Source organism: Burkholderia sp. KBS0801, assembly GCF_005937855.2.
Taxonomy (GTDB): domain Bacteria; phylum Pseudomonadota; class Gammaproteobacteria; order Burkholderiales; family Burkholderiaceae; genus Burkholderia; species Burkholderia ambifaria.
In genome coordinates this window covers 114,343-171,853 of sequence record NZ_CP042178.1, presented here as the reverse complement: position 1 = coordinate 171,853, position 57,511 = coordinate 114,343, and the positions used below count along the sequence as shown (strand labels likewise).

The 57,511-nt window shown below is 67.3% G+C and carries 51 protein-coding genes (2 of these 51 running past the window's edge); 20 read left to right on the top strand and 31 right to left on the bottom strand.

The annotated features are described in order from the left end of the window. Positions 1-13, bottom strand: the 5' end (the start) of a protein-coding gene (locus FFI87_RS17610) for an MgtC/SapB family protein (RefSeq protein ID WP_126226210.1). 686 nt of this gene lie to the left of the window's left edge; 13 of the gene's 699 nt are visible here — the first part of the coding sequence; it begins with the start codon at positions 11-13; the stop codon falls past the left edge of the window. A 111-nt stretch (positions 14-124) separates the two neighbouring features. Here FFI87_RS17610 and FFI87_RS17605 point away from each other — a divergent pair, with 111 nt between their 5' ends. Next, a complete protein-coding gene (locus FFI87_RS17605) occupies positions 125-1,234 on the top strand; it encodes an AGE family epimerase/isomerase (RefSeq protein ID WP_138849674.1) in 1,110 nt (369 codons plus the stop codon). Here FFI87_RS17605 and FFI87_RS17600 read toward each other — a convergent pair. Then, positions 1,207-2,841 carry a methyl-accepting chemotaxis protein gene (locus tag FFI87_RS17600; RefSeq protein WP_138849675.1) on the bottom strand — a complete coding sequence of 545 codons (1,635 nt, stop codon included), beginning with the start codon at positions 2,839-2,841 and terminating at the stop codon, positions 1,207-1,209. The genes FFI87_RS17605 and FFI87_RS17600 overlap by 28 nt on opposite strands. Positions 2,842-3,101: 260 nt before the next feature. Between FFI87_RS17600 and FFI87_RS17595 the strand changes: the two genes are divergently transcribed. After that, a complete protein-coding gene (locus FFI87_RS17595; protein WP_006757720.1) occupies positions 3,102-3,545 on the top strand; it encodes a PaaI family thioesterase in 444 nt (147 codons plus the stop codon). Positions 3,546-3,576: 31 nt separating this feature from the next. Here the strand turns inward: FFI87_RS17595 and FFI87_RS17590 are convergent, their stop codons facing one another. From FFI87_RS17590 to FFI87_RS17565, 6 genes are all read right to left on the bottom strand, one after another. Next, the gene (locus FFI87_RS17590) at positions 3,577-4,281 is read right to left on the bottom strand and encodes a hypothetical protein (RefSeq protein WP_138849676.1); all 705 of its coding nucleotides are present in this window, start codon (positions 4,279-4,281) and stop codon (positions 3,577-3,579) included. Beyond that, positions 4,278-4,892, bottom strand: coding sequence for a hypothetical protein (locus FFI87_RS17585; RefSeq protein ID WP_105788173.1), 615 nt, complete (start codon positions 4,890-4,892; stop codon positions 4,278-4,280). Before FFI87_RS17585 ends, FFI87_RS17590 begins: the two co-directional genes overlap by 4 nt. Further along, complete coding sequence (locus tag FFI87_RS17580; RefSeq protein ID WP_138849677.1) at positions 4,889-5,449, bottom strand: PAAR domain-containing protein; 561 nt, start codon at positions 5,447-5,449, stop codon at positions 4,889-4,891. Before FFI87_RS17580 ends, FFI87_RS17585 begins: the two co-directional genes overlap by 4 nt. Continuing rightward, positions 5,446-6,123, bottom strand: coding sequence for a PAAR domain-containing protein (locus tag FFI87_RS17575; protein WP_138849678.1), 678 nt, complete (start codon positions 6,121-6,123; stop codon positions 5,446-5,448). The genes FFI87_RS17580 and FFI87_RS17575 overlap by 4 nt, the downstream gene beginning before the upstream one ends. Positions 6,124-6,384: 261 nt before the next feature. Further along, positions 6,385-7,434, bottom strand: coding sequence for a CaiB/BaiF CoA transferase family protein (locus tag FFI87_RS17570; protein WP_138849679.1), 1,050 nt, complete (start codon positions 7,432-7,434; stop codon positions 6,385-6,387). A 189-nt stretch (positions 7,435-7,623) separates the two neighbouring features. Beyond that, on the bottom strand, positions 7,624-8,388 hold the full coding sequence (locus FFI87_RS17565; RefSeq protein WP_138849680.1) for an IclR family transcriptional regulator: 765 nt from the start codon (positions 8,386-8,388) through the stop codon (positions 7,624-7,626). A gap of 135 nt (positions 8,389-8,523) precedes the next feature. On the opposite strand from FFI87_RS17565, the gene FFI87_RS17560 reads away from it, so the two are divergent. The 7 genes from FFI87_RS17560 (at position 8,524) to FFI87_RS17530 (ending at position 16,062) form a co-directional block, all read left to right on the top strand. Beyond that, positions 8,524-9,306, top strand: a complete 783-nt coding sequence (locus tag FFI87_RS17560; protein WP_138849681.1) for a crotonase/enoyl-CoA hydratase family protein — start codon at positions 8,524-8,526, stop codon at positions 9,304-9,306. Between the two features lie 70 nt (positions 9,307-9,376). After that, the gene (locus tag FFI87_RS17555) at positions 9,377-10,597 is read left to right on the top strand and encodes a CaiB/BaiF CoA transferase family protein (RefSeq protein WP_138849682.1); all 1,221 of its coding nucleotides are present in this window, start codon (positions 9,377-9,379) and stop codon (positions 10,595-10,597) included. After that, on the top strand, positions 10,594-11,394 hold the full coding sequence (locus FFI87_RS17550; protein ID WP_138849683.1) for an enoyl-CoA hydratase/isomerase family protein: 801 nt from the start codon (positions 10,594-10,596) through the stop codon (positions 11,392-11,394). The genes FFI87_RS17555 and FFI87_RS17550 overlap by 4 nt, the downstream gene beginning before the upstream one ends. Before the next feature lie 104 nt (positions 11,395-11,498). Continuing rightward, positions 11,499-12,551 (top strand): porin, encoded by a 1,053-nt coding sequence (locus tag FFI87_RS17545; RefSeq protein ID WP_138849684.1) that lies wholly within the window; start codon positions 11,499-11,501, stop codon positions 12,549-12,551. 10 nt (positions 12,552-12,561) lie between these two features. Beyond that, positions 12,562-13,884 (top strand): MFS transporter, encoded by a 1,323-nt coding sequence (locus FFI87_RS17540; protein ID WP_138849685.1) that lies wholly within the window; start codon positions 12,562-12,564, stop codon positions 13,882-13,884. 37 nt (positions 13,885-13,921) lie between these two features. Then, positions 13,922-15,076, top strand: a complete 1,155-nt coding sequence (locus FFI87_RS17535; protein WP_138849686.1) for an acyl-CoA dehydrogenase family protein — start codon at positions 13,922-13,924, stop codon at positions 15,074-15,076. A 47-nt stretch (positions 15,077-15,123) separates the two neighbouring features. After that, the gene (locus FFI87_RS17530) at positions 15,124-16,062 is read left to right on the top strand and encodes an alpha/beta hydrolase (RefSeq protein ID WP_138849687.1); all 939 of its coding nucleotides are present in this window, start codon (positions 15,124-15,126) and stop codon (positions 16,060-16,062) included. A gap of 66 nt (positions 16,063-16,128) precedes the next feature. Here FFI87_RS17530 and prpF read toward each other — a convergent pair whose 3' ends face one another. From prpF to prpB, 4 genes are all read right to left on the bottom strand, one after another. Next, complete coding sequence (prpF, locus tag FFI87_RS17525; protein WP_138849688.1) at positions 16,129-17,319, bottom strand: 2-methylaconitate cis-trans isomerase PrpF; 1,191 nt, start codon at positions 17,317-17,319, stop codon at positions 16,129-16,131. A gap of 26 nt (positions 17,320-17,345) precedes the next feature. Beyond that, on the bottom strand, positions 17,346-19,940 hold the full coding sequence (gene acnD / locus FFI87_RS17520) for a Fe/S-dependent 2-methylisocitrate dehydratase AcnD (RefSeq protein WP_138850241.1): 2,595 nt from the start codon (positions 19,938-19,940) through the stop codon (positions 17,346-17,348). A gap of 79 nt (positions 19,941-20,019) precedes the next feature. Further along, complete coding sequence (gene prpC / locus FFI87_RS17515) at positions 20,020-21,192, bottom strand: 2-methylcitrate synthase (RefSeq protein WP_011659785.1); 1,173 nt, start codon at positions 21,190-21,192, stop codon at positions 20,020-20,022. A gap of 171 nt (positions 21,193-21,363) precedes the next feature. Then, positions 21,364-22,257 carry a methylisocitrate lyase gene (gene prpB / locus FFI87_RS17510; protein WP_012367050.1) on the bottom strand — a complete coding sequence of 298 codons (894 nt, stop codon included), beginning with the start codon at positions 22,255-22,257 and terminating at the stop codon, positions 21,364-21,366. A 170-nt stretch (positions 22,258-22,427) separates the two neighbouring features. On the opposite strand from prpB, the gene prpR reads away from it, so the two are divergent. Continuing rightward, the gene (prpR, locus tag FFI87_RS17505; protein WP_138849689.1) at positions 22,428-24,410 is read left to right on the top strand and encodes a propionate catabolism operon regulatory protein PrpR; all 1,983 of its coding nucleotides are present in this window, start codon (positions 22,428-22,430) and stop codon (positions 24,408-24,410) included. 51 nt (positions 24,411-24,461) lie between these two features. Here the strand turns inward: prpR and FFI87_RS17500 are convergent, their stop codons facing one another. Beyond that, the gene (locus FFI87_RS17500) at positions 24,462-25,124 is read right to left on the bottom strand and encodes a CGNR zinc finger domain-containing protein (RefSeq protein WP_012367052.1); all 663 of its coding nucleotides are present in this window, start codon (positions 25,122-25,124) and stop codon (positions 24,462-24,464) included. 99 nt (positions 25,125-25,223) lie between these two features. Between FFI87_RS17500 and FFI87_RS17495 the strand changes: the two genes are divergently transcribed. Then, positions 25,224-25,607, top strand: coding sequence for a VOC family protein (locus FFI87_RS17495; RefSeq protein ID WP_138849690.1), 384 nt, complete (start codon positions 25,224-25,226; stop codon positions 25,605-25,607). Between the two features lie 192 nt (positions 25,608-25,799). Here FFI87_RS17495 and FFI87_RS17490 read toward each other — a convergent pair whose 3' ends face one another. Continuing rightward, positions 25,800-26,648: an ureidoglycolate lyase gene (locus FFI87_RS17490; protein ID WP_138849691.1), complete on the bottom strand. Its 849-nt coding sequence runs from the start codon at positions 26,646-26,648 to the stop codon at positions 25,800-25,802. Between the two features lie 660 nt (positions 26,649-27,308). Between FFI87_RS17490 and FFI87_RS17480 the strand changes: the two genes are divergently transcribed. Beyond that, positions 27,309-28,130 (top strand): IclR family transcriptional regulator, encoded by an 822-nt coding sequence (locus FFI87_RS17480; protein WP_041490218.1) that lies wholly within the window; start codon positions 27,309-27,311, stop codon positions 28,128-28,130. Between the two features lie 88 nt (positions 28,131-28,218). After that, positions 28,219-28,770 carry a hypothetical protein gene (locus tag FFI87_RS17475; RefSeq protein ID WP_138849692.1) on the top strand — a complete coding sequence of 184 codons (552 nt, stop codon included), beginning with the start codon at positions 28,219-28,221 and terminating at the stop codon, positions 28,768-28,770. Positions 28,771-29,455: 685 nt separating this feature from the next. Here FFI87_RS17475 and FFI87_RS17470 read toward each other — a convergent pair. The 5 genes from FFI87_RS17470 to FFI87_RS17450 form a co-directional block, all read right to left on the bottom strand. Continuing rightward, the gene (locus FFI87_RS17470; protein ID WP_138849693.1) at positions 29,456-31,813 is read right to left on the bottom strand and encodes a GNAT family N-acetyltransferase; all 2,358 of its coding nucleotides are present in this window, start codon (positions 31,811-31,813) and stop codon (positions 29,456-29,458) included. A 572-nt stretch (positions 31,814-32,385) separates the two neighbouring features. Further along, on the bottom strand, positions 32,386-32,682 hold the full coding sequence (locus FFI87_RS17465) for an H-NS family nucleoid-associated regulatory protein (RefSeq protein WP_011659794.1): 297 nt from the start codon (positions 32,680-32,682) through the stop codon (positions 32,386-32,388). Between the two features lie 103 nt (positions 32,683-32,785). Then, a complete protein-coding gene (locus tag FFI87_RS34875) occupies positions 32,786-33,070 on the bottom strand; it encodes a hypothetical protein (RefSeq protein ID WP_012367057.1) in 285 nt (94 codons plus the stop codon). A gap of 61 nt (positions 33,071-33,131) precedes the next feature. After that, positions 33,132-33,659, bottom strand: coding sequence for a hypothetical protein (locus FFI87_RS17455; protein WP_012367058.1), 528 nt, complete (start codon positions 33,657-33,659; stop codon positions 33,132-33,134). Between the two features lie 21 nt (positions 33,660-33,680). Continuing rightward, positions 33,681-35,213 carry a sigma-54 interaction domain-containing protein gene (locus FFI87_RS17450; RefSeq protein ID WP_138849694.1) on the bottom strand — a complete coding sequence of 511 codons (1,533 nt, stop codon included), beginning with the start codon at positions 35,211-35,213 and terminating at the stop codon, positions 33,681-33,683. 326 nt (positions 35,214-35,539) lie between these two features. Here FFI87_RS17450 and FFI87_RS17440 point away from each other — a divergent pair, with 326 nt between their 5' ends. Then, a complete protein-coding gene (locus FFI87_RS17440; protein ID WP_011659798.1) occupies positions 35,540-36,943 on the top strand; it encodes a GntP family permease in 1,404 nt (467 codons plus the stop codon). Positions 36,944-37,198: 255 nt separating this feature from the next. Continuing rightward, on the top strand, positions 37,199-37,450 hold the full coding sequence (locus tag FFI87_RS17435) for a DUF4148 domain-containing protein (protein WP_012367060.1): 252 nt from the start codon (positions 37,199-37,201) through the stop codon (positions 37,448-37,450). Between the two features lie 47 nt (positions 37,451-37,497). Here FFI87_RS17435 and FFI87_RS17430 read toward each other — a convergent pair whose 3' ends face one another. Then, positions 37,498-39,102, bottom strand: coding sequence for a thioredoxin family protein (locus tag FFI87_RS17430; protein ID WP_138849695.1), 1,605 nt, complete (start codon positions 39,100-39,102; stop codon positions 37,498-37,500). Between the two features lie 351 nt (positions 39,103-39,453). After that, complete coding sequence (locus FFI87_RS17425) at positions 39,454-39,954, bottom strand: GNAT family N-acetyltransferase (RefSeq protein WP_138849696.1); 501 nt, start codon at positions 39,952-39,954, stop codon at positions 39,454-39,456. Positions 39,955-40,487: 533 nt separating this feature from the next. On the opposite strand from FFI87_RS17425, the gene FFI87_RS17420 reads away from it, so the two are divergent. From FFI87_RS17420 to FFI87_RS17405, 3 genes are all read left to right on the top strand, one after another. Beyond that, entirely contained in the window at positions 40,488-42,803 is a 2,316-nt protein-coding gene (locus tag FFI87_RS17420; RefSeq protein WP_012367063.1) for a phosphocholine-specific phospholipase C, read from the top strand. A 238-nt stretch (positions 42,804-43,041) separates the two neighbouring features. Next, positions 43,042-43,311 (top strand): hypothetical protein, encoded by a 270-nt coding sequence (locus FFI87_RS17415; RefSeq protein WP_006753639.1) that lies wholly within the window; start codon positions 43,042-43,044, stop codon positions 43,309-43,311. Positions 43,312-43,474: 163 nt separating this feature from the next. Further along, entirely contained in the window at positions 43,475-44,467 is a 993-nt protein-coding gene (locus FFI87_RS17405) for a DedA family protein/thiosulfate sulfurtransferase GlpE (RefSeq protein WP_012367064.1), read from the top strand. 67 nt (positions 44,468-44,534) lie between these two features. Here FFI87_RS17405 and FFI87_RS17400 read toward each other — a convergent pair whose 3' ends face one another. The 7 genes from FFI87_RS17400 to FFI87_RS17370 form a co-directional block, all read right to left on the bottom strand. Continuing rightward, positions 44,535-46,007, bottom strand: a complete 1,473-nt coding sequence (locus FFI87_RS17400) for an OprD family outer membrane porin (RefSeq protein WP_012367065.1) — start codon at positions 46,005-46,007, stop codon at positions 44,535-44,537. Between the two features lie 160 nt (positions 46,008-46,167). Then, entirely contained in the window at positions 46,168-47,190 is a 1,023-nt protein-coding gene (locus FFI87_RS17395; protein ID WP_138849698.1) for an ABC transporter ATP-binding protein, read from the bottom strand. After that, positions 47,187-48,179: an ABC transporter ATP-binding protein gene (locus FFI87_RS17390; RefSeq protein ID WP_138849699.1), complete on the bottom strand. Its 993-nt coding sequence runs from the start codon at positions 48,177-48,179 to the stop codon at positions 47,187-47,189. The genes FFI87_RS17395 and FFI87_RS17390 overlap by 4 nt, the downstream gene beginning before the upstream one ends. 1 nt (position 48,180) lies before the next feature. After that, complete coding sequence (locus FFI87_RS17385; RefSeq protein ID WP_138849700.1) at positions 48,181-49,083, bottom strand: ABC transporter permease; 903 nt, start codon at positions 49,081-49,083, stop codon at positions 48,181-48,183. A 13-nt stretch (positions 49,084-49,096) separates the two neighbouring features. Beyond that, on the bottom strand, positions 49,097-50,035 hold the full coding sequence (locus FFI87_RS17380) for an ABC transporter permease subunit (RefSeq protein WP_011659808.1): 939 nt from the start codon (positions 50,033-50,035) through the stop codon (positions 49,097-49,099). An 11-nt stretch (positions 50,036-50,046) separates the two neighbouring features. After that, positions 50,047-51,660, bottom strand: coding sequence for a peptide ABC transporter substrate-binding protein (locus FFI87_RS17375; protein ID WP_012367069.1), 1,614 nt, complete (start codon positions 51,658-51,660; stop codon positions 50,047-50,049). A 177-nt stretch (positions 51,661-51,837) separates the two neighbouring features. Further along, positions 51,838-52,416: a cupin domain-containing protein gene (locus tag FFI87_RS17370; RefSeq protein ID WP_006753630.1), complete on the bottom strand. Its 579-nt coding sequence runs from the start codon at positions 52,414-52,416 to the stop codon at positions 51,838-51,840. A 498-nt stretch (positions 52,417-52,914) separates the two neighbouring features. Between FFI87_RS17370 and FFI87_RS17360 the strand changes: the two genes are divergently transcribed. After that, positions 52,915-54,438, top strand: a complete 1,524-nt coding sequence (locus FFI87_RS17360; protein ID WP_041490113.1) for a peptide MFS transporter — start codon at positions 52,915-52,917, stop codon at positions 54,436-54,438. Between the two features lie 120 nt (positions 54,439-54,558). Then, on the top strand, positions 54,559-54,765 hold the full coding sequence (locus tag FFI87_RS17355) for a hypothetical protein (RefSeq protein ID WP_138849701.1): 207 nt from the start codon (positions 54,559-54,561) through the stop codon (positions 54,763-54,765). A gap of 52 nt (positions 54,766-54,817) precedes the next feature. Here FFI87_RS17355 and FFI87_RS17350 read toward each other — a convergent pair whose 3' ends face one another. The 3 genes from FFI87_RS17350 to FFI87_RS17340 all read right to left on the bottom strand — a co-directional run. Continuing rightward, positions 54,818-55,939 carry an OpgC domain-containing protein gene (locus tag FFI87_RS17350; protein ID WP_138849702.1) on the bottom strand — a complete coding sequence of 374 codons (1,122 nt, stop codon included), beginning with the start codon at positions 55,937-55,939 and terminating at the stop codon, positions 54,818-54,820. Between the two features lie 408 nt (positions 55,940-56,347). Continuing rightward, the gene (rarD, locus tag FFI87_RS17345; RefSeq protein ID WP_012367073.1) at positions 56,348-57,247 is read right to left on the bottom strand and encodes an EamA family transporter RarD; all 900 of its coding nucleotides are present in this window, start codon (positions 57,245-57,247) and stop codon (positions 56,348-56,350) included. 12 nt (positions 57,248-57,259) lie between these two features. After that, positions 57,260-57,511: the 3' portion of an acylphosphatase gene (locus FFI87_RS17340; RefSeq protein ID WP_012367074.1), read on the bottom strand. It continues 45 nt past the right edge of the window; only the last 252 of its 297 coding nucleotides appear in the window; its start codon lies off the right edge, out of view; the stop codon is at positions 57,260-57,262.

Genomic DNA, 57,511 nt, shown 5'->3' with positions numbered 1-57,511 from the left:
GGTTGCCGAGCATCCGATTTATCTCCTTTTTTGGGGGCGGCCGCGCGGAATGGTTTATCCTTGGGCCCGGCCGCGCCGCTCCGGGCCGCGCCGACTCGATTCGATCCAAGCGCTCGATCCCGCCATGTCCGTTCCCGATTCCGCTTCCGCTCAGACCGCCCGATTGCGCGACCATTTTGCGCACGTCATCTTGCCGATCTGGCAGGGTTCAGGGTTCGACCACACGTTGCGGCTGCCGTTCGAGGCCGTCGATCCGGCCACCCATGCGCCGCTGCCCGCCACCCGTTATCGCGCAATGGCATGTGCGCGGCAACTGTTCGTGTTCGCGCAGGCCGGCAACACCGCGCACGCGGCCACGCTGTTCGACTCGCTGTGCAGCCGCTTCCGCGACCCGCGTCACGGCGGCTGGTTCTACAGCGTCGACGCGCAAGGCGCGCCGCTCGACACGACCAAGGACCTCTACACGCACGCATTCGTCGTGTTCGCATGCGCCGCATGGCATGCGGCGTCGGGCGACGCCGCGGCGCGCACGGTCGCAGAGGACACCGCCGCCTTGATCCAGGACCGCTTCGCGCCGCAGCCCGGTGACGCGCTGCTCGACGCCGCGCGCCACGCCGATTTCTCGTCATCGGGCGGCGGCGCGCTGCAGAACCCGCTGATGCACCTGACCGAAGCATGGCTCGCGGCCGCCGATGCGTTTGGCGACGCGGCGTTCAACGATGCGCTCGCACGCACCGCGCAGGCCGTCGACCGCACGTTCGTTGATCCCGCCACCGGCTGCGTCGCCGAGCTGCCGCTCGGGGCGCCCGGCAACCGCTTCGAGCCCGGCCACCAGTTCGAATGGTTCTATCTGGTCGATGCGGCCGGTGCTCGGCTCGCACAGACCGGGCTTCCCGACGCACTCGCGCGCGCGTTCGCGTTCGCCGAGCAGCACGGCATCGATCCGCAGACGGGCGCCGTGTGCGCGGCCGTCGACGCGCAAGGCGCGTGCATCGACGGTACGCAGCGAATCTGGGCGCAGACCGAATACCTGCGCGCGCTCGCGACGCACGGCGGTACGCCGGCCTCCGCGCCGCTCGCGCAGCAGATCGAGCGCTTCGCCGCGCGCTTCCTGCACCCGCGCGGCTGGTTCGAGTGCAAGACGGCCGACGGGCAGGTGTCGCGCGCCGACATGCCGTCGACGACGCCCTACCACCTCGCGACCGCTTACGCGGCGCTGCCCGCCGCTTCGTAACCGTCGTCGGCATACGACGGCGCGCGCTCGTCGCGAACCTCGCGAACCCCGCGAGTCGCGCGTGCGTCGCCCAGCTCGAACACCGACACCGCCTGCATCAGGTGCGCGGTCTGCTCGTTCAGCGACGCGGCCGCCGCCGCGACTTCCTCCACCAGTGCCGCGTTTTGCTGCGTCAACTGGTCCATCTGAGTGACGGCCTGGTTCACCTGCTCGATGCCGACGCTCTGCTCGACCGACGCGGCCGTGATCTCCGACATCGTCTGCGCGACGCGCGTGATCGACGCCGATACCGTCCGCATCGCGTCGCCGGCACGCTCGACGAGTTCCGAGCCGCCGTCGATCTGCGCGACCGACTCCTCGATCAGCGCCTTGATCTCCTTCGCCGATTGCGCGCTGCGCTGCGCGAGCGAGCGCACTTCGCCCGCGACCACCGCGAAGCCGCGGCCCTGCTCGCCGGCACGGGCGGCCTCGACCGCCGCGTTCAGCGCGAGGATGTTGGTCTGGAACGCGATGCCGTCGATCACCGAAATGATCTCCGCGATCCGCCCGGAGCTCTTCGCGATGCCGCGCATCCGGTCGATCACGCTGTCGACCACGCCGCCGCCGTGGCGCGTCGCGTCGAGCGCCGCGTCGGCCAGTGCGCTGGCCGCACGCGCGCTGTCGGTGTTCTGGCGGACGGTCGCGGTTAGTTCCTCCATGCTCGCGGCGGTTTCCTCAAGCGACGCGGCCTGCGTGCCCGTGCGCGCGGACAGGTCCGCGTTGCCGCCGGCGATCTCGCCCGCGCCGAGGTGGATCGCGTCGGACGCTTGACGCACGGTGCGCACGGTGTCCGCGATGCTCGCCTGCATCGCGGCGAGGCCGCGCAGCATCCGGTCGATCTCGAACACGCCCGCCGCCCGCACGGCTTCGTCGAGCCGGCCCTGCGCGATCCGCTCGAAATGGCGGCCGGCTTCGTCCAGCGGCGCAACCACCGCGCGCCGCGCAGCCGCGTAAATGGCCGCGCTGGCCGCGAGCATCGCCACCAGCAACACGATGCCGACCCACTTGAACCACTGCATCCCGCTGTCGATCGTGTCGAGCGCGGCGCGGCTCGACGCGCCGCCGTAGTCGACGAAGCGGTGCAGTTCGGCGAGATACGCGTCCTGGAAGCGTTGCGTCGGCTGGTCGAGGAACGCCTGGATGTTGTCGGCGTCGAGGAACTGCACGAGTTCGCCCAGCGCGCCGCGCAGCGCGCGATAGCGCTCGGCGAGCGCCGCGACGTGCGCACGGTTCGTTGCGTCGACGGCCTGCGCGGCCGTCAGCGCGGCGAACGCCTTGTCCGCTTCCGCGAGCGAAGCGCTCGCATGGCGGATGATGTCGTCGGGTTTCGGGCCGCCGCGCACCATCCGCGTGCCGGCACGCGACAGGTTCACGCGCGCGTCGAGCAGCCGCTCGGTCGCCTGACTGGCCGCGCCGACCTGCGCGATCGCGACGTTCGACAGGTCGTCGACGCCGCTGCGCGTCGACGCGAGCGCCCAGAAGCCGAGCGCCTCGATGGCGACGAGAAAGAGGCAAAACACGGTCAACACGCCGAGCAGACCCGACGCGAGCTTGATTTTTCCGAACATGGGGGGAGATTCCTGGAGAGCCGACGATGGAGCAATGCCCCGGCATTAGCGGCATTTCTTCGTCGGACTTTAGGCTCCCGGCCCGGCGATCCCCGTCATTCCCGTCGAATCGCCGGCAAACGAGCATGACTCGCGCGCTCGACGCAATAATCGCGGCGCATCGCGCCGGTAATTGCAAGAAACGTGGACGAATTTCCTTGCTTATCCGCAGCCCCCTTCCTAGAGTTCAGCGCAAGCGGACATGGATTGCGAGGAAGTCGATGACGGACATCACGGACCACGCGCGCGGCGCATTGCGCGCGCAACCGTTCAGCATGCTGCTGCGCACGGAGCTGATGCATATCGGCGACAACGAGGTGTCGCTGTGCCTGCCCGTGCGGGACGAACTGCGCCAGCAGCACGGCTTCGTGCACGGCGGCGTGATCGGCTATCTGGCCGACAACGCGCTGACGTTCGCCGGCGCGCTCGTGCTCGGCCCGCGCGTGATCACCGCCGAATACAAGATCAACTACCTGCGGCCGGCCGTGAACGGCACGCTCGTCGCGCGCGCGAAGGTTGTCTACGCGGGGCGGCATCAGGCGACCTGCCAGTGTCATGTGTTCGTCATCGACGGCGATCACGAGCGGCTCGTCGCGATCGCGCAAGGCACGATCAACCGCGTCGGCGACGGCAAGATGCCGGATTCGCCGGAGGAAACGGCGTGAATCCGGTTTGCCGCCGGGTTGTCCCGGAAGACTATTCCGCGCCCTGAACCGAAAATTGAAAAGGAACGTCGGGACGCGCGAATCGAAGTCGAATATCGTTCTGCGCGGGGACAAAACGTCTCTTTTCAAACACGTAGTACGATATTAAAAGACCAATACGAGACTCCTGCGCGCCATCCAGCAGATAGCTGTTCTTCGGAAATGCAAGCTTGCCGTCCTGTGTCATCAATACGGCCCGACAGGACGAAAGCAGGCTGGGCAAATGAAGAAACGTCGCGTCTCCTTTCGGCGCAAGCGGATCGATCAGCAGATAAATTTGCCGGTGGCGACTGGCTTCACCTGACCCGCTGCCGTCTCCTTCCACGCACAGCGCGGACGGCTGATGGGCCGTTCGCTCGGCAAAAAACACGCGGGCGCTGCCAGGGTAAATTTCAATCGGATGCTCACCCGGGAAAGTCGTCGCTTTCGAAAAGCGATAGATTCTGCCGCCAATCGTCAGGCGGTTCCCCGCTACTTCGACGTGTACCGTCTTCCCGCCCAACTCGACGCCGAAATCCCCGTAAACGTCGCCGCCGCGGTAGGAATATAGAGCGCTTTCGTCGTGCTTGATTGGGTCGCCAAAGGCCGCGCTCGATTGCCCCGCATAAAACTCGTCATAGCTGCTGTAGGTGGTCGAGCCACGGGCGCTGCTTGCGAAGGCTGTCAGGATTGCCGCCAACATTACTGCAGATTTCATCGGTATGCCTTTCCCCCGCTCGCTTTCAGGTAGTCAGGATTGTGCTGCCAAAACACCGTGCTACCGTGCGCGGCCGTCGACACCCATACCGAGTCGTAGCGCCCTCGTTCACCACCATCAACGATTTTGCCGGTGCTCTTATGACGGATTCTCCAACGAACGATGACCTCACGCCGCTTCTCCGGCACGCCGAAAATGTTGTCCGATTGCGAGCCCCATTTGAACCCGTCACGAACCTTGGGATGATTGCCGTAATTGGTTTTGAAGTCCAGGCCATCCCACCAGAATGCCCCGTTTGACGGATCGGGGCGCTCATCGAGTAATGCTTTTCTGGCCCAGTCAACGGCAAGCGCCATCGCCGGGTTCAATGCAATTTCACTGTCGGGGGTGCGCATCAGTTTGTTGAATCTCGCGTTGGAGCCGTCCCACGCATACGAATAATTTGGATCTGCTGTACGTAGTTCGGAGACCGTCTTTCTCCCCCACGCGCGGCATCGATTTGCAACGGCAAACGCAATCCCGCCGATTTCCTCCGAGTCATTCGCCGTGGACGCCTCCCCATAGGCGATTGCGGCAAGCAATCGCATGTCTCGATCGATCGCGCGACTCATCGCACATCTCCGTCACGCCATGTCACGAAGACGAGATTCGGATGCTCCTTCAACGAAAACGCGCGAGTCTTCCCTCCTCTTAGTGCCGCGCCGTGGACGAGAAATTGCTCGTCGCTTGACAGCGTATATATCATGCCCTCGACCGGAGAACCGGTCACCGCATCACAGATTTCGAAGTAGCGCTCGAGATCCTCATCTACACCTACATTGGCGGGACCACGCGTGTCAGCGTACGGCGCAACGAGCGTTGCCGCTTCCATGGCCGTAAATGACATGCTCATGCCGCGCTCCGCATAAAAAACGGGTGGCGGATTACAACCACAGATATTGATGTCGCCGCTCAGCGCCCATGGTTTGCCGTTCGGACCGGTACCAGGCCACCTCGGACCTTGCGGCGCAATAAACCCTTCCTGCTTACAGGCCTCGCAATAGGTTTTCATGTAGAGCGTTGCGATATGCACCCGCGGTGGAGGATTGGAACACGTAACGTGTTCCAATCCTTCCGTGATCGTCGCGCTACCACCCCGATCACCCTTCGCAAGAAAAAAACGGATCATGCGGCATCGCCTTGGCGTGCCATGGTCGAACGCTTCACCGGCGTGAAGGTACAGGCGGATGCGAGACCCTCGCGTTCCGGGCTATCCGTAATGGTGTCGCCGTTATCGAGTTCGCTTCCAACGAAGGCCAGCGGTTCGAAATCCCGGTTATCCACCAGCGTGAGGCCGCTGACGATTCGCGCGGTCGAACCATCTGCATAGTGGACCTGGTTGCCAACGACACCAGCGTTGCCAAGCCGGATACCGATATCCCATGCTCCGGTAACATTTCGCAGTACGCCACCTCGCGCAGTCGTTGCTCCTCGCACTGCGAGCCGGTAGCGTGACGGCGCAGGCGGAGGCACGTAAGCCGGATCGAACAATCCGTCGACTGTCTCGCCCGCGAGGACATGAATGCCCCACAACAGCTGAAGCGTTTCGACGATACGATCGCCGTTACTCAACCGGCTACCGACAAGTGCAAATGGCTTGTCACGGCAGACTGCATAATTGCCCGCACCATCGGTAATGACGGCCTCACTGCCATCATCGTATGTCACGACATCGCCAACACGGGCAACAGCAAGGCCGGCGACGGCCAGACCGCTGGTCGCTTGGGTCACACGACCGCCGCGCTCGGTGAGCGCGCCGATAGTGGCGAAAAGATGAGTCGGCTCGCTCTGCTCGTTCTTCATCCGAATTTCCTTTCTCGACAATTGAATAAGGATTGCTCAGCACATAATGTGCGTAGCCGAGAAAGGAAAAACAATCAGACGAATTCGAAATCACTATCAATAGTGAGAATTACTTTCTCTGTCTTTATATCGCGATTCGGCCGACATCCGTCATCTTGTCCATCGACGGCATGCTCGGGCTTGGGCGCGCGTCCGCGCGCCGCCGATTCGAGATAAGCCTGGCGCACATGCTCCGGAGACACATCCGACTTCGGAATGCGCCTAAGCTTCGTCGCCCCTCAGCGGCAAAAATCGCGGCGCCACGCGCGCCCGGACATTGCCGTCCCCGTCGATGCGATAAATCCCGCGCGCCGCATTGTGCGGGTGCGCCACCGCTTCGGCCACGCTCAGCACCGGCGCAAAGCATGCGTCGCTGCCTTCGAGCAGCGCGCGCCAGTGCGCGGACGGCTGCTGCGCGAATACCTCGGCGAAACGCACCTTCAGCGCCGGCCAGCGCGCGCGGTCGTACTGCGACGCCGGATCGACGTCAGCCAGCCCGAGCCGCTCGACCAGCAGCGCATAGAACGGCGGCTCGAGCGCGCCGATCGTCACGCATTCGCCGTCCGCGCAGCGATATACGTCGTAGAACGGCGCGTCGTGGAAGAGGCTCGGCTGCACGCCGTCGAGCTGCCCGTTCGCACGCGCCCACAGCGCGAGCGAGCCGAGCATCGACACGATGTCGACGATCGCGCCGTCCACCACGCGCCCCGGGCCGCCGCCGCGCACGTCGAACAGCGCGCAGACGATCCCGAACGCGAGCCCGAGCGCGCCGCCCGCATCGCCGACGACGGTCGGCGGCACGCCCGGCCGGCCGTCACGGGGCGCGGACAGCGACAGCAGCCCCGTCAGCGCGACGTAGTTCAGGTCGTGCCCGGCGGCCGTCGCGAGCGGCCCGTCCTGGCCCCAGCCCGTCATCCGTCCGTATACGAGCTTCGGATTGTGGCGGGCACAAGCGTCCGGCCCGAGGCCGAGACGCTCCATCACGCCCGGTCGCAGCCCCTCGATCAGCGCATCGGCCTGCGCGATCAGCGCGAGCGCCGCATCGCGGCCGTCCGATGCTTTCAGATCGAGCTCGACGACCGTCTTGCCTTCGCGCAGCAGGTCGCCGTCGCGGCCCTGCAACGCGTCCGGCGCACTCGTGCGGCCGGCCGGACGCGCGATCAGCGTGATGCGCGCGCCCATTCCGGCGAGCATCCAGCCCGCGAGCGGGCCGGGGCCGAGACCTTCGAATTCGACGATATGGACGCCGGAAAGCGGCGCGTTCAATGACATGGCAACCTCGCTGGAATACAACCGGACAGGAGCGAAACAACGCTCCGATTCTATGCGAACGTGCGCGCAGTTCGCGCCGCCGACGGCGAGCCGGACGAGATGCGCAGTGTGCGTCGGCACGGAGGAAAACCCGGCATCATCCGCCCGATGCCGGCAGACGCCGTCGCATGCGGACACGCCGCCAAACGACTAGCCGCCCGCCTCATCCATGCGCTCGGCGAGCGCGCCGCGCATTGCGAGCACGATCGCGTCGCGATGTTCGTCGATCCGCTCGACCGGCCCGGCGACGCCGATCGCAAGCGGCATGCGGTTCCAGCCGTCGGCGATCACCATCGAGATCATCGCCGCACCCTGCGTTACCGTGTGCGCCGAATACGAATAGCCGAGCCGACGCGTCTCCTCGACCTTGTCCAGCACGACGTCCTCGTCGATCGTCCTGCCCGACTTCCCGAGCCGCCGGATGCTGCGCGACACGAGCCGGCGAATCGTGCTGTCCGGCTGAAGACTCAGCAACGCCCAGCCGAGCCCCGACATGCAGATCTCGCGTCGCGTGCCGATCGGCGCATAGAACTGGATGGGAATCCTGTGGGCACCCGCGACGGCGTCGATGTACTGCACGTACAGGTCGCTCTGCACCGCGATCACGACGGCCTCCTGCGTGCCGGCCGCCAGCCGTTTCGCTACCGTGTGCCAGTACCGGCGGCTGCCCGCCGCCGAATCGACGAGTGCCTCGCCGAGATTGACGAGGCGCGCCGTCGGCGCATACGCGTGCGTCCGCTCGTCGTACGCCAGGTAGCCGAGCATCTTCATGCTGGTCAGCAACGCCGCCGCGCTGGAGCCGGGATAGCGGCAGCGCGTGGCGATCTCACGCACGCTCAGTGGCCGCTGCAACTCGCTGAACAGCTCCAGCACCTCGAACACGCGCGCCGCGCTCTTGACCACGTTTCCACTCATCCCGCCCTCTCCGCACCAGTCGCGGCGGGCCCTTCCACATATGTGGAACAGGATTTCCCGCCGCCGACCGTCGTGACGATACTAGGCTTCGGCCCGCGGCGTGAAGTCCCGCGGTAGAAAACAAACGGAGACACCATGTCAGCCTTTCTGATCCGTGAACGGCAGGGAGCGATCCTGACCGTCACGATGAACCGTCCCGAAACGCGCAACGCCATTTCGGACAACGATGCGATCGATGCACTGGTCGCCTGCTGCGACGAAGCGAACCGCGACGAATCGATTCGCGTGCTGGTCCTGACGGGGGCCGGCGCCGTGTTCTCGTCGGGCGGCAACGTGAAGGCGATGCGCGCGCTCGCCGAGTCGGACCTGCACGACCTCGCGGCGATCCGGACCAGCTATCGCCGCGGCATCCAGCGCCTCGCGCATGCGTTCCAGCAACTCGAAGTACCGGCCATCGCGGCAATCAACGGGCCGGCCATTGGCGCCGGTACCGACCTCGCGTGCATGTGCGACATCCGCATCGCCGCCGACGGCGCGCGCTTCGCGGAAAGCTTCATCACGCTCGGCCTCGTGCCGGGCGACGGTGGTGCGTGGTTCCTGCCGCAGATCGTCGGCGCGGCCTTCGCGGCCGAGATGTCGTTCACGGGCGACCCGGTCGATGCTCAAACGGCGCTGCGTCGCGGGCTGGTGTCGCGCGTCGTCCCCGACGGCGAACTGCTTGCGCACGCGCACGCGCTCGCCGGGCGCATCGCGCGCCATCCGGGCACCGCGCTGCGCCTGACCAAGCGACTGCTGCGCGAAGGCCGGCACGCGAGCCTCGACACGCTGCTCGACCTGTCCGCGTCATACCAGGCATTCGCACACGCGACACCCGACCACCGCGCGGCAGTCGCGGCGCTGTTCGCCGCACGCGACTGAACCCGCGGAGCGTCACTCGGCACTCGGCCGGCGAACGCCGACATCACCGACCATCGAAGGAAACATCGTCATGATCATCAACAACGAAGGCGCGCTCGCGGGCCTGCGCGTGGTGGACCTGAGCCGCGTCTATGCGGGCCCGTTCTGCGCGCAGACGCTCGCCGACCACGGTGCGGACGTCATCAAGATCGAACCACCGCAAGGCGACGAAACCCGCGACTGGGGCCCCGCGATGCCGGGCGGCATCTCCAGCTACTACTGGGGGCTCAACCGCAACAAGCGTAACCTCGCGCTCGACCTGTCGCATCCCGACGGACGCGACGTGCTGTTCCGCCTGCTCGAGACGGCCGACGTGCTGGTCGACAACTTCAAGCAGGGGACGCTTGAACGCTGGGGCATCGGTTACGACGACTGCCTGCGCGAACGGTTTCCGCGCCTCGTCCACTGCTCGATCTCCGGCTACGGCACCGACGGCCCGCTCGCGCGGTTTCCGGGCTACGACGCCGTCGCGCAAGGGCTCGCCGGTTTCATGTCGATCAACGGAGAACCGGGCGGCATGCCGCTGAAGGTGCCGTTTCCAGTCGTCGATCACGCAGCCGGGCTGAATGCGGTGTCGAGCATCCTGCTCGCGCTGGTGGAGCGCACGCGCTCCGGCCTCGGGCAGCACGTCGACATCGACCTGTTCAGCACCGCGCTGTCGATGCTGCATCCGCTCAGCACGAGCTGGATGGCGACCGGCGACGTGCCCGTCGCGACGGGGAACGTCTATGCCGCAATCGCGCCTTACGGCGTCTATCCGTGCAAGGACAAGCCGGTGGCAACGGGCGCGGGCAACAACCGCACGTTCGCGAAGATGGTCGACGCGCTCGGCGTGCCCGAGCTCGCGCGCGATCCGCGCTTCGCGACAAACGCGCAGCGTGTCGCGCACCGCGATGCGCTCGATACGCTGATCGGGCAATTGACCGGCGAGCGGCTCGCCGACGATGTCGTCGAGCGGCTGATGCGCGCCGGCGTCGCGACGGGGCCCGTCAACACCATCGCGGACGGGTTCGGCCATCCGCAGGCGGCCCGCAACGGGATGCTCGTCAAAACAGACACCTATACCGGTGCGGGAATCCCGGCCAGGCTGTCGCGCACGCCCGGCTCGATCCGCCGGCCGCCGCGGCCATTCGCGGCCGACACCGATACCGTGCTCGACACGCTCGGCCTCGACGCGGCCCGCCGCGATGCGCTGCGGCAGGCCGGCGTCGTCCACGACGAGCGCGCAGGCACCACCGGGAGCGCGTCATGACCGCGCCGCGCACGTTCTCCTCCCTGACCGGCGACGACGCCCCGTCGGTCCTGCGCACCGACGACAATGGCATCGCGTGGCTGACGATCCATCGTCCGCATGTCGCCAATGCGCTGTCCGCCGACACGATCCGGCGTCTCTGCGACGAACTCGTCACGCTCGACGACAACCCCGCGGTTCGCGCGATCGTGATCCGCGGCGCGGGCGACCGGGCTTTCAGCGCGGGCGTCGATCTCGGCGATCCCGAGATCCGCGGCATGCGGCCGATGCGCGGGCTTGCACGCAATGTGCACGAGCTGATCCTCGAACTGCGCAAGCCGACCATCGCCGCGATCAACGGCTACGCGATCGGCGGCGGCTTCGAAATCGCGCTTGCATGCGACCTTCGGATCGCCGCCGAGCACGCGTATTTCGCGCTGCCCGAATCACGCGTCGGGATGGGCGCGAACTTCGCGAGCGTGCTGCTGCCGCGCATGCTGCCACGCGCGGTTGCAATGGAGTTGCTGTTCACAGGCCGCCGCATCGACGCGGACGAAGCACGGCGCATCGGGCTGCTGAACCGCATCGTCCCCGGCGCCGCGCTCGACGACACCGTGCGCGAACTGGCGCAGTCGATCGCCGCGAACGCGCCGCTCACGATCCGCCGCATCAAGGAGACGGCAACGCGCAGTTGGGGCCTGCCGGTTGCCGCGGCGCTGCGGCTCGACGTCGGCCCCGACGTCTACGCGAGCGAAGACCGAGTGGAAGGCGCGCGCGCGTTTCTCGAGAAACGCAAGCCGGTGTTCAAGGGACGCTGAGCCCGACGGCGCGCGGCCCCTTCCGCCGCGCGCCGCCGATCGCCGCCGATCGCCGCCCCGAACGCGGGCGCGACACATAAAAAACATGGAACGGAGACACATTCATGCAACGGAAAGCACTCCTGATCGGCACATGCGTTCTGTGCACGACGCATGCGCACGGGTCGTCGGTCACGCTGTATGGAATCGTCGACAGCTACGTCGAGTTCGATCGCATCGGCAGCCTGTCGAGCTTCCGGCAGAGCGGCGGCGGTGGATCGACGAGCCGCCTCGGGCTGACCGGCGTCGAGGATCTCGGCGGCGGGACCTCAACGAAGTTCGTGCTGGAAAGCGGCTTCTCGCCGGCGGACGGATCGTTCCAGGGCGGCACGCTGTTCTACCGGCAGGCGTACGTGGCGCTGCAGGACACGCGCTATGGTGACCTGCGGCTCGGCCGGCAATACACACCGGCGTTCTACATCGTGTACGACGGCGATCCGTTCGGCCTGAACGAGCGCATGTCGCCGCTCGCGCTGCTCGCGACGTCCACGGACACGATCACGACGAACACGACGCCGCCGATTCCGCGCTTCAACCAGGCGGCGTCGTATCTCAGTCCGGACTGGAACGGCCTGCGCATGATGGCCACCTACGGCTTTCCGACGCCAAACGCGCTGTCCACGCAGGCCGGCCGCAACTACGGCGCGGGGCTCCAGTACCGGATCGGCGGCCTTTATGTCGGCGCAGGTTTTCAGGGCGACGTATCGACCGGCAACCTCGCTCCCGCCGTTCAACCGACTACCACTCGCCACTACGTGTTCGGCACCAATTACGCGTTCGCGCGGGTCAAGCTGTACGGCGCATTCCTCTACGGCGCCAGCACGGCGCACGGCCTGCCCGCGTTCTCGACGGCGAGCGTCGGCGCGGCGATCAACGTCGGCGCGCTCGACCGCGTGCTGGTGTCGATAGTACGCCGCGACGTGAAGGGCTCGGCGAACGACGCGACCGCCTTCGGCGTCGGCTACGACCACCCACTGTCGAAGCGCACCTCCGTCTACGCCCGTTATCTGTACCTGAAGAACGGCGGCGACGCACGCAACACCGTGGTCGCCGGCGTGCAACCGCAACCGGGCGGCACCGAGCAGGTGCTGGCGCTCGGCATCACTCACCGCTTCTGACGGAGTGCCCATGACCCCGACCCTCTCCACCCCGGCCGGCGTTCGCGACGACGCGATGCCAGCGCTCTATCGCCGGATCTCGCGGCGCCTCCTGCCGTTCCTGATCCTCTGCTACACGCTATCGTTCATCGACCGGATCAACATCGGCTTCGCGCACGCGCAGATGGCCGCCGAGCTGCGCTTCTCCGACGCCGTCTACGGGCTCGGCGCGGGCATCTTCTTCATCGGATACATGGCCTTCGAGATTCCGAGCAATGCGCTGCTCGCGCGGATCGGCGCGCGCCGGACGATCGCGCGAATCATGGTGCTGTGGGGGCTCGGCTCGGCCGCGACGATGTTCGTCGCGACACCCGCGCAGTTCTACGTGTGCCGATTCCTGCTCGGCGTGCTCGAGGCCGGCTTCTTCCCCGGCATCCTGTTCTATCTCGGCGCGTGGTATCCGCCCAGGCAACGCGCGAAGGCGTTCGCGCTCTTCATGACCGCGCTGTATCTCGCGGGGCTGATCGCCGGCCCGGTGTCCGGCGCGATCCTCTCGTACTTCGACGGCGTCGCCGGCCTGAGCGGCTGGCAATGGCTGTTCGTCGTCGAAGGGTTGCCGAGCAGCGCGCTCGGCTTCGTCGCGCTGCGGTTTCTCGACGATCGGCCGGACGACGCACGCTGGCTGTCGGACGCCGACAAGGCCGCGCTGCGCGATGCACACGCGCTTGCCGATGCCGGCGCCGACAACGGCGCGACCCCGACACGACCGTTGCTCGCCCACCGCGACTTCTGGCTGCTGTGCGCGGCCAATTTCGCGATCGCCGCGGCCGGCTACGCGCTCGTGTTCTGGATGCCCGTGATCCTGCACCGCGGCGGCCTGCACGGCGCGATGCAGATCGGCCTGCTGTCCGCGCTGCCCTACCTGTGCGGCCTCGTCGGCATGCTCGGGATGGGCTGGTACGCCGAACGCCGGCAGGCATGGCGCGAACACGGCTCGACCGCGATGCTCGCGTGCGCGGCAGCGCTCGTCGTGCTGGCATGCGTCGACGGCGCCGTGAACCTGACGATCGCGCTCTGCGTCGCGGTCGCCGCGCACGCGGCGGCACTGCCCGCGTTCTGGGTACTGCCGGGGCTCGCGCTGCCGAAGCGTTCGATGGCGGTCGCGATCGCGGCGATCACGATGTCCGGCGCGATCGGCGGATTTGCGAGCCCGTTCCTGATGGGCGTGTTGAACACCGCCACCGGATCGATGCGCGGCGGCCTCTATTTCAACGCCGCGCTGCTTGCGGCCGGCTGCGTGGCGCTCCTCGGCACGCTGCGGGCCCGGTCGGCATCCCCGGCGCGCGCGGCCTGAGCGCGCGCCCTCCCTTCACACCTTCATCGACAGACTCATGAATTTCGAACTCGATCTCGACCACCGGATGATCAAGGATCTCGTCGCACGCTTCGTGACGGACGAGCTGATACCACTTGAAGCGGCCGTGATGGCGCGCGAGGCTGACGGCCAGCGCTTCACGCTGCTGCCCGACGAACGCTCGCGGCTCGACGCGCGCTCGCGGCAACTCGGTCTATGGGGACTCGACGCGCCCGTCGATGCCGGGGGCTCGGACCTGCCGGCCGTCGCGATGGTCGGCGTGAACGAAGCGATCGGCACGACCGTGACACCGTACATCCTGCCGCCCGATTCACCTAACCTGCGAATGCTGTGCGACGCGGCCGACGATGCGCAGCGCACGCGCTACCTGGAACCGTACGCACGCGGCGTCACGCGCTCCGCGATGGCGATTTCCGAGCCGGGCGCCGGTTCGGATCCAGGCGCGTTGTCGACGACGGCCGTCCGCGACGGCGGCACATGGGTGCTGAACGGCCGGAAAATCTGGATCAGCCATGCACGCGAAGCCGACTGGACGATCGTGATGGCACTGACTGACCGGAACAAGGGCAAGCGCGGCGGCATATCGGCGTTCATCGTGGAGCGCGATACGCCGGGTTTCGTCATCGAACGCCGCATTCCGATGATCGGCGGACTGTCGACCTACGAAATCGTGCTGGAGAATTGCCGCATCCCTGCCTCACAACTGCTGGGCCAGGAAGGCGCCGGTTTTGCGCCGATGCAGGCGCGCCTCTCGAACCGGCGGCTGGAGATGGCCGCATGGTGCATCGGCCGCGCCGAACGCGCGGTCGCGCTGCTGTGCAACCATGCGAAACAGCGTAAGACCTTCGGCGTGCCGCTCGCCGAACGCCAGGCGATCCAGTGGTGGGTCGCCGACGCGCTGACGCAGATCCACGCGTGCCGGTTGATGACCTACGAAGCGGCCGCGCGAGTCGATGCCGGACAGGATGCGCGCACGCAGATCTCGATGGTCAAGGTGTTCGCGACCGAGATGGCGTGGAGCGTCATCGATCATGCGATGCAGACGCTCGGCGCGATGGGCATGACGAAGGAGCTGCCGCTGCATCAGATGGCGAACGAAGCGCGGCTGATGCGCATCTTCGAAGGCCCGACCGAAGTGCATCGATGGGTCGTCGCACGCAGCGCGCTGTGACGCCATGGTCGGCGCGCGTTGCGCTGTTTTCATCACGGAGCCGCCTCTTGGATACTCGTCATCTCGTCGATCCCGACATCCGTCCCTGGCTGGACGTCTGGCCCACCGTCACGCTCGACGCCGACAACCTCGCACAGCATCGCGAACGCCATCTGCCGCTGCCGCCGATCGACACGGTCGGCAATACGCTCCAGCATCGGCGCGTGCCACGCACCGGCAGTGCACCCGACGTGCCGGTTCGCGTATACCTTCCCGACGACGCGACGCGCCCGCTGCCGGCGATCGTGCACATGCACGGCGGCGGCTACGTGCGTGGGGCCGCGAAGGATCTCGAAGCCGTGCATCGCCCGCTGGTGAAGGCGCTCGAGTGCGCGCTGGTCTCGATCGACTACCGCCTCGCGCCCGAGACGCCGTTTCCCGGCGCGATCGACGACTGCTACGCGGCGCTTGCCTGGACCTACCGCCACGCAGACGCGCTCGGCATCGATCCGGCGCGCATCGGCGTAATGGGCGAAAGCGCGGGCGGCGGTCTAGCGGCCGCGCTGGCGCTGCTGGCGCGCGACCGCGACGAATACCCGCTGGCCTTCCAGCACCTGATGTATCCGATGCTCGACGACCGCACCTGCGTGCGCGCGCCGCATCCGCATGCCGGCGAATTCGTCTGGCATGCGGCCAACAACCGGTTCGCATGGACGTCGCTGCTCGGCCACGCGTCGGGCATCGACGGCGTGTCGCCCTATGCGGCCGCCGCCCGCGCGGAACGAATGGAAGGGTTGCCGCCTGCGTTCATCGCGGTCGGCGCGGTCGACCTGTTCGTCGACGAGAACATCGACTACGCGCAGCGGCTCATCCGCGCCGGCGTGCCGACCGAACTGCACGTCTTCGCGGGCGGCGTGCACGGCTTCGACATCGTGCCCGATGCGCGCGTGTCGACCGCCGCACGCCGCATCAGCCACGAAGCGCTGCAGCGCTTCCTGCACGGCTGAACCCGACCGAAACGACAAGGGCGGCCGAAGCCGCCCTTGCTGCCGTCGGAACGACGACCGGTACGATCAGAACGCATCACCCGGCACCCGCACCCACCCCTCCATCAGCACACGCGCGCTGCGGCTCATGATCGCCTTCGTGACGGTCCACTCGCCGTTCTCGAGCTGCGCTTCCGCGCCGACGCGCAGCGTGCCCGACGGATGCCCGAAGCGCACCGCGTTGCGCGCACCGCCGCCCGCCGCGAGATTCACCAGAGTGCCGGGAATCGCCGCGGCCGTGCCGATCGCGACCGCCGCCGTGCCCATCATCGCGTGGTGCAGCTTGCCCATCGACATCGCCCGCACCAGCAGGTCGACGTCGCCCGCATTCACGCGCTTGCCGCTCGACGCGACATAGTCGGCCGGCTTCGCGACGAACGCGACCTTCGGCGTGTGCTGGCGCGTCGCGATCTCGTCGAGCGTGTCGATCAGGCCCATGCGCAGCGCGCCGTGCGCGCGGATCGTCTCGAACTTCTCGAGCGCCTTCGGGTCGCCATTGATCGCGTCCTGCAGCTCCGTGCCCGTATAGCCGATCGCTTCGGCCTCGACGAAGATGGTCGGAATCCCCGCGTTGATCATGGTCGCCTTCAGCGTGCCGATGCCCGGCACGGCCAGGTCGTCGACGAGGTTGCCGGTCGGGAACATCGAGCCGCCCGCGCCTTCTTCCTCGGCGGCCGGGTTCATGAATTCGAGCTGCACTTCGGCGGCCGGGAACGTGACGCCGTCCAGCTCGAAGTCGCCCGTCTCCTGCACCGCGCCGTTCGTGATCGGCACGTGCGCGACGATCGTCTTGCCGATGTTCGCCTGCCAGATCCGCACGGTCGCGACGCCGTCGCGCGGCACGCGCGATGCATCGACGAGGCCACCGCCGATCGCGAACGGGCCGACCGCCGCCGACAGGTTGCCGCAGTTGCCGGTCCAGTCGACGAACGCCTTGTCGATCGCGACCTGCCCGAACAGGTAGTCGACGTCGTGACCGGGCCGCATGCTCTTCGACACGATCACCGTCTTGCTGGTGGACGACGTCGCGCCACCCATCCCGTCGATCTGCTTGCCGTACGGATCGGGGCTGCCGATCACGCGCAGCAGCAGCGCGTCGCGCGCGGCGCCCGGCGTCTGCGCGGCATCCGGCAGGTCCTGCAGCCGAAAGAACACGCCCTTGCTGGTGCCGCCGCGGATGTAGGTCGCCGGAATCCTGATTTGCGGAATGTGAGCCATGTTTGCGTTATCCCTGTGTGATCCGGTCAAGCCGCCTGCGACGATTCGAGGAAGTCCTGCGCGAAGCGCTGCAGCACGCCGCCCGCGTCGTAGATCGACACTTCCTCGGCCGTATCGAGCCGGCACGTCACCGGCACCTCGACACGCTCGCCGCTCTTGCGGTGAATCACGAGCGTGAGATCGGCGCGCGGCGTGCGCTTGCCGACAACGTCGAAGGTCTCGGTGCCGTCGATGCCGAGCGTGGTGCGGTTCGTGCCCGGCTTGAACTCGAGCGGCAGCACGCCCATCCCGATCAGGTTGGTGCGGTGGATCCGCTCGAACCCTTCGGCGACGATCACCTCGACGCCCGCGAGCCGCACGCCCTTCGCGGCCCAGTCGCGCGACGAGCCCTGGCCGTAGTCGGCGCCGGCGATCACGATCAGCGGCTGCTTGCGGTTCATGTACGTCTCGATCGCCTCCCACATGCGCATGACCTTGCCTTCCGGCTCGACGCGCGCGAGCGAGCCCTTCTTCACCGCGCCGTCGACGACCGCCATCTCGTTGATCAGCGTCGGGTTCGCGAAGGTCGCGCGCTGCGCGGTCAGGTGGTCTCCCCGGTGCGTCGCGTACGAGTTGAAGTCTTCTTCCGGCAGGCCCATCTTCGCGAGATACTCGCCGGCCGCGCTGTCCGCGAGGATCGCGTTGGACGGCGACAGGTGGTCGGTCGTGATGTTGTCGCCGAGCACCGCGAGCGGGCGCATGCCCTTGAGCGTGCGCTCGCCGGCCAACGCGCCTTCCCAGTATGGCGGGCGACGGATATACGTGCTCTGCGCGCGCCAGTCGTACAGCGGCGCCGCACGCTCGCCCGCATCGGCCGTGCGCGCGAACATCGGTTCGTAGACCTTGCGGAACTGCTCGGGCTTCACGCTCGACGCGACGATCGCGTCGATCTCCTCGTCGGTCGGCCAGATGTCCTTCAGCGTGACGGGCTTGCCGTCGCGGTCGTGGCCCAGCACGTCCTTCTCGATGTCGAAGCGGATCGTGCCGGCGATCGCATACGCGACGACGAGCGGCGGCGACGCGAGAAACGCCTGCTTCGCATACGGGTGGATGCGGCCGTCGAAGTTGCGGTTGCCGGACAGCACGGCGGTCGCGTACAGGTCGCGATCGACGATCTCCTGCTGGATCTTCGGATCGAGCGCGCCCGACATCCCGTTGCAGGTCGTGCACGCGAACGCGACGATGCCGAAGCCGAGCTTCTCCAGCTCCGGCAGCAGGTTCGCTTCTTCCAGATACAGCTCGACCGCCTTCGAGCCCGGCGCGAGCGAGCTCTTCACCCACGGCTTGCGCGTGAGGCCCTTCGCGTTCGCGTTGCGCGCGAGCAGCGCCGCGGCGATCACGTTGCGCGGGTTGCTGGTGTTCGTGCAACTCGTGATCGCGGCGATGATCACCGCGCCGTCGGGCATCTCGCCCGGCTTTTCTTCCCACTGGCCGGCGATCCCGCGTGCGGCGAGATCGGACGTCGGCAGCCGCTTGTGCGGGTTCGACGGGCCGGCCATGTTGCGCACCACGCTCGACAGGTCGAACGTCAGCGTGCGCTCGTATTGCACGTTGCCCAGCGTATCGGCCCACAGGCCCGCCGCCTTCGCGTAGGTCTCGACCAGCTTCACCTGCTCGTCGCTGCGGCCGGTGAGGCGCAGGTAGTCGGTCGTCTGGCCGTCGATGAAGAACATCGCGGCCGTCGCGCCATATTCGGGCGCCATGTTCGAGATCGTCGCGCGGTCGCCGAGCGTGAGGCTCGCGGCGCCTTCGCCACGGAATTCCAGATACGCGCCGACCACCTTTTCCTTGCGCAGGAACTCGGTCAGCGCGAGCACGACGTCGGTCGCGGTGATGCCGGGCTGGCGCTTGCCGGTCAGCTCGACGCCGACGATGTCGGGCAGGCGCATCCACGATGCGCGGCCGAGCATCACGTTCTCCGCCTCCAGGCCGCCGACGCCGATCGCGATCACGCCGAGCGCATCGACGTGCGGCGTGTGGCTGTCGGTGCCGACGCAGGTGTCCGGGAACGCTACGCCGTCCTGCGCCTGGATCACCGGCGACATTTTCTCGAGGTTGATCTGGTGCATGATGCCGTTGCCCGGCGGGATCACGTCGACGTTCTCGAACGCCTTCTTCGTCCACTCGATGAAGTGGAAGCGATCCTCGTTGCGGCGATCCTCGATCGCGCGGTTCTTCGCGAACGCGTCCGGATCGAAGCCGCCGCACTCGACGGCGAGCGAGTGGTCGACGATCAACTGCACGGGCACGACCGGGTTCACCTTCGCGGGGTCGCCACCGCCGTCGGCGATCGCGTCGCGCAGGCCGGCGAGATCGACGAGCGCCGTCTGCCCGAGGATGTCGTGGCACACCACGCGCGCCGGGAACCACGGGAAATCGCGGTCGCGCTTGCGCTCGATGATCTGCTTGAGCGAATCGGCAAGGATCGCCGGATCGCAGCGGCGCACGAGGTTTTCGGCGAGCACGCGCGACGTATACGGCAGCGTGTCGTAGGCGCCGGGCGCGATCGCTTCGACCGCGGCACGCGCGTCGAAATAGTCCAGCGACGTGCCGGGCAGGGGTTTGCGGTAGGCAGTATTCATCATGTGGGGCGGGAAATCGGGGTATGACGTCCGGCGCGCGCCGGCGCCCGTGGCGCGGGGCCGGCGCGCGGCTGGCGGATCAGCGCTTCTCGATCGGCACGAACTGCAGGTCTTCCGGCCCCGTGTAGTTCGCGCTCGGACGGATGATCTTGTTGTCGACGCGCTGCTCGATGATGTGCGCGCTCCAGCCGGACGTGCGCGAAATCACGAACAGCGGCGTGAACATCGCGGTCGGCACGCCCATCATGTGATACGACACGGCGCTGAACCAGTCGAGGTTCGGGAACATCTTCTTCGCGTCCCACATCACCGATTCGAGGCGCTCGGCAATGCTGTACAGCTTGAGGTCGCCCGCTTCCTTCGACAGCTTGTGCGCGACGCCCTTGATCACCTTGTTGCGCGGATCGGAGATCGTGTAGACCGGATGGCCGAAGCCGATCACGACTTCCTTGTTCTCGACGCGGCGGCGGATGTCGGCTTCGGCATCGTCCGGCGAGCTGTAGCGGCTCTGGATTTCGTACGCGACTTCGTTCGCGCCGCCGTGCTTCGGCCCGCGCAGCGCGCCGATCGCGCCGGTGATCGCCGAGTAGATGTCCGAGCCCGTGCCCGCGATCACGCGGCCGGTGAACGTCGATGCGTTGAACTCGTGCTCCGCGTACAGGATCAGCGACGTGTGCATCGCGTCGACCCACGACTTCGACGGCGTCTTGCCGTGCAGCAGGTGCAGGAAGTGGCCGCCGATCGAGTCGTCGTCGGTCTCCGTCTCGATGCGCTTGCCGTTGTGCGAGAAGTGATACCAGTACAGCAGCATCGAGCCGAGCGACGCCATCAGCCGGTCGGCGATGTCGCGCGCGCCCGGCAGGTTGTGGTCTTCCTTCTCCGGCAGCACGGTGCCGAGCACCGACACGCCGGTGCGCATCACGTCCATCGGGTGGGCCGATGCCGGGATCTGCTCGAGCACGGCCTTCAGCGCGTTCGGCAGGCCACGCATCGCGCGCAGCCTGGTCTTGTACGCGGCCAGTTCGGTCATGTTCGGCAGCGTGCCGTGCACGAGCAGGTGCGCGATTTCCTCGAATTCGCACGACTCGGCGACGTCGAGAATGTCGTAGCCGCGGTAGTGCAGGTCGTTGCCGGTCTTGCCGACCGTACAGAGCGCCGTGTTGCCGGCCGTCACGCCCGACAGCGCCACCGACTTCTTCGGCTTGAATGCGCCTGCGGCGGCCGGTGCTGCTGCGTCTTTCGTCTCGCTCATGTTTCCGTTCTCCAATAGGTATCTGGGTAGCTGTCGACCGCACTTGGCGCTTCAGCGCTTAGTGCGGTCCCATGCAAAGCGGTCGACCGCAGTTGGCGCTTCAGCGCTTTGGCGCTCGGTGCGGTCGCGTGCAAAGCGTTCCGGGAACCGTGTCCCGGCGCGCGGGCCGCGTTACTTCTTGCCCTGCGCGAACAGTTCGTCGAGCTTGCGCTCGTATTCGTGATAGCCGAGGAAGTCGTACAGCTCCGCGCGGGTCTGCATGGTCGGCACGGCGGCCTTCTGCGTGCCGTCGCGGCGCAGCGTCTCGTAGAAATTCAGCGCGGCCTTGTTCATCGCGCGATACGCGCCGCAGCAGTACAGCGCGATGTCGACGTTCGCCTCGCGCAGCTCGTCGACCGTGAACAGCGGCGTCGAGCCGAATTCGGTCAGGTTCGCGAGGATCGGCACCTTCACGGCGGCCTTGAAGCGGCGGTAATCGTCGAGCGTCTTCATCGCTTCCGGGAAGATCATGTCGGCGCCGGCTTCCACATAGGCGATCGCGCGCTCGATCGCGGCGTCGATCCCTTCGGCGGCGGCCGCGTCGGTGCGGGCCATGATCACGAACTGGTCGTCGGTGCGCGCATCGACCGCGGCCTTCACGCGATCGACCATTTCCTCGAGCGGCACGACTTCCTTGCCCGGACGGTGGCCGCAGCGCTTCTGGCCGACCTGGTCCTCGAGGTGAACCGCCGCGACACCGGCATTGATGAACGAGCGGACCGTGCGCGCGATGTTGAACGCGCCGCCCCAGCCCGTATCGATGTCGACGAGCAGCGGCAGGTCGGTCGCGTTGGTGATCCGGGTCGCGTCGATCAGCACGTCTTCCATCGTGCTGATGCCGAGATCGGGGATCCCGAGCGAATTCGCGGCGACGCCGCCGCCCGACAGGTAGACGGCCTTGAAGCCGACGGCCTGCGCCATCTTGGCCGCGTACGCGGTGATCGCGCCGACCACCTGCAGCGGCTGCTCGGCCGCGACTGCCGCGCGGAATTTCGCGCCGGCGCTCTGAAGATGCGTATTGCTCATGAACGGCCTCCTGAAGGAATGACCATTAACAGCAAGGACCGGGCCAGCTCGCGAAATACTGCTAACTCACTGATTCTTAAGCAACCGGCACGAGTGGTGAATCGTCCGGCGATTTCATTTCGGCAATTTCATGTTTCAAAAATGAAATCGCGCGCGCATAATCGATCGCCATGGACCTCTCCTCGACCAAGCCCGTCGGCCCGGCCGACCGCACGGTGCGCCCGCGCATCTGGGCGATGGGCATCAGCCGCCTGCGCGACCTGTTTCGCGAGATCGCCGGCGAATTCGACGAACGCGCCGACGTGCGCATCGTCACGCGGGCCTATGAAGACGCGCTGAGCGCGATCGCGGAAGCCGGCACCGCGCGGCCCGACGTGATCGTCGCGGCCGGCTCGAACGGCGGCTTCCTGAAAACGCGTGCGCAGGTGCCGGTCGTGGTCGTGTCGCCGACCGGCTTCGACGTGATGCAGGCGCTCGCGCGCGCACGGCGCGACGCCACCCGGATCGCCCTTGTCAGCGCCGGCGAGACGCCGCCGGAGGTGCGCCGCTTCGTCGCCGCCTACGGCCTCGACGTGCAGTTTGCGTCATATCAGTCCGCTCAGGAAGCGGAAGCCTGCGTGCTCGATCTGCACGACCGCGGCATCGAGACGATCGTCGGCCCCGGCCTCGTCACCGATCTCGCGGCGAGTGCCGGCATGGGCGCGGTGTTCCTGTATTCGCACGCGTCGGTGCGCAAGGCGGTCGAAACGGCGCTCGAAGTCGCGTACGCGACGCATGCCGAGGCGTTTCGCCGGCAGCGCCTCGACAACCTGTTGCAGCACCTGCGCGACGGGGTGGTCGCGCTCGACGCGCGCGGCCACGTCGAGGCGATCAACGAGCGGCTCGCGTCGGCGCTCGGGGTCGAACCCGCGGCGGCCGTCGGCCGCGCGCTCGTCGACCTGCGGCCCGAGCTGCGCACGCTGCGAGGCGAGGACGGCGACGCGCTCGCGACGGTGCGCGGCGTGCGCTACGTCGTGCATCGCGGGCCGCTCGTCGATCGCGGCGTCACGTCGGGCAGCGTGCTGACCTTCCAGGAATCGCGCGCGGTCGAACGGCTCGACCGCGCGCTGCGTTCGCAGCCGAACACGCAGCAGTTCGCGGCGCGCTACGCGCTCGACGACGTGGTCGGCGCGTCCGCGCCGATGGCGCGCGTGCGCGACCTCGTGCGCCGCTACGCGAAATCCGACGCCACCGTGCTCGTGCTCGGCGAAAGCGGCACCGGCAAGGAGATGATCGCGCAGAGCCTGCACGCGCTGTCCGTGCGGCGCAGCTATCCGTTCGTCGCGATCAACTGCGGCGCGTTCCCGGAAGCGCTGCTCGAGAGCGAGCTGTTCGGTTACGAGGAAGGCGCGTTCACCGGCGCGCGGCGCGGCGGCAAGACCGGGCTGTTCGAGGCTGCACACCGCGGCACGCTGTTTCTCGACGAGATCGGCGAGATGCCGCCGTCGCTGCAAAGCCGGCTGCTGCGCGTGCTGCAGGAGCGCGAGGTGATCCGCCTCGGGTCGACCGAGCCGATCCGCATCGACGTGCGCGTGATCGCCGCGACGCACCGGCCGCTGCTCGCGGCCGTCGAAGCCGGCACGTTCCGCGCGGATCTGTATTACCGGCTCAACATCCTGAACATCGGCCTGCCGCCGCTGCGCGAGCGTGCGGCCGACATTCCGGCGCTCGCGGCCACGCTGCTCGTGCAGGCCGCGCGGCGCGAGCCTCGGCTGGCCGAACGCGTGCGCGAGGTCGGTGATGCGATGCGCGTGTTCGGCGCGACGCAGGCGACGCTCGCCCGCTACCGCTGGCCCGGCAACGTGCGGGAACTGCAGAACGTGGTCGAGCGGATCGCGGTGGAACTGGCCGAGGAAGTCGACGAGCAGGATCCCGGCGCCCCGTGCGTCGCGCTCGCGCCCGATGCGCTGCAGGCGATCGCGCCGGAGTTGTTCGCGACACCGCCCGAGGCCGCCGATCCCGACGACGCGCAGACGCTGCAAGCACGCCGCCGCCGCGCGGAAGCCGACGAGATCCGCGCGGTGCTCGATGCGTGCGGCGGCGACCGCGATCGCACGTGTGCGATGCTGGGCATCAGCAAGACGACGCTGTGGCGGAAGCTTTCGGCGAAATAGGTTCGGGCGGGATGTGCGTCCGCGGCATGACGCGCTGAACCCGCGTCGGCGTCAATCGGTCTTGTGATAGTGGCGATACGCCTTCGCGCGATTGCCGCACGACGACATCGAGCACCAGCGACGGCTGCCGTTCTTGCTGTCGTCGATGAACAGCCACTGGCAGGCGTCGTTCGCACAACGCTTGACCTTCGCGAGCCGCGCGCTGCCTAGCAGGTCCGTCGCCGACCACAGCACCGGGCTCAACAGCCCTCCGAGCGTCGCGCCCGCCCCGGCGCCGGCGCCCCCCCCGATCCGCCACGCATAGCCGCCGTCGATCCGCGCGAGCGCGACGCGCGGCGCCGCTTCCGCCAGAAAGCCGCCCAGCAACGCGAGATCGTCCGCGTGCGGCTCGCGCCGCTCCGCTTGCGCAAGAAAGAGCCGGTACAGCGCCTCGCGCAACGCGAGCGCGCGCGCGAGCATCGCCGGCTCGTCATCCTGTTTCTTCTCTGGTGCGCGACATGCGTCGGCCAGGCCGGCCGGCACGCCCGCCTGCTCGCGGCACCACGCGAACAGGTCGTCCAGCGTGCCGAAGGTTTCGGTCGGCGCGTCGGTACCGCGCCAGTACAGCGTGTTCGCGAAATCGATGCTCAACGTGTCGGACGGCGCCGGAATCAGGCAGTCCGTCGTGACGGAAGGTTGCGTCTTGTTCATGCCGCGATCGTATCTAACCACCATGCCGGTTGACAAGCGCACGAGCGCTTTCTAACATAACCGGCATGGTGGTTAAAACAGCTTTGCCGCACCGATATCCCTCTTCAGTTCAAGGAGCCAAAGATGATCGATCACCTTTCGTTCGGCGTTGCCAACATCGACCGCAGCCGCGCGTTCTACGACAGCACGCTCGGCGCGCTCGGCTACAAGCGGCTGTATAGCGACGACGGATCCCTCGGCTACGGCGCCAGCGAACCGGTGTTGTGGTTGCAGCACGCGGCGCGCCCCGTCGTCGCCGATCCCGAGTCGGGGCTGCACGTGTCGTTCCGCGCGGCGTCGCCGCTGGAAGTCGATGCGTTCTACCGGGCCGCGCTGGAGCACGGCGGACACGACAACGGCGGGCCGGGCAAACGCGAGCGCTACGGCCCCGGCTATTACGCGGCGTTCGTCGTCGATCCCGACGGGTATCGGCTCGAAGCCCATTGCGAGCTGGACAACGTCGTCTGATCCGCTTCGTACGGACGCGGATGAACGACAAGGGCCCGTTCCGCATCGCGCGGAATCGGGCCCTTGTCTTTGCTGCATCGGTGTTCAGTTTGCGACGGTCGCCGCCGGCGACTAAACGATGCGATCGGACCGCGCGGCGGGTGGCGAGGCGTGGCGGCCGGTTGCACCGTCCTGCGACGCGCGCGCAAGCGCTTACTGCGCGTTGCGCGTGCTTTGCAGCTGCTCGCCGAGCCCGTCGATCCCGAGACGCACCGTCTGGCCGGCCTTCAGGAACACCGGCGACGGCTTGATCCCCATCCCGACGCCCGGCGGCGTACCGGTCGTGATCACGTCGCCCGGTTGCAGCGTCATGCACGTCGACAGATAGGCGACCAGTTGCGCAACGGTAAACACCATCGTGCGCGTGTTGCCGTTCTGATAGCGGTGGCCGTCGATCTCGAGCCACAGGTCGAGGCGCTGGGGATCGGGCACCTCGTCGCGCGTGACGAGCCACGGGCCGATCGGGCCGAACGTATCGAAGCCCTTGCCCTTGTCCCACTGGCCGCCACGCTCGATCTGCCACTCGCGCTCGGACACGTCGTTGACGACGCAATAGCCGGCGACATAATCGAGCGCGCGCGCTTCGTCGACGTCCTTGCACGTCGTGCCGATCACGACACCGAGCTCGACTTCCCAGTCCGTCTTCACGGAGCCCTTCGGAATGTCGATGCCGTCGTTCGGACCGCAGATCGAACTCGTCCACTTGCCGAATACCACTGGCTCCTTCGGCACCGGCATGCCGGCTTCGGCTGCGTGATCGGCATAGTTCAGGCCAATGCCGATGAATTTGCCGACGCGCCCGACGCACGCGCCGATACGCGGCTCGCCGGACACGAGCGGCAACGTGGCCGGGTCGATCGCGCGCAGGCGCGCAAGACCGGCGTCGGACAGCGCGTCACCAGCTAGATCCGGCACGTGCGCGGACAGGTCGCGAATCCGGCCGTCCGCGTCGAGAATACCGGGCTTTTCCTGGCCGGACGGGCCATAGCGAAGCAGTTTCATCGTGCTCAACCTCTGTTGTCGAATGGGACAGGAACCGGCCGACGCAGCCGCGTGCGGCCACGCGCCGGACTGAATGTCGATCGTCGATGACGCGCGTCGGCGCCGTATCCGGCACACCGTTCGACACGCGAGGCTCGCGCGGGCGCAGCGATCGCGGCGTCGCACCGAAGTGCGACGCGCATCGAACGGGCGGCCGCCGGTCTGCGCATCGGCGACGACGGCCCGGTATCCGCGGCATGTGCCGGCCGCCGGCCGGCTTCACGCGCGGCCGCGCCGTCGCTGGCCCGCCGCTCTTTGTACCATCGGCGGCCCGCCGTGAAATGGCGCGCGACGGATACCGACTATTGGTGTGCCTGCGGGTGTTGCGTCGCAGCATCCGGGGCGCGAGTGGAGAACAGCAGGGTGTCGCAAGGCGCCGGTGCGTTGTCGTCGGGGCACGAATACACAATATTCGTTGCGACCCTGTCATCGGAAAGCGTGATTGATCCGTTCTTGTTCGGTAACGATCGGTAAAAACACGCTGCATTGCACACTGAAAGTTTGTTGTTAAGCTCGCGCGGACGGTGGTCAGGACCGCATGCGGGCTTCTCGAATCCCGCGTGTAAAGCCGGCCAGCGTGCGTCGACCACCGATTGGCAATTCCCGGACTTCCTACTCATGATGCAAACGACCAATGATCCGCTCCCCGGCAGCGACGCACGGGAGTCGACGGGTGCAGCCGACCGCTATCGCGCGCCCGCGCTCGACAAGGGGCTCGACATCCTCGAACTCCTGTCGGAACAAAAGGAAGGGCTCACCCGCACCGAAATCACGAAGGAGCTCGGACGCAATGCGAGCGAGATCTACCGGATGCTCGAACGTCTCGTTGCGCGCCGCTATGTGATGCGCTCGAGCGGCGGCGACCGCTACACGCTCAGCCTGAAACTGTTCGCACTCGCGCACCGGCATCCGCCGATGAACCGGCTGATCGCCGAAGCGTTGCCGCTGATGCAGCGCTTCGCCGACGCCGCCGAGCAGTCGTGCCACCTGAGCGTCTACGATCGCGGCAACCTGCTCGTGATCGCGCAGGTCGACGGCCCCGGCGCGTGGGGCGTGTCAGTTCGGCTCGGCTCGCGCGTCGGGCTGGCCGACACCGCATCGGGGCGGGTGATGCTGTCGTTCCAGGGTTCCGAACAGCGTGCGCACATGCTGGCCGAGCATCGCAAGGTCAAGGGCGAAACGCCGATCAACGAACAGGAACTCGCCTACGCGTGCCAGTCGATCCGGCAGGCCGGCTACGTGCGCCAGGACAGCCGCCAGGCGTACGGCGTCACCGACCTCAGCGCGCCGATCCTCGGCCCGTCCGGCCAGGCGATCGCGGTGTTGACCTGTCCGTACATGCGCCGGATCGACGCGCACACGACGCCGTCCGTCGATGTGGCCGTTGCAGGACTGCGCGATACGGCTGGCCAGTTGTCGATGTGCCGCGTGGAAATCGGCTGAATGTGCGAGCGCCGCACGCCCGGCGCTACGCTAGAATAGCGGCCCTCTCAAAAACTACGGCGGCCGGTTGTTGCGGCCGTCGTGTCCGATGGATGTCATGGCCAAACTTCTGAACGATCAAGAATTCCAGCGTTTCTCCGAACTTCAGCAGAAGCAGGCGAGCTTCACGATCACCGCCGAGGAAGCGGACGAGCTGCGCGACATCGTCGCGCGCGCCCAGAAGAAGCGCGACGATCGTGCCGCAGCGATGCTGGCGATCGAGAACTACATCGAGCAGTTCGGCATCACGCCCGACGAACTCTTCTCGCCCGAGCAGATCGGCGACGCCGCGCGCACCTACGGCCTCATCACGGCCACCAAGAAGGATCGCACGCTGCCGCCGTCGATCACGTTCAACGGCAAGCCGTACCAATGGACCAAGACGCTTCCGGACGACGTGCGCGGCGCGCTGTTCGACGCGTTTACGTCCGGCGAATCGGTCAAGCGCTTCATCGCGATGCCGAAGGACACCGCGCGTTGCGCGCTGACCATCGCCCGCCTCGAGCGCGAAACCGGTGGCGTTTATGCGGACGCGCACCTCGAGGAACTCGCGATTTCGCGTGATCAGGTGAACGACGCGGCGTCGAAACTCGCCGCGTAAACACTGCCGCGGGCACGGTTCATGCGTGCCCGCACCGGCGCGGATGCCGGCAAAGGCTGGCGCCGCGCCTGGTGGAGCCCTCCGTTCCCAGGCTCCCGAAAAGTCTCACCGAAGCGTCCCGTAAGCGCTCACCTGGGCGTCCCGGAAAGGCTCACCTAGCGCTCCCGAACACGCTCACCGCGCGCTCCCGAACGTCCTCACCGACACCTCCCGCAGACGCTCACCGCCCTTTCCCGGAAAGGCTCACCGGGGTTTCCCGCAAGGGCTCACCGGCCGTTCCCGGGAAGGCTCACCCAGTGCTCCCGTATCGGCTCACCCAGCCGCTCCCGGAAAAGCTCACTCGCGGCTCCCGAAAAATCTCACCTTTGTTCTGTTTCTGATGCTGCGGATGCAAATGCGGGTGTCAGCACGCCGCGCCACGCAACCCGAATCGGTGAAATGCGAAGGCCATCGACGCGCGCCGCTCGCACCGCCCGCCGCGGATGCTCCGACTCGACGCTAGCGCCTTTCCTCGCTGGTCACGGAGCGTCGTATCGCTTCACGGATTCGATCGAATACGCCGAATGGTCTGCATTGCGAACCGTGAGGAATCCGCGCAGCCGCGGCCATGCGTCACGTCACATCATGTGTTCCGCGTCGACAGCGCACGATACCGCCGCACGTTCGCGCACCGTCGCCCATCCGACTACGATTGCAGCTTCATCCTGAACCCGACCACGCCGGGCTCCTCCGTCGTCGACACCGCGAAACCGCATGACCTCGCCAGCGAAATCATCGCGGTGTTCTCGCGCAGCGCCTCGCCGATCATCCATCCGGTGCCGCGCGACCGCGCGTAGTCGATGATGCGGGTCATCATCAGGCGCCCCAGGCCCTTACCCTTCTGATCGGGCCGCACGGCAATCGCGAACTCGGCCGTCTCGTTGTCGGGATCGGCGACCGCGCGCGCCACCGCGAGCGTGTGCGACCGACCCGACACGTCGGTAAACGACACGATGAAAGCCATCTCACGGTCGTAGTCGATCTGCGTCATGCGCGCGACTTGCGAATGATCGAAGCTGCGCACCGCACCGAAGAACCGCATTCGCAGATCGTCCGGTGTCATCGCGCCGAGCAATTCGTTGTGCGCCTCCTCGTCTTCCGGACGGATCGGACGGATCGTCACGGTCTCGCCGCGCCATTCGAGCGTCTGCTCGAGATGACGCGGATACGGCATGATCGCGAGCCGGCCGCGCCCCGCCGCCAGCGTGAGGCGCGGCGCGATGATGTATGCGCGGTCGGACAGCACGCGCAGCGTGATCGACATCGCGACGACCTCGCGCACGTCGCAAACGACCTGCGACAGCGCCGTCAGCGCATCGAGCGTGGGTTCGACGGGCGCCCGGCGCGCGTAGGGCGAGCGCTCCATTACCGCGCGGGCGAGCACCGTATTCAGCGGCGGCAGCCCGTACACGATGAATGGCGCCGATACGCCGTCCGCCGGCGGCACGGCATAGCGGAACACCGGACCGAAGTTCGAATCGTCGTACATGTCGACCGTGATGTCGACGACCCTGGCGGCCGCCGACGCGTCGGCCGGCTCACCGTGCATCCCGAAGTGAGCGAGCCAGCGCAGCGCTGCATCGCCGGACAGTTCATGCTCGCCGGCCTCGACCATCCGGCGGGCCTCGGCCTGTGCGGACGCGACGCACTCGAGCGGCTGCAGCGGCGTGCCCTCGGGCGTCTGCATCAGCAACTGCCGCCCGAGGTTGTAGTCGACCAGCCGCGCGTATGCGCGTGCAAGCCGCTGCGGCGTGGTGTACACCGGGATCCCGTTCGCGTGCAGGGCGTCGCGCGTCGCCGCGTCAACTGCACCGAAGAAGCACGCGAGGATGCCGCGGTATGCGTATTGCCGCGATTCGATCAGCGTGCGCGCGACCGCATCGGCCGGCGCGCTGTGGGACGTCGAATGCACGACGAACAGCGCGCCCGTTTGCGGAAACGGCGCCAGCGCCTTGACGGCGGCGCCGAAATGCTCGGGACGCGCATCGTCGCCGAGCATCAGCGGATTGCCCGGCCCGGCGAGATGCGGCAATGCGGCCGCTACCGCCGACGTCGCCGCTGCCGGCCAGTCGGCCAGCACGTCGCGCACCTCCGCGACCGCATCGCCCGCAAGCTTCGCGACGCCCGCGTCGCTCGTCACGAGCGTCGCCGCGCCACGCGCGGTGACGCGACCGACGCCGAGCGTCTCGATCTCGTCGAGCAGATCGTCGAGCGCATCGACGCGCACCATCCCCGCACGCTGGAACGCCGCCGTGTAAAGCGCATCGCCGGGATCGGCGCGCCCGGTGCGCAGCGCGAGGACCGGCTTGTTGCGCGCCGCCGCGCGCGCTGCCGACATGAACTTGCGCGCGGCGCATACGGTGTCGAGCTCGAGCAGGATCGCGCGCGTGCCGGGATCGCTGGCGAGGTAGTCGAGCACGTCGCCCGCATCGACGTCGGCCTCGCTGCCCAGCGCGACGACATGCGAAAAGCCGAGGCCTCGCGCATCGGCCCAGCCCAGTACCGCGTTCGTCAGCGCATTCGATTGCGATACCCAGGCGACGCCGCCCGATCGCGCCGTATAGGCTGGCGCGCCGAAATGCGCATGCCGCGCGGGCGACAGCACGCCGAGACTGCCGGGCCCGACGATACGGAGCACGAACGGCTTCGCGGCCTTGAGCGTGCGATCGAGTGCCGCGCGATCGGCGTCGGTGCGCGCTTCGCCGACGATCACCGCGACGCGCGTGCCGAGCTCGCCGAGCTTGCGCACGATGCCGGCCCACGTGGCAGGCGGCGTGCAGATCACCGCGACCGATGGCGGCGCGGGAAGCCGATCGACATCGGTCACGACCGCGTGCCCGTTCAGCTCGCGGTACTTCGGATTGACGGGCCACACGGGCCCGTCGAACGCACCGTCGAGCACGCGCGCCCACACCATCGCACCGATACTGCCGGCGCGCGACGATGCACCGACAACGGCGACGGATCTGGGCTGGAACAATGCATCGAGATGGCGGACGGTCACATCGGCTCCCTGCGGTAACGAACGACGATCCGACCGGCACACGGAACAGATAGCAATGTGCCGGCCGACGCGAACTCCAAGCATAGGCGAACCCGATGCGGCTGCCTATATGCCGAACGGCCGACTGTGCGATGCGCATCAATGCCCGCAACATGCGCCTGTCACCGACGCCTTCGCACGATGCAACGGACGAAGGCGACACGAGGCGGTCATCCCGGTCGCCACTTCAAAGGTGAGGATTTACAGGAGCCATGGTGAGCAAGTTCGGGAATAGCACGGCGCAGCGTGTCAATACGCGAGAGGTGAAGGCAATCGGCCGTACGCCAGCACCGCGAAGATCGAGCACGCCAATGCGCGCATGCCGCGTCATTGCGCGGTTGTTTACCGGAATTCGCGGCGATATCCGCGCGAATCGCAGCGAATTCGCAAAAAGGTGTCCGTTAATCGCGCGGCATTGCCGTTCAATTCGCGGCCCCGAATCGCATCGCGGCGACCCAAAAACAAAACGGTGCGACGGCCGCATGGCCGTTCGCACCGTCAGTCAACGCACGAAAGGTGAGGATTTTCGGGAGTCAGTCCTTGATCAGGAAACGCGCGCGGTTCTTGCCGAGCCACGCCGGCGCACGCCCGCGGCCGCTCCACGTTTCGCCCGTCTTCGGGTTCAGGTACTTCGGCGGCAACGGACGCTTCGGCTTCGCGGCAGCGGCGGCGCCCATCGGAAGAAAACCGAGCTCCTCCGCCGTAATGTCGAACTCCTCGATTTTCGCCCGAATGGCGGCAATCGCATCGGCAATCGCCTTTTCGCGTTCCTTGTCGATCTTTTGCTGAAGTTTTTCGAGCTGCGCAGTCAGTTGCCTGTAGGTCGCCATATGGATGGGACTCCGTGAGTGTTATTCATGAAAAATAGCCGACTCCAAGCGAATAGAAAAGCGCTTCACCCGATCATGATTTCCTCAGCCGGTCGTGACGGGATCAATAACCGCTTTTCTTCTTGCATGCGAAGAGAAGATTTCGCACGGCGTCATCGGTCGATCGCTGGATGACATCGAATTCCCCATTGCAGAGGGCTCGGGCGTTGTCCGTGCAATTGCTCCAGTCGCCGCCGGTGCACTGCACCTGCGTAGTGGGGCGTCCGTCCGAAGTAAACAGTGGCGCCCCGCCGCCGCACCCGCCGAGCCCCGCAACAAGGGCCAACAATCCGGCCCGACACCAATGCGTTCGAGGCCACCGACAGACCGCCGCAAGCATGTGTTTCATTGTTGTTTCCGTCAACCTATTTTTGAATGTCGCGAGTATGCCATGCACCGTCGCACCGCGTTCAGTCAGGTGTCCGCCCGGGGCGTCCGCGTGTCTTGTACGGCACGGCCCGGCGCGGATCGTCGGTGATGCGAACGAATACCTGCTCGACGTCGGGAAGCGCGCCGAGTTCGCGCGCGAGCGCCTGCCGATCGAATGCCGGATCGGCACACCCTTCGACGTAAATGAAGCGCCGCTGCACGGTGATCCACAGGCTCGTACCGTGCAGACGATCGGTGCCCGCGAAATGCGCTTTGGCCGCCGCGGCGATCGGCGCGTCATACATATACGAATTCGGTTTCGTGCAGCGGTGGGCGAGCCAGCAGGTGGTCCCGCGCTCGACCCGGTAGTGCGCATCGTCTTCCATCTCGGCGCGCGTCATCCACGGGCCGAGCGGCAGCGGGCATTCGGCGAAATCCCGCGACAGCACGACGAATGGATCGTTGTACCAGTTGCGCCGTGCCGCAGGCGCATCCGCGTCACTCGACTGCGCGAACGAGGACGTCGCCGCCAGTATGGTCAGCCATCCGGCGATGGCGATTCGCTTCATCGTTGTCTCCTGTCGGGCACTTCACCGGTGCCGCTCATCATGTCCGCGCGCATCCGCCGCCGCGTGCCATCGGTCGATTCCCAGCGCCGCCAGTTTCTTGTAGAGCGTCGCCCGACCGATGCCGATCCGCGCGGCCGCTTCCACCACCTTGCCGTCGCAAGCGGCCAGCGCATCGATCAGGAACTGGCGCTCCCACGCGGCCAATGCATCGGTATACGAAACGACCGGCGCACCGGGCGAAGCCGATGCGTCGCCGGTATCCCGGCCGGCCGGCGACGGGGCAACCCGCGTGCCCGCCGGCGCACTGTCGGGCGCCACGCGCACCGGCCCGAGGAACGGCGCGAGCGCACGCGCGTCGATCACCGAGCGATCCGACAGCATCAGCGCACGCTCGAGCGTGTTGCGCAGCTCGCGCACATTGCCCGGCCACGGATACGCGCACAGCACCCGCAGCGCATCGTCGGTCAGTTCGCAGTGTGCGGCGCGGCCGTGCTGTGCGGCCAGTTCTTCCAGCGTCGCGTAGACGAGCGCCGCGATGTCGGACGCGCGCTCGCGCAGCGGCGGCGCGTGAATCGTCAACACGTTGAGCCGGTAATAGAGATCCGCGCGAAAGCGCCCGGCCTCGACCAGCGCGGGCAGGTCGGCCGATGTCGCGGCGATGATCCGCACATCCGCGCGCACGATCCGGTTCGAGCCGACCGGCTCGAACTCCTTGTCCTGCAACACACGCAGCAGCTTGCCTTGCAGCGGCAGCGGCATGTCGCCGATCTCGTCGAGAAAAAGCGTGCCGCGATCGGCCAGCTCGAACTTGCCGACGCGCCCTTTCCGATCGGCGCCGGTATACGCACCCGGCGCCGCGCCGAAGAATTCGGTTTCGAGCAGCGTGTCGGGAATCGCCGCGACGTTGACGGTCACGAGCGGCTGGAGCGCGCGCGCCGACGCCGCGTGGATCGCATGCGCGAGCAGTTCCTTGCCGGTGCCCGTCTCGCCGAGCAGCAGCACCGGCGAATCGACCTGCGCCGCGCGCCGCGCCTGCCGCTTGGTTTCGAGGCTCGCGGCGCTCGTGCCGACGAAGCTCGCGAACGTGTATTTCGCTCGGCGCGCCTGTGCGAGCGACCGCTGCGTCGCGATCAGCTGCTGCTGAAGCTGCGCGTAGCGGGAAAAGATCGGCGTGAGCGTCTTCAACTGGTCGAACAGCGCGAAGCCGATCGCGCCGACCGTCTCGCCCGCCTCGTTCTTCAACGGCAGGCGCGTGACGACGAGCGGCTCGCGGCCCGTCTCCATGATGTCGAGCAGGATGGGCTGTCCGCTCGACACGACCTCGCGCATCAGGCTGTTCGGAATCACCGCCTCGCAGTCGAGGCCGACCGCCTGCTGCGGATCGGCGAATCCGAAACGTGCCGCATAACGCTCGTTCATCCACACGACGCGCGCGTCGCGATCGACGACCACCGTGCCCGCACTCGAATCCTCGAACGTACGAAACAGCGACTCGGCGGCGCGCCGCAGCACGTCGCCGTAATTGACGGGCAGGCGGACCCAGTCGTTCATCATCGTGTCGTCGTCTCCGCATATGCTTGGCCGGATGTCTCCGGAACGAGACGAAGTATCTCATTTCAGAGATATGCCGGAATGCCTTGTCAGGGAAAGCCCTTGCCGATTCGACGGGTTGTCCGGACGGCCAGCTCGTCTCCGGATCGAGACGTTTTATGTAGAATCTTCAGACATTGGCCGGCGCGGGCCCGCCGGCCTGCGCCGGACCCATGTCCGGCGGCGCACTCCGGCCGATGGCACGAAACCTGCACGAACCCGTCCCGGTCTGCGGCGCGTCCCGCGATCGAACAACAACCAAAGCCATTCCAAGCAATTAGGAGACTCCCTTGTCTTTCGTGATCGTCCTCGCCGCGCTGGCGTTCCTGATGTTCGCCGCGTATCGCGGCTACAGCGTGATCCTGTTCGCGCCGATCGCCGCGCTCGGCGCGGTCCTGCTGACCGACCCCGCCGCCGTCGCACCGGTCTTCTCCGGCATCTTCATGGAGAAGATGGTCGGCTTCGTCAAACTCTATTTCCCGGTGTTCATGCTCGGTGCCGTGTTCGGCAAGGTGATCGAACTGTCCGGGTTCTCCGAGTCGATCGTCCATGCGGCGATCCGCTACATCGGCCGCTCGCGTGCGAACGCGGTGATCGTCGCGGTGTGCGCGCTGCTCACCTATGGCGGCGTGTCGCTGTTCGTCGTGGTGTTCGCGGTGTATCCGTTCGCGGCCGAACTCTATCGCCAGAGCAACATTCCGAAACGATTGATGCCCGGCGCGATCGCGCTCGGCGCGTTCTCTTTCACGATGGACTCGCTGCCGGGCACGCCGCAGATCCAGAACATCATCCCGACCACGTTCTTCAAGACGACTGCGTGGGCCGCGCCGGTGCTCGGCACGATCGGCTCGCTGTTCATCGTCGTCGTCGGCCTCACGTACCTGGAATGGCGCCGCCGTTCCGCGATGGCGAAGGGCGAAGGCTACGGCACGTCGCTCGTCAACGAACCGGAACGCGTCGAAGCGAAGTCGCTCCCGCATCCGGCGCTGGCGATCCTGCCGCTGATTCTCGTCGGCGTGTCGAACTTCGCGTTCACGAAGCTGATCCCGCAGTGGTACGGCGCCGCGTCGTACACGGTCGCGCCGGATGTGCTGCCCGGCGTGCACGCGCCGGTCACGACGTCGATCAAGACGGTCGTCGCGATCTGGTCGGTCGAGGCCGCGCTGCTGCTCGGTATCGTGCTGGTCATCCTGACCGCGTTCAAGCGCGTGAGCGGCCGCTTCGCGGACGGTTCGAAGGCCGCCGTCGCCGGCGCACTGCTCGCTGCGATGAACACCGCGTCGGAATACGGTTTCGGCGGCGTGATCGCCGCGCTGCCGGGCTTCCTCGTCGTCAGCGACGCGCTGAAGAGCATTCCGAACCCGCTCGTGAACGCGGCCGTATCGGTCAGCTCGCTCGCCGGCATCACCGGTTCGGCGTCGGGCGGCATGAGCATCGCGCTCGCCGCGATGTCGGACCTGTTCATCAAGGGCGCCCAGGCGGCCAACATTCCGCTGGACGTGCTGCACCGGGTCGTCGCGATGGCCAGCGGCGGCATGGACACGCTGCCGCACAACGGCGCGGTCATCACGCTGCTCGCGGTCACGGGCCTCACGCACCGCCAGTCGTATCGCGACATCTTTGCGGTCACCATCATCAAGACGCTCGCGGTGTTCTTCGTGATCGCCGTGTACTACACGACGGGCCTCGTGTAACGCTGTGCGTCGGGCGGCGTTCCGCACGCCGCCGCACCTCGGCCGGCCGCATCGACGCGGCCGGCACGCCTCGGCACCCGCCTCGCGCCGCCATCCGGCACCGTCGCTCCCGCTCCCATTGTTACCAACAGCAGAACACTGCGTTGGGAGCGATCGCATTTTTCCCGCGCGTCGCCGGGCCTACACTGCTTTCAACCGCAGCCGCTTCGTCGAACGAAGGCCGGCCGCCCCGTCGGAAACATGGAGGTCCCGATCATGAAGCGCCTGATTCATGCAGTTGCCATCGCCCTGGCCGTATCGGCCCCGCTCGCCGCGCACGCGCAGACGAACCCGCCGCTCACGCGCGCGCAGGTCCACGCCGAAGTGAAAGCGCTCAAGCAAGCCGGCTTCCAGCCGAGCGACTGGTTCTATCCGGCCAGCATCGTTTCCGCCGAAGCGAAGATCGCCCGCGAGCAGAGTGCCGGGTATGGCAGCGATCGCGGCGCGGCGTCGGAGTCGAGCCAGTAAGCGCGGCCTCCGCTTCCCCAACCCGCCCGACCGCACCGTTTCCGCCGTTACGCCTTCACCGGCTGAATCAATTTCGCACACGCCGCTGCCTGCGGGTCGCCCGCCGGCAGCTTCGCGCATACCCCATCGAACTGCTTCACGACCGACCTGACCGACGCATCGTGCGCGCCGCCGCCGCCGCGCCAGCGGTTCAGTTGCGTGACGACCTTGGTCAGCGCCCGCAGGTTCGCCCCATAAAACGCATCCCTGGTCTTCCCGGCCTGCGCGAGCACGCTCGCGGCTATGGCCTCGATCCGCGCCGAATCGTCCGGCGCCAGCGCGACCGCATTCGCGAAGTAGGTCGCACCCCAGCGCAGTTTCGTCGCCGGTCCGCTCGCCGAGTCGTACGCCTTCCGGTACCAGTCGAGCGCCGCGGCCTTGTCGCCGCGCGCCTTCGCATTCGCGGCCAGTCCGGACATGAAGTAGTACGGCGTCGCCGAACGCGGCAACTCGGCCTTCAGCAAGACATCGGATTCGTCGTACAGCCCCGCGTCGGTCAGCGTGTCCGCCGCTTCGCTGACGAGCGCCTGCCGCTCGTACGGATTCGCGGCACCCTGCACCGACGCCGAGATCTGCTTGCGTGCGGCATCGACCAGCGCCGGCGCCGGTGCGGGAAGCGGCACGCCATCGTGCGCGTCGCCGCGCGCGAGCAGCACGCGGCCGTGCAGCGCCATCAGGCGGTCGATCGACGACAGTGTCGTGTCGGTCGACAGGCGCGCGAGCGCCGTGTCGTACGCGCCGCGCAGCTTCGCGCGCTGCGCGGCATCGCCGCCGAGGTAGGCGACCACGCGCGCGGGCGCCGCGACGAGCACATCCGAATCGGCCCGCGCCAGCGCCGGCTCGCGCAACACCGCGCGCAGCGCGTCGGCGAGCGCGGCCTTGTCGAGCGCGCCGGCCTGCGCGGGATCGTCCGCGGCCGCGACCACCGCCGATTTCAGCGCGAACCGCGCGGCGTCCGCCTTCGCGCCGGCTGCCCGCGCACGCTGCGACAGCGTCTGCAGCGTCACCGCGACCCGATCGGGCGGCACCGGCAGCGCACCGTCGGTGTCCCATGAATAGTCGGCGAGCAGATGCCATTCGTCCGGCGTCAGCGACGCACCGTTGTTCAGCGCGGTCGCGAGCGTCTGCCGCACCGGGTGCGCGGCCGTCATCCCGAGCGACAGCGCCTGCATGTAGCGCTCGAGATCGGCTTCGCCCGGCAGCCGCGTCACTTCGGTGCCGTCCGGGCGGAACAGGATCATCGTCGGATAGCCGTGCACCTTGAAGCGCTCGCCGAGCTTCTGTGCGCTTTCGGTGTCGCCGTCCAGATACACCGGCACGAAGAACGACGAGCGGGTCTTGAACGCCTGCTGGCTGAAGATCGTCGACTTAACCTGGTTGCACGATGGGCACCACACCGCGCCCCAGTACAGCAGCAGCGGTTTGCCGGTGCGCTTCGCCAGCGCGAACGCGGCATCGACGTCGCCTTGCTGCCACGCGATGCCGGGCGGCAGATGCGCGCCGTCGCCCGACGGACTCGACACGGCAGCGCCCTGCGGTGCGGGGTTGGCGAACGCCGCACCGGCGGCGGCGAACAGGCAGGCGGCAGTCAGGTTGCGGAGAACGGTTTTCATCGAGGCGGGTTCCGTTGAAAGAGACGGTTGCAGGAAGCGGCGTCGCGCGACGGTCGGAGGCGGCACGTCAGCGACGATCGGCCCATGCGCGCGAAGCGGCGAGGCGAAAACACGACGAAACGGCGAAACGACGAAGGGCATCGACGGATGACACCGTGCATGTCGCAACCGGCCGTGCGCGTCGTGCAGGCATCGACGCAAAAAGCCGCGATCGGCAAATCGCTCGACGATACGATTCACACGGCCGGTTGAAAACGAACGAATTCTCGAATGGATATGACATGGGGCATCGCCGACGTGCGCTCACGCGTTGCGGGCGCAACGATGCACCGCGCTGCGTGCACGCCTCCATCACTGCCGCTCCTTGATCCGCGCCATCTGATACACCGACGCATACGCGCCGTCGCGCAGCGCGTAGTCCGGCGCCTCTCCCTCGATCCGGAAACCGTGCTTCTCATACAGCGCGATAGCTGCCGGGTTGTCGACGAATACGGTCAATTCAAGCCGCGTGACGTTGAGCCAGCTTTCGGCGAGTTCGATGGCGGCGGCCAGGAGCCGGCCGCCGATGCCGCGACCATGATGCGACGCATCGACCATCATCCCGAGCGACGCCGCATGACGCCGGCGCGGGTTCTGCTCCGGATGCAGCGCGAGATGGCCGACCACCGCGCCGTCGAGTTCGGCGACGAGGCTCACGCCCTGTTCGTGCAGGCGGTCGAGTCGCTGCTGCCATTTCTCGTGCGACGGAAACGGTTGCTGGAGCGTGTTCATGTACACCGCGGGGTGCGCGACGATTCGCCGGATCGCGTCGACGTCGTGCGTCTCGCTGTGCCGGATCGTGATATCGGTCATGACTGGGTTGAGTCGAAAGTATCGGGCCGGGGCACGTTGCCGCGCGAACGCAACAACGCATCGAGCTTATCCGATTTCACACGAATGAAACATGATCACAGCGCAACGCGATTCCGTTGCACGCACAACCACACCACATCGCTCCAACCTAACGAAATCGGTAATTTATGACCGCTCCAGCCCACAGGAATCGGTAATTTCAGACCGCCACTCCGGCATCTTCGCGGCGCGTCACCGATTAGTTGCGCTCGCAACCTCACCACCATCGGCACCGCACGTCATCGCGTGTCATCCGCGCATCACGTCGACGTCATCTGCGCTCCCTAGACTGGGCGCCGCCCCGCCCGGCACTCGCCGGGCACGCGTGGGCCGAGATCCTGCCCCGCGCATCACGAGCGTGCGGTGCGCAGGATCGCGACAACGGCCGACGCGCCGAAACGCGCACGCATCACCAGCCGTCCCGGAAGGGGGACGACGCACGGGCGCAACAGACGAAGTCACGAACGCTCCCATCATCACAGGATCAGAACGCCATGACGTCACGCCGCAAATTTCTTCAGCAAACCGCAACTTCCGGCCTCGCCGCCGCCGCGCTGTCCGCGTTTCCGCCGAGCATCCGCCGCGCGCTCGCGATTCCCGCGTTTCACGAAACGGGGACCATCAAGGACGTCAAGCACGTCGTGCTGCTGATGATGGAGAACCGCGGGTTCGACGGCTACTTCGGCACCTTCAAGGGCGTGCGCGGTTACGGCGACCGCTTCGCGGTGCCGTCGCCGAACGGCCGCGACGTATTCCACCAGACCTACACGAAAGCGACGCCCGCGACGACCATCACGCCGTACCACCTCGATGCGCGCCAGGGCAACGCGCAACGCGCGGGCGGCACGCCGCACACGTGGGCCGACTCGCAGGCCGCGTGGGACCATGGCCGGATGAACCGCTGGCCGGACGCGAAAACACCGCTGTCGATGGGCTATTACGACGCGGCCGAAGTGCCGTTCCAGCGGGCGCTCGCCGACGCGTTCACGCTGTGCGACCACTACCATTGCGGGATGCACACGGGCACGATCGCGAACCGGCTGTTCTACTGGAGCGGCACCAACGGCCCGAACGGCATCAGCCCGGCCGACGGCAGCCGCGTGAAGCTCGCCGCGCTGAACAACCAGTTCAACGGCGGCAACGACATCGGCCCGTCGAGTCAGGGCTGGACGTGGACGACCTACGCGGACCGGCTGCAGCAGGCCGGCGTGAACTGGAAGGTCTACCAGAGCCTGATCGACAACTTCGGCTGCAACGAGATGATGAGCTTTCGCCACTGGCGCGCGGCCATCGAGCAGATGCCCCCCGCACGCCGGCCCGCGTACGTCGCGTCGACGGACATCACGCAGCCGGTAACGGCGGCCGGCGCGTTCTACGATCCGGCGATCGACGATCCGTTGAGCCCGCTCGCGAAGGGTTTTGGCAACACGATGCCGTACGGCTTCCTCGAAACGTTCCGTGACGACATCCGCAACGGCACGCTGCCCGAGGTGTCGTGGATCATCCCGCCGTCCGTGTACAGCGAACATCCGGGGCCGTCGAGCCCCGCGCAAGGCGCGTGGTACGTGCAGGCGGTGCTCGACGCGCTGACCGCGAACCCGGAGGTATGGAGCAAGACCGTGCTGCTGATCAACTACGACGAGAACGACGGCTTCTTCGACCACATGCCGTCGCCGGCCGTGCCGTCGCGCAACGCGGACGGCTCGCTCGCGGGCGGCCATACGCTCGCGGCCGCCGACGTCGCCGTCGAGTATCACGACTTCGCGCCGGCCACGTCGAGCCAGCCGGCGGCCGACGGCCGTCCGTACGGGCCGGGCCCGCGCGTGCCGATGTGGGTCGTGTCGCCGTGGAGCCGCGGCGGCTGGGTCAATTCGCAGGTGTTCGACCATACGTCGACGCTGCTTTTCCTCGAGAAGCGCTTCGGCGTGGTCGAGCCGCAGATCAGCGCGTATCGCCGCGCGGTGTGCGGCGACCTGACGAGCGCGTTCAACTTCCGCACGCCGAACAATGAACCGCTGCCGACGCTCGCGGGCCGCACGACGAAAAGCCAGGTCGACGCACTGAGCGCCGCGCAGCAGGCCGCGCCGAAGATCACGCCGCCGGCCACGCCGTCGCTGCCCCCGCAGGCCACCGGCGTGCGCCCGTCGCGCGCGCTGCCGTACGAGCTGCATGCGAGCGCGCAGGTCGATGCCGGCAAGGGCACCGTCACGCTGAAGTTCGCGAACACCGGCCGCGCGGCGGCGGTGTTCCACGTCTACGACAAGCTGCACCTCGACCGCGTGCCGCGCCGCTACGTCGTCGAGCCGGGCAAGGCGTTGCGCGGCGACTGGGCGGCGCTGGCCGACGACAGCGGCAAATACGACCTGTGGGTGCTCGGCCCGAACGGCTATCACCGCCGCTTCACCGGCGACCTGGCCCGGCTGGCCGGCTGGCGGGCGGCGCACCCGGAGATCCGGGTCGGCTATGCGGGCGCGAGCGGCAACCTGCATCTGCGGCTGCGCAACGACGGCGGCAGCCCCGTGCGCTTCACGGTGAAGTCGAACGAGGTGTACGGCGCGCTGTCCGGCCGCGGCGCGAACGACGATCACGGCCACGGCAACGACAACCGCACCGGCACGACGTGGACCGTCACGGTGCACGCCGGCGGCCAGTCGGAACTGCACTGGAAGCTCGACTCGACCGGCCACTGGTACGACTTCGTCGTCACCGCCGACAGCGACGCGAGCTTCTCGCGCCGCGTGGCCGGCCGCGTCGAAACGGGCCGCCACTCGGTCAGCGACCCGGCGATGGGGCTCGCCGACCGCTTCTGACAGCTGCCGCGCCCGCCCGGCCCGATTCCCGGCCGGACGCCGGGCGCGGCGCGCCCCGATCCGGCTGAAACGCCCGCCCGGCGGGGCTCAAACGTCAGAAGGATGGGTGGTACAACCCTCTTTTCGAGCCCACGAAAATGCTCCGTGTTGCGGCCCGTTCGCGTTAAACTTCGTCAAGCTGCATTCAACAACGACATCTTCGCCAATCTGGCACACACACGACACGAGGATAGGTTCGATGCGCACTACCGGCTCATCCGGGGCAATGACCCTGCTCACCGAACACGACCCGGCCGACGGCCGCGAACTCCGCTCGCTCAGGCTCGAATCGACCAGCGACGGCAAGAGCGTGCTGCTGATCGAGATCGACGAACGCAAGCCCGGCATTCACCGCGAGGTCCGCTATGAGATCACGCCGGCCGAACTCATCGCGGCGATCCGCTCGCACGGCGCCGAGTTGCCCGGCGAAAACCACGGCGCCGCGTCGCTCGCCCGCACCCCTTCCTGAAGTCCGACGGTGAGCCGCGCGCAACGCATCGGCTCACCATTCTGCCCGCATCCCCCTGCCGCCGTCAGGCGCTTTCCGTCATTCCCCGACGCGCGGTTGAAAATGGCCGATAATCGGCCCATCTGTGCAGTCTCCCCACGCGCTTCCTTTTCGGCCAGCCGTCATGCTCCGTGACCTCGTCGCCCAATACGGGCCGCTTCTCGTGTTCACCAACGTACTCGCGGCGGCCATCGGCCTGCCCGTGCCGGCGATGCCGACGCTCGTGCTGTTCGGCGCGATGGCCGCGATGCATCCGGCGATGATCGGCTCGCAGCTCGTGACGGTGCTGGCGCTGTCGGTGCTCGGCGCGCTGATCGGCGACACCGTGTGGTACGTCGCCGGGCGGCGCTACGGCGGCACGACGCTGAAGACGATCTGCCGGCTGTCGCTGTCGCGCGATACCTGCGTGAAGAAGACCGAGCGTTTCTTCGGCCGCTACGGCGTGCGCGTGCTCGCGGTCGCCCGCTTCATTCCGGGGCTGTCGCTCGTGTCGGTGCCGATGGCCGGCGCGCTCGGCACGCGCTACCGCACGTTCGCCGGCTACGACGCGCTCGGCGCCGCGCTGTGGACGATCGTCGGGCTCGTCGCCGGGCTCGTGTTCTACCGGCAGATCGACTGGCTGTTCGCCGGCGCGGGCCGGCTCGGCCGTGCGGTGCTGCTGGTGATCGTCGCGCTGCTGGCGATCTATGCGGCGGTGCGCTGGATGCGCCGCCGCGCGCTGATCCGTCAGCTCGCGAGCGCGCGGATCGGCGTCGACGAACTCGACCGCCTGCTGGGCGACGCGTCGGCGCCCGTGGTGCTCGACGTGCGTTCGCCCGAGCATCGCAAGCTCGACCCGTTCACGATTCCCGGCGCGCAATTCGCGGACGAGCGGCGCATCGACGACATCGTCGCGCGCTATCCGCTCACGCAGAAGTTCGTCGTGTATTGCTCGTGCCCGAACGAAGTGACGGCCGCGCTGATGGCCAAGCGCCTGCTCGACGCAGGCTTCACCGATGCGCTGCCGCTGCGCGGCGGCCTCGATGCGTGGCGCGACACCGGCCGCCAGCTCACGTCGCTGGTGGAAGAGGTCCCGGCCGCGAACGATCCGGTGGCGGGTTTGCACAAGCCGGCCTGATCGAACTGACGGCAGGCCGGCCGCGCAAGACGGGAAATACCGCGGGGGACGTTGCATCCCCCTTCGCTCAGAACGCGTGCAGCGGCACGTTCACGACCAGGCGATACTCGCGGTTCGTCGCGTCCGAGTAGTGCGCGGAACCGTTGTGCCACATCGCGATGAACGTGACCTTCGTGTCCTTCAGCTTGCCGCTCTGGAACGTGTACGACGGGATGAAGCCGAACTCGTGGTGACGGCCCTGCACCGGCGCGCCGTTGGCCCAGTAGATGCTCGACTTGCTCGGATCGTTCGCCGCACCCGCGCTGCCGTCCGCACCCCAGCCCGTCACGCCCCACACCATCGCCTTGAAGCCCGGCAGGCCCGCTTCCTTGCCGTAGAACGTGTAACGCAGCTGCAGCGACTTTTCGTGCGGCGCGTTGTAGTCGACGTCCATCGAGTTGGTCAGGAAGATGCCGTTGGTTTCGTTCAGGTAGTCGAAGAACTGATCGCCGAGCACCTGCTGGAAGCCGAGCAGCAGCTCGTGCGGGCCGTGCTGAGCGGCCAGCGACAGGCTGTATGCGTTGTTGTCGATCTTGCCCTGCAGCGCGTCGCCGGTGTCGTGCGTCGAGTATACGTTGCCGAAGCCCGTCCACTTGATCGTCTGCGTGCTGCCGATGCTGTGCTTCACCGACGCGTAGTACTGGTGCCACACGTCGTCGGCCTGGTTCGCGTACAGCGCGACTTCGCCGTTCGGCGAGTAGTCCCACGTGCCGCCGACGTACGTCAGGCGGTTGATGCGCGTGCCGCCGTATTGCGTCGTCAGGTTGGTGAGCGTCGTGTGACCGCGTGCGTCGGTCTTCGTGAAACTGCCGGCCTCGAGCATCACGTTCTTGAATTCGTTGCTGACGATCGTCGCGCCGAGGAACGTCGGCGGCAGCGCGCGGTTGTCGTGCTGCTCCATGAACGGGTTGTCGACGGCCTGCAGACCGTACTTGACCACCGTGTTCGAGATGCGCGCCTTGATGTCGTAGATGCCCGGGTACGCCCACGCGAGCTGGTTGCCGCCACCGCCGCCCTTCGCGATGTGCACCATGCTGCCGGCGCCCTGGCCGCCGTCGAGCTTCAGCGCCGCATACAGCGACGCATCGAAACCGATACCGATCAAGCCCGTCGTAAAGCCCGACTCGAAGTTCGCCATCGCGCCCTGCACCCACGCGTGGCGGTGCGGGCCGCCCTTGCTGTCGAGCACGTCGGAATAGTTGCGGAACAGGAAGTCGAGATGGCTGTCGGCAATGAAGCCCTTCGACTTCGACTGGGCCGACGGCTCGTCCGGCGGCGTGACGGCCTGCGTCGCTTCGGCGTTGATCACGGCGTTCGGGGTCGTTGCCTGCGCAACGGTCGAGCTCGCGCCGGCCGCCGGCGCGGCCTGCGCGACCGTCAGCGGTGCGGGGGCCGCGTCGTCGGCGTGCGCGACGCCGGTCAGCGACACGCCCGCGAGCGCCGGCAAGCCCCATGCAAGCAGCATCTTCGATGCCGTCCCGATCGTCTTTTGCTTTTTCATCGTCATTCTCGTCTTGTGTTGATGTCGTCCACGCCGGTTGCGATCCGCTTCCAGCCCCCCGGCGAGCCCGGTTAAGGACGCGCCTTTACCCGCGGCGCGAAGGTCGTTCGCGCCGCACCCTACCCCTGTTGACCTGCCTGGTTATGTTTGCTGCGTCACTTCACGCCGCCACGCCCGCCCGGATGCACGCGACACGCGCCGCCGAGCCGTGCCGCACTTCCGGCAGCGGCACGTCCTGCGCGCACGCGTCGATCGCGACCGGGCAGCGCGTGCGAAACGCGCAGCCGGACGGCGGGTTGAGCGGCGACGGCATCTCGCCCGCCAGCAGCATCGGACGGCGAGCACGCTCGCGCGCCGGCTCCGGCGTCGGCGCCGCATCGAGCAGCGCCTTCGTGTACGGGTGCTGCGGCACGCCATACACGTCATGCCGCGTGCCGAACTCCATCACGCGGCCGAGATACATCACGAGCACGCGCTGGCTGATGGCCTTCACCACCGCCAGATCGTGCGCGACGAACAGATAGGACAACGACAGGTCGCGCTGCAGATCGCGCAGCAGGTTCACGATCTGCGCCTGGATCGACACGTCGAGCGCCGAGACGGGTTCGTCGCAGATCACGAGCTTCGGCTCGCTGATCAGCGCACGCGCAATCCCGACGCGCTGGCACTGCCCGCCGGAAAATTCGTGGGGATAGCGCAGCAGATGATGCGCATTCAGGCCGACGCGCTCGAGCATCGTGATCACGCGGCGGCGCACTTCGGTGCGGCCGAGGCCCGTGTGGTGCGTGACGAGCGGCTCCGCGACGATCTGCTCGATCGTCATGCGCGGATCGAGCGACGCGAGCGGATCCTGGAAGATCATCTGCACTTCGCGGCGCATCGCGGTGCCGCGCAGGTGATCGGGCGCGACGGCATCGCCACGCCAGCGCACCGTGCCGGCTGTCATCGGCACGAGGCCGATCAGCGCGCGCGCGAGTGTCGACTTCCCGCAGCCCGACTCGCCGACGAGCCCGACCGTCTCGCCGCGCTTCACGTCGAACGACACGCCGTCGACCGCGCGCAGCGTGCCCTTCGGCGACCACGGATAGCCGCCGAGCGGCACGCGGAAATGCACCTTCAGATCCTCGACGGACAGCAGCGTGTCGCCCGTCGCGCCGGCATTGCGGCGTGCTTCGACGCTCATCGCAGACCTCCCGTCAGATCGGCCAGCGGCCGGTGGCATGCGCGCACCGCGCCCGCCGCGCCATAGGTTTCGAGCACGGGGCGCGCCGCACCGCAGCGTTCCTCCGCATACGTGCAGCGTTTCGCGAACGCGCAGCCGGCCGGCGCGGTGCCGGGCATCGGCGGATTGCCGGGAATCGCGACGAGCGGCGCATCGTCCGCGTCGGTCAGGCGCGGCAGCGCGTTGAGCAGCCCGATCGTGTACGGATGCGACGGCGCCACGAAGATCGAATCGGCCGGCGCGTATTCGACGGTGCGGCCCGCATACATGACCATCACGTCGTCCGCGAGGCCCGCGACCACGCCCATGTCGTGGGTGATCAGCACGATCGCGGTGCCGCGCTCGCGGTTCAGCTCGCGCAGCAGGTCGATGATCTGCGCTTGCACGGTCACGTCGAGCGCGGTGGTCGGCTCGTCGGCGATCAGGATTTCCGGCTCGGACAGCAGCGCCATCGCGATCATCACGCGCTGCCGCATGCCGCCGGAGAACTCGTGCGGATACATGCGAATGCGGCGTGCCGCATCGGGAATGCGCACCGACTCGAGCGCCTCGATCGCGCGCCGGGTCGCGTCCTTGCGCGACAGCTTGCGATGCAGCTGCAGCGTCTCGGTCATCTGCCGCTCGATCGTCAGGAACGGATTGAGCGACGTCATCGGATCCTGGAAGATCATCGCGATGCGGTCGCCGCGCACCGCGTTCAGCGCGCGCGTATCCATCTCGAGCAGGTTGTCGCCGCGATAGCGCGCGGTGCCCGTCGTCGTGCCGTTGCCGGCCAGCAGGCCGAGCAGCGCCATCACGGTCTGGCTCTTGCCCGAGCCCGATTCGCCGACGATGCCGAGCGTCTTGCCGGCCTCGAGCGAGAACGACACGCCGCTCACGGCGTCGACGGGCGGTGCATCCTTGCGCGTGAAGCGCACGCCGAGGTTGTCGACTTCAAGTAGTGCTGCCATTTCAGCGATCCTTCGGGTCGAGCGCGTCACGCAGGCCGTCGCCAACGAAGTTCACGCAGTAAAGCGTCACGCACAGCATGACGGCCGGCGCCAGCAGGAGCCACGGCATCGATTCCAGTTTCTGCGCGCCGTCCTGGATCAGCACGCCCCAGCTCGTCATCGGTTCCTGCACGCCGAGGCCGAGGAACGACAGCACCGATTCGGTCAGCACGATGTTCGGCACCGAGACCGTCGCGTACACGACGACCACGCCGAGCAGGTTCGGCACGATGTGACGCCGCACGATCGATGCCGGCGACACGCCGATCGCGCGCGCCGCATCGACGAACTCGCGGTTGCGCAGCGACAGCGTCTGGCCGCGCACGACGCGCGCCATGTCGATCCACGAGAACGCGCTGATGGTCAGCACGACCAGCATGAACGAGCGGCCGAACAGGGTCATCATCAGGATCGCGATCAGCAGGTACGGGATCGCGTACATCATGTCGACGATGCGCATCATCACGGAGTCGACCCGGCCGCCCGCGAAGCCGGCGGTCGCGCCCCACGCGACGCCGAACAGGCCGGACACCAGCGTGCCGAGCAGGCCGACCTCGATCGACACGCGCCCGCCGATCAGCGTGCGCACGAGCAGGTCGCGGCCGAGTTCGTCGGTGCCGAACCAGTGCTGGTTGGCGAGCGTCGGCGGCAGGCTGATCGACGCCCAGTCGCTCGCTGCGGGATCAGCGGCGAGCAGCCACGGGCCGGCGAAGCACGCGAGCGTGATCAGCGCGAGCAGCACGAGGCTGAACAGGGCCGCGCGGTTGTGAAGGAAGCGCGCGAACGCGAGCGCGAGCGGCGAGCGCGAACGCGGCGGCGAGTCGGTCTGCACGGGCAGACTGACGACGGGAGTAGTCGGGGTCATCGCAGTGCCTCGCTCAATAACGGATGCGCGGATCGAGCCACGCGTACGCGAGGTCGACCAGCAGGTTGAACAGCACTGCAAACACGGTCGTCAGCACGACGAGGCCGAGCACCAGCGTGTAGTCGCGGTTGATCGCGCCGTTCACGACGAGCTGCCCGAGCCCCGGCAGCGCGAATACCGATTCGGTGACGACGGCCGCCGTGATCGACGTGATGCAGACCGTGCCGAACAGCGACACGACCGGCATCAGCGCGGGCTTGAGCGCGTGGCGCAGCACGATCGTCGAACCCGGCAGGCCCTTCGCGCGCGCGGTGCGGATGTAGTTGCTCGACAGCGTCTCGATCATCGAGCCGCGCATCACGCGCGCGAGCAACGACACGTTGATGAAGGTCAGCAGCACGATCGGCAGCAGCCGGTACTGCCAGCCGCCGTCGCCCCAGCCGCCGGCCGGCAGCCAGCCGTTGCCGGCCGACGTCTTCAGCAGGATCGCGAAGATCCATACCAGCACCGGGCCGAGCACGAACGGCGGCACGACGTTGCCGAAGTTGCCGAGCAGCATCACGAAGCGGTCGATCACGCTGTCGCGGCGCACGGCCGCGACGGTACCGAGCAGCACGCCGAACACGATCGAGACCGGGATCGACACGCCGCCCACGCCGAGACTCACGGGCAGCGCCTTCTTCACGAGATCGTTCACCGACCAGTCGACGTAGCGGAACGACGGGCCGAGATCGCCGCGCAGCAGCGAACCGAGATACAGCAGGTACTGCTTCCACAGCGGCTCGTCGAGGTGATACTTCGCGTTCAGGTTCGCGAGCGTCGCCACGGACAGCTGCTTCTCCGTATCGAACGGGCCGCCGGGCGTGAAATGCAGCAGCAGGTAGCAGACGGTGATGACGGCGAGAATCGTCGGCACCGCCCACAACGTGCGTCTCAATGCGTAGGCCAGCATGATCGCTCCGCTCAGTGCTTGATCAGGTACATGTCCTGCGACGCACGCATGTCGATCACGTTCTTCAGCGAGTAGCCGCCCACGTAGGGCTTCACGAGACGGTCGGCCGAGTACTGGAACAGCGGCAGCATCGGCGTGTCGTTCATCGCCGTGTCGTGCGCCTGCGTGAGCAGCGCGGTGCGCGCCTTGTCGTCGAGCTTCTGGTTGCCTTCGTCGACGAGCGAGTCCATCTGCTTGTTGCAGTAGCCGACGGTGTTCTGCGAGCTGCCGCAGCGGATCAGGTCGAAGAAGGTCATCGCGTCGTTGTAGTCGGCGAACCAGCCGTCGCGCGCGATCTGCACCTTGCCGTCATGCCGTTCCTTCATCAGCACCTTGAACTCGACGTTCTCGAGCTTCGTGTTGATGCCGAGCTTCGTGCGCCATTCCGATGCGGCGAACAGCGCGACCTTCTTGTGCAGGTCGTTGGTGTTGTACGTGAGCGTGAACGACAGCGGCTTCGCGTCCGAGTAGCCGGCCTGCTTGAGCAGGTCCTTCGCGGTCGCGACACGCTTGGCCATCGGCCACGACGCCCATTCCGGCGTGAACGGCTGCGCGCCCTTCGTGCCGTTCGGCATCAGGCCGTACATCGGCTTCTCGCCGGCCTGCGTGAGCTTCGACGTCAGCACGTCGCGATCGATCACCATCGACAGCGCCTGGCGCACGCGCTTGTCCTTGAGCGCCGCGTCGCTGTTGTTCAGGTAGTAGTAGTAGGTCGCGAGCTGCAGGCCCGGGCGCAGCTCGCCGCCGAACTGCTTGCTGACCTGCTGGAAGATGCCCGACGGGATCGAGTAGCTGTAGTCGATCTGGCCGGCCTGGTACATGCGCATCGCGGTTTCGTCGCTCTCGATCGGCAGGTACGTGACCTTGTTGATCACGACCTTCGACGCGTTCCAGTACTTCGCATCCTTCGTCGCCACGATGCGGTTGTTCGGCTGCCAGTCGACGAGCTGGTATGCGCCGTTGCTGACGATGTTGCCGGGGCGCGTCCATGCGTCGCCGAACTTCGCGACGGTGTCCTTGTTCACCGGTGCAAGCGGCGCCATCGCGGTCAGCTCGGGGAAGAACGCGACGGGCACGTCGGTCGTGACTTCGAGCGTGTACGGGTCGACCGCGCGCACGCCGAGCGTCGTCGGCGCGGCCTTGCCGGCGATGATGTCCTTCGAGTTCTTGATGAATTCGACGAGGATCGTGTACTTCGAGCCCGTCTTCGGATCGACGAGACGCTGCCACGAATAGACGAAATCGGCGGCCGTCACGGGCTGGCCGTTGCTCCACTTCGCATCGTGGCGCAGCTTGAAGATCCACGTCTGCGGCGTCTTGCGCTCCCACGACTGCGCGACGCCCGGCACGACCTGGCCGGCCGCGTCGATGCGGGCGAGCCCTTCGAACAGATCGAGGCCGATCGTGTTGCCCGTCCACGATTCGATGTGCGCCGGGTCGAGCGACTCGACTTCGGCGGGCACCTGGCGCGTCAGGTCCTGTTGGGGAGCGAGCGCGACGTTCGACGGAACGGTCACGGCGTGAGCGGCGGGCGTCGTCAGGGCGAGCGCGGCCAGCACGGCCGACATGGCATGCAAGGATTTCATCGTGGCGGTCTTGAGAAGGTTGTTCGGTGAGCGTCGCGCGGCGAATGCCGCGGTTACGCTTGAGACGCTGACGGGTGCAGCGATTGGGGAGGCCCGTGGTTCTCGTATTGCATCTTAGTATTCCTTACGTTTCTTTCGACAGGCATTCCGTCTCTGAAACGAAGGAATACCTGTGCGTTAGAACAGCCTCGGTGTACCGACCCAGACCACCACCGACTCGATCTTCGCGGTGTTGACCCAGCTGTGCGGGACCGTCGACTGATAGTGCGAGCTGTCGCCGGCCTGCAGGACGAACGTCTTGCCTTCCAGCGTCAGCGACACTTCCCCTTCAATCACATACAGGAATTCCTCTCCCGCATGCGTCGTTACTTCCGACCGTTTCTGCCCCGGCGGCAACCGCACGAGGATCGCCTCGAGCTGACGCCCTTCGGACACGTTCGTCAGCCTCGCGAACAAATTCGCCGAATCGGCGAATCCGAAGAAGCGCAACTGCTCGCCTCTGCAGACCGAGCGTTCCTCGCTCGGTGTGTCCACGAAGTACTGCACCGTCACGCCGAGCGCCTGTGCGATACCGGCCAGCGACGTCAGCGACGGCGACGCGAGCCCGCGCTCGACTTGAGACAGAAACGGCTTCGAAATACCCGCGGCGGTAGCGGTGTCGTCGAGCGTGCGCTTGAGTCGTTGGCGCAACGCGCGAATCTTGCTGCCCAGAGCGGCAGCGTCTGCCGATCGCGAGTTTTCAGTGGGGGAAACCATAGCAGGCCGAAAAGTGGTCGTCAAAAAATGTTTGATGGAAAGTAACTAAGTTAAATCGAGATGCCTTAATCTTCAGGTTCGCACACGTCTTCGGTGTCGAGCCCGGTGCACTAAACAGGGCACGAAGCGTGCGAAACGACGCGCTATCTTGCCAGACTCGCCGGCTTCACAGGCAAGCTGCAAGCGGCTCTCCGGGAATTTGCGGAGGACGGGCGCAGAGCTTACAAGTAAATGACGAGACAAATGTTCCTGAAAGCTGCTGCCATATTGGGAGTTTCCCTGAGTGGCGCGGACCCGACGCACCGGACCGGCAAACGTTACCATTCGCGCGCCGGTCGGGGCCGCGCGCCGCCTTGTCGGGCGGTGTCCGACCCCGGCCCGGGCTAACCCGCCCGACTGCTCCACCGCCGACGCAAAGCCTACCCGGCCACCGTGCTACGGCGCCAGTTCGACCCCAAGGCGACGCGCGATCCGCGCCGTCCGTTTGAAACGAGATTGATGATGCACGCACCTGTTTCACAAACCCGATCGTTTACGACGGTCTTCCTCATCGAAATGTGGGAGCGCTTCGGCTACTACGGCATGGCCGCGCTTCTGGTCCTCTTCATGGTCGACCGGCTCGGTTTCACCGACAGCCATGCGAACCTGACGTGGGGCGCGTTTACCGCGCTCGTCTACGCGTCGCCGTCGATCGGCGGCTGGATCGGCGACAAGGTGCTCGGCGCCCGTCGCACGATGATCATCGGCGCGGCCGTGCTGTGCGCCGGCTACCTGATGCTGGCGGTTCCGAACGACGCGCTGGCGTACATGTACGCATCGCTCGGCGTGATCGTCGTCGGCAACGGCCTGTTCAAGGCCAACGCGGCGAACCTCGTGCGCCGGATCTACGAAGGCGACGACGCGCGCATCGACAGCGCGTTCACGATCTACTACATGGCGGTCAACATCGGCTCGACCGTGTCGATGCTCGCGACGCCGTGGATCAAGGATCACTGGGGCTGGCACACCGCGTTCGCGGTCTGCTGCGGCGGCATGCTGCTCGCGATCCTGAACTTCATGCTGATGCACCGCACGCTCGCGCACATCGGCTCGCAGCCCGACGACGAACCGATCCGCTGGAAGCGCCTCGGCGGCGTTGCGGCAGGCGGCGTCGCGCTCGCGCTGATCACGCTGTACGTGCTGCAGCACAAGCAGCTCGCGGTCGCGAGCGTGTGGACGGCCGCGTTCGCGATCCTGGCGATCTTCGCGTACATGATCGCGAAGTCGGAGCGTTCGGAGCGCGCGGGCCTGATCGCGGCGCTGGTGCTGATCGGCCAGGTGATCCTGTTCTTCATCTTCTACGTGCAGATGTCGACGTCGCTGACGCTGTTCGCGCTGCGCAACGTCGATCCGCGCTTCATCCTGTTCGGCACGACGCTGTTCACGTGGAGCGCCGCGCAATTCCAGGCACTGAACCCGATCTGGATCATGATGCTGAGCCCGCTGCTCGTGTGGATCTACAACGCGTTCTCGAAGAGCGGCCGTGACCTGCCGGTCGCGGCGAAATACGCATTCGGCTTCGGCGCGGTGGCGGCCGGCTACCTGGTGTTCACGATCAGCGGCCGCTACGCGGTGGACGGTCGCGTGTCGTCGTGGTTCATGGTGTGGGGCTACGGCCTCTACTCGCTCGGCGAACTGCTGGTGAGCGGCCTCGGCCTCGCGATGATCGCCCGCTACGTGCCGGCGCGCATGAGCGGCTTCATGATGGGCGCGTATTTCGTCGCGACGGGCGTGTCGCAGTATCTGGGCAGCGTCGTCGCGAACTTCGCGCAGATGCCGTCGCACGACCTGCCGGCCACCGAATCGCTGCCGCTCTATCTTTCGCTGTTCGAGAAGCTCGGCTGGCTCGCCGCGATCGGCATGCTGCTGGCGCTGCTGCTGCTGCCGATGATGAACCGCCTGTCGCGCCAGCATCAGCGCTGCACGGACGAGCGCCGCGAGGAAGAAGCGGTGCAGGCGCAGGCGATGGCCTCGGCTCAGTAAGTACTATCCCTCGGCGTGCGGCATGCACGCCACATTCTCCCGCCGGCACGGCCAGCACGTCCTACACTGGTTGCAACGGCGCAACCGTTCCATCGCGGTGCGCACTGGCGGGAGAAGATCATGAAAAGCAAAACGACTCGGCTCTTGAGGATACTGTCGGATATCCGGCATGCGCAGCGCTGCACCACACTGCGCGCGGCCCGGGCCGCGGCCGAAGCCGACGCGGTGCTCGCGCAGCAGGACGATCCGAAGTCCGACGAACGCGACGACACCGAATCCGACGACGCGACGGCGGCGCCCCGCTCCCGCATCGGCTCACCTCACTGAGCGTACCGACGCCGCGCGGGCTCCTTGCGCCGCCTGCGCGCTCCCGCGCCGCTCATGCGGCCGCGCCGCGCCAGCGCGCGAACCACGATCCCGATCCGGCCACGGCCATCATCAGCCCGACCGCGCACGCGTCGGCCGCGAGGCCCACGCCGATATGCCGCAGCTCGGCGCCGTTCGCGACCGGATGCAGCAGCGAATCGATGACGAGCGAGATCGCCGCGCCCGCGACGAAGCAGATCAGGCCGCGCCGGCCGACCGCGACGACGGGCTGCACGGCGTGCGCAATGCGCGCGATCCAGCCGTAGCGCACGCAGTCGGCCATCAGCCATGCGAGCGCCGCGAAGCTCACGATGCGCGGCAGCGCGAGATCGCGCTTGAGCACGCCTTCCGGCACCGGCAGCCCCGAGAACAGCTTGTAGCTCGCGCAGCCGAGCACGATCGCACACGCGACGCCGGTCGCCGCGGCGCTCCACCGCCCGAGCGCGACGTGCCGGTAGAACGGCTGGCGGCGCGCAAGCACGCCGCCGACGAACATCAGCTGCCACGCGAACGGGTTGAAGCTCCAGCGGAACGAATCGGTGTCCAGCAGTTCGGGGCCGAGCCAGCCGGCCGCGAGCCACGACGCCGCGCTGAACGCGACGAGCAGCCACGGGTGGCGGCGCGCGAACGGCACGACGACCGGCGACGCGAGCGCGAACAGTACGTACATTGGCAGCACCGACGCGAGATACGGCTGGCGCTGGAACGTGAGCAGCTCGGCCGCGCCGGTGAGCGGCGACGCGAGCATCACGCTGACGTCGTCGAGCGCGAGGTTCGGCGCGTCGAGCCCGTAATGGTCGAGCACGGCGGACACGACGAGCATCAGCGTCGACGTCGCGAGAAACGCGCGATAGATCTGCATCGCGCGGTGCACGAACCGCCGCTGCGCGGCGCGCGCGCCGTGCCGGTCGGCGATCGCGCCGTAGGCGCTCGCGGTCGCGAAGCCGCCGAGGAACACGAACACCTCGGCCGCGTCGCACAGCGCGAACGCGTGGAGCGTCACGCGCGACAGCACGCTCGCACTGATGTGATCGACGACGATCATCAGCAGCACGATGCCGCGGAAGAAATCGACTTCGATCAGGCGGCCGCGCGCCGGCGCAGCCGCGGCGGCGGGCGGCATGCTCAGCGACATGGCCGCACCCGCGCGAGCACGGCGCGGCATGCACCGGTGGAGGAGTCGAAAGGAAGAAGGCGCAGCCGATCAGCGGCGATACGCGTATGCTCGCATCGCGCCAGCCCGGCCGGCCCGGCACGGAGATGACCGTTCATGGAAAAGCCGCATACGAAGAGAAGACGGTCAGATCAGTCTAGTGTCCGCTGGGGGATACCCTAAGTAACAAAATGCAACGGAATCTTCTGTTCGATTACACGCGTGACGGCGATGATACGAAGCTGGCGACGCGGTCAGCGTGACGTCACTGCGTCGCCAGTTCGACGCCAGGATCGCGGCGGATTCGACACGATGAACGTGCGACGCGCAGCCCGTTTCCGCGCGGCCGTCGTGCCGCGGGAGATGACGCTGAGCGACGCTGACCGACGCTCAGCGACGCGCGGGCAGGCGCCGCATCAGCATCGCGCTGTGCCACGCCGTCAGCGCGACGGCCACCCAGATCGGCCCGTACGTCGCGAGCTGCGCGACGCTCAGCGTCTCGCCGAGCAGCAGTAGCGACACCGCGACGAGCAGCACCGGTTCGACGTAGCCGAGGATGCCGAACAGCGCCATCGGCAGCATCCGGCTCGCCTTCAGGTAGCTCGCGAGCGCGAGCGTGCTGAGCACGCCGAGCCCGGGCAGCAGCGCGGCCCACAGCAGCGGATGGCCGGCGACCGGCGTCGCGCTCGTCGACACCATCGCGAGCGCGAACGGACACAGCAGCACGATCTCGACCGCGAACGCGGCCAGCGAATCGGCGTTGATCCGGCGACGCAGCACGAAATACGGCGGATAGCCGAGTGCGACGACGAGCGTCGGCCACGCGAACGCGCGCGTCGCCCACACCTCGTGCGCGACGCCGAGCGCCGCGAAGGCGACCGCCGCCCATTGCAGCGGATCGAGCCGTTCGTGATAGTAGAAGCGGCCGACGAGCACCATCGTCAGCGGCAGCAGGAAATAGCCGAGCGACACTTCGAGCATGCGCCCGTGCAGCGGCGCCCACAGGAACAGCCACAGCTGCAGGCCGAGCAGCGCGGCGCTGACCGGCAGCGCGATCAGCAGGCGCCAGTCGCGCACGCTGCGTCGGACCAGCTCGACGAGCGCGGGCCAGCGGCCGCGCAGCGCGATCAGCGCGAGCGCGCCCGGTGCGGTCCACACGATGCGCCACGCGAAGATGTCGAGCCCCGTGAGCGGCGCGAGCAGTTTCGCGTAAGCGGACATCAACGCGAACAGCGTCGACGCCAGCACCGACAGCACGATGCCGCGCCCGGCCTCCGGATACCCCGTCATGTTGTTTTCGCCTTACTGCTGCTGGAAGCGCTCGAAACGCTTTTCGATCGGACGTTCCTCGAACGTGACCTCGGTCACGCGCGCGGACGGCGGCCCGTGGCGCAGCCACGCGAGCATCCGGTCGATCTGCGCGCCGGGGCCCTGGATCATCGCCTCGACACTGCCGTCCTCGAGATTCGCGACCCAGCCGCGCAGCTTCAGCGCATGCGCCTCGCGCACCGTCGCGTGACGGAAGCCGACGCCCTGCACGACGCCGCGCACCCG

Coding starts and splice junctions, on each gene's coding strand:
- FFI87_RS17535 (WP_138849686.1), top strand. CDS start 13,922: ATGAATTTCGAACTCGATCTCGACCACCGGATGATCAAGGATCTCGTC.
- FFI87_RS17490 (WP_138849691.1), bottom strand. CDS start 26,648: ATGAAACTGCTTCGCTATGGCCCGTCCGGCCAGGAAAAGCCCGGTATT.
- FFI87_RS17600 (WP_138849675.1), bottom strand. CDS start 2,841: ATGTTCGGAAAAATCAAGCTCGCGTCGGGTCTGCTCGGCGTGTTGACC.
- FFI87_RS17435 (WP_012367060.1), top strand. CDS start 37,199: ATGAAGCGCCTGATTCATGCAGTTGCCATCGCCCTGGCCGTATCGGCC.
- FFI87_RS17350 (WP_138849702.1), bottom strand. CDS start 55,939: ATGTCGCTGAGCATGCCGCCCGCCGCCGCGGCTGCGCCGGCGCGCGGC.
- FFI87_RS17560 (WP_138849681.1), top strand. CDS start 8,524: ATGTCAGCCTTTCTGATCCGTGAACGGCAGGGAGCGATCCTGACCGTC.
- FFI87_RS17605 (WP_138849674.1), top strand. CDS start 125: ATGTCCGTTCCCGATTCCGCTTCCGCTCAGACCGCCCGATTGCGCGAC.
- FFI87_RS17400 (WP_012367065.1), bottom strand. CDS start 46,007: ATGAAAAAGCAAAAGACGATCGGGACGGCATCGAAGATGCTGCTTGCA.
- FFI87_RS17500 (WP_012367052.1), bottom strand. CDS start 25,124: ATGGTGGTTAGATACGATCGCGGCATGAACAAGACGCAACCTTCCGTC.
- FFI87_RS17585 (WP_105788173.1), bottom strand. CDS start 4,892: ATGAGTCGCGCGATCGATCGAGACATGCGATTGCTTGCCGCAATCGCC.
- prpC (WP_011659785.1), bottom strand. CDS start 21,192: ATGAGCGAGACGAAAGACGCAGCAGCACCGGCCGCCGCAGGCGCATTC.
- FFI87_RS17590 (WP_138849676.1), bottom strand. CDS start 4,281: ATGAAATCTGCAGTAATGTTGGCGGCAATCCTGACAGCCTTCGCAAGC.
- FFI87_RS17405 (WP_012367064.1), top strand. CDS start 43,475: ATGCTCCGTGACCTCGTCGCCCAATACGGGCCGCTTCTCGTGTTCACC.
- FFI87_RS17425 (WP_138849696.1), bottom strand. CDS start 39,954: ATGACCGATATCACGATCCGGCACAGCGAGACGCACGACGTCGACGCG.
- FFI87_RS17575 (WP_138849678.1), bottom strand. CDS start 6,123: ATGAAGAACGAGCAGAGCGAGCCGACTCATCTTTTCGCCACTATCGGC.
- prpF (WP_138849688.1), bottom strand. CDS start 17,319: ATGGCTCACATTCCGCAAATCAGGATTCCGGCGACCTACATCCGCGGC.
- FFI87_RS17395 (WP_138849698.1), bottom strand. CDS start 47,190: ATGAGCGTCGAAGCACGCCGCAATGCCGGCGCGACGGGCGACACGCTG.
- FFI87_RS17370 (WP_006753630.1), bottom strand. CDS start 52,416: ATGGTTTCCCCCACTGAAAACTCGCGATCGGCAGACGCTGCCGCTCTG.
- FFI87_RS17385 (WP_138849700.1), bottom strand. CDS start 49,083: ATGACCCCGACTACTCCCGTCGTCAGTCTGCCCGTGCAGACCGACTCG.
- FFI87_RS17480 (WP_041490218.1), top strand. CDS start 27,309: ATGCAAACGACCAATGATCCGCTCCCCGGCAGCGACGCACGGGAGTCG.
- FFI87_RS17475 (WP_138849692.1), top strand. CDS start 28,219: ATGGATGTCATGGCCAAACTTCTGAACGATCAAGAATTCCAGCGTTTC.
- FFI87_RS17540 (WP_138849685.1), top strand. CDS start 12,562: ATGACCCCGACCCTCTCCACCCCGGCCGGCGTTCGCGACGACGCGATG.
- FFI87_RS17495 (WP_138849690.1), top strand. CDS start 25,224: ATGATCGATCACCTTTCGTTCGGCGTTGCCAACATCGACCGCAGCCGC.
- prpB (WP_012367050.1), bottom strand. CDS start 22,257: ATGAGCAATACGCATCTTCAGAGCGCCGGCGCGAAATTCCGCGCGGCA.
- FFI87_RS17555 (WP_138849682.1), top strand. CDS start 9,377: ATGATCATCAACAACGAAGGCGCGCTCGCGGGCCTGCGCGTGGTGGAC.
- FFI87_RS17420 (WP_012367063.1), top strand. CDS start 40,488: ATGACGTCACGCCGCAAATTTCTTCAGCAAACCGCAACTTCCGGCCTC.
- FFI87_RS17415 (WP_006753639.1), top strand. CDS start 43,042: ATGCGCACTACCGGCTCATCCGGGGCAATGACCCTGCTCACCGAACAC.
- FFI87_RS17375 (WP_012367069.1), bottom strand. CDS start 51,660: ATGAAATCCTTGCATGCCATGTCGGCCGTGCTGGCCGCGCTCGCCCTG.
- FFI87_RS17595 (WP_006757720.1), top strand. CDS start 3,102: ATGACGGACATCACGGACCACGCGCGCGGCGCATTGCGCGCGCAACCG.
- rarD (WP_012367073.1), bottom strand. CDS start 57,247: ATGACGGGGTATCCGGAGGCCGGGCGCGGCATCGTGCTGTCGGTGCTG.
- FFI87_RS17430 (WP_138849695.1), bottom strand. CDS start 39,102: ATGAAAACCGTTCTCCGCAACCTGACTGCCGCCTGCCTGTTCGCCGCC.
- FFI87_RS17545 (WP_138849684.1), top strand. CDS start 11,499: ATGCAACGGAAAGCACTCCTGATCGGCACATGCGTTCTGTGCACGACG.
- FFI87_RS17450 (WP_138849694.1), bottom strand. CDS start 35,213: ATGATGAACGACTGGGTCCGCCTGCCCGTCAATTACGGCGACGTGCTG.
- FFI87_RS17465 (WP_011659794.1), bottom strand. CDS start 32,682: ATGGCGACCTACAGGCAACTGACTGCGCAGCTCGAAAAACTTCAGCAA.
- FFI87_RS17580 (WP_138849677.1), bottom strand. CDS start 5,449: ATGATCCGTTTTTTTCTTGCGAAGGGTGATCGGGGTGGTAGCGCGACG.
- FFI87_RS17565 (WP_138849680.1), bottom strand. CDS start 8,388: ATGAGTGGAAACGTGGTCAAGAGCGCGGCGCGCGTGTTCGAGGTGCTG.
- acnD (WP_138850241.1), bottom strand. CDS start 19,940: ATGAATACTGCCTACCGCAAACCCCTGCCCGGCACGTCGCTGGACTAT.
- FFI87_RS17360 (WP_041490113.1), top strand. CDS start 52,915: ATGATGCACGCACCTGTTTCACAAACCCGATCGTTTACGACGGTCTTC.
- FFI87_RS17570 (WP_138849679.1), bottom strand. CDS start 7,434: ATGTCATTGAACGCGCCGCTTTCCGGCGTCCATATCGTCGAATTCGAA.
- FFI87_RS17380 (WP_011659808.1), bottom strand. CDS start 50,035: ATGCTGGCCTACGCATTGAGACGCACGTTGTGGGCGGTGCCGACGATT.
- FFI87_RS17355 (WP_138849701.1), top strand. CDS start 54,559: ATGAAAAGCAAAACGACTCGGCTCTTGAGGATACTGTCGGATATCCGG.
- FFI87_RS17455 (WP_012367058.1), bottom strand. CDS start 33,659: ATGAAGCGAATCGCCATCGCCGGATGGCTGACCATACTGGCGGCGACG.
- FFI87_RS17550 (WP_138849683.1), top strand. CDS start 10,594: ATGACCGCGCCGCGCACGTTCTCCTCCCTGACCGGCGACGACGCCCCG.
- FFI87_RS17390 (WP_138849699.1), bottom strand. CDS start 48,179: ATGGCAGCACTACTTGAAGTCGACAACCTCGGCGTGCGCTTCACGCGC.
- prpR (WP_138849689.1), top strand. CDS start 22,428: ATGGACCTCTCCTCGACCAAGCCCGTCGGCCCGGCCGACCGCACGGTG.
- FFI87_RS34875 (WP_012367057.1), bottom strand. CDS start 33,070: ATGAAACACATGCTTGCGGCGGTCTGTCGGTGGCCTCGAACGCATTGG.